51 protein-coding genes, 5 tRNA genes and 3 pseudogenes (1 of these 59 cut by a window edge) are annotated in these 57671 nt (G+C 62.5%); 25 read left to right on the top strand and 34 right to left on the bottom strand.

The window, feature by feature from the left end:
* Positions 1-597 precede the first annotated feature (597 nt).
* From ACTORR_RS21205 to dapA, 5 genes are all read right to left on the bottom strand, one after another.
* A tRNA-Ser gene (locus ACTORR_RS21205) sits at positions 598-687 on the bottom strand.
* Positions 688-778: 91 nt separating this feature from the next.
* Positions 779-1489 (bottom strand): phosphoribosylaminoimidazolesuccinocarboxamide synthase, encoded by a 711-nt coding sequence (gene purC / locus ACTORR_RS21200; protein WP_313365004.1) that lies wholly within the window; start codon positions 1487-1489, stop codon positions 779-781.
* Between the two features lie 29 nt (positions 1490-1518).
* Entirely contained in the window at positions 1519-2277 is a 759-nt protein-coding gene (locus tag ACTORR_RS21195; RefSeq protein ID WP_054883373.1) for an MBL fold metallo-hydrolase, read from the bottom strand.
* Entirely contained in the window at positions 2278-3396 is a 1119-nt protein-coding gene (gene bamC / locus ACTORR_RS21190) for an outer membrane protein assembly factor BamC (protein ID WP_054883374.1), read from the bottom strand.
* Positions 3397-3411: 15 nt separating this feature from the next.
* Positions 3412-4299: a 4-hydroxy-tetrahydrodipicolinate synthase gene (gene dapA, locus ACTORR_RS21185; RefSeq protein ID WP_054883375.1), complete on the bottom strand. Its 888-nt coding sequence runs from the start codon at positions 4297-4299 to the stop codon at positions 3412-3414.
* Positions 4300-4559: 260 nt separating this feature from the next.
* On the opposite strand from dapA, the gene ACTORR_RS21180 reads away from it, so the two are divergent.
* Together ACTORR_RS21180 and ACTORR_RS21175 are read left to right on the top strand one after the other, a co-directional pair.
* Positions 4560-5120: a glycine cleavage system protein R gene (locus tag ACTORR_RS21180; RefSeq protein ID WP_013973793.1), complete on the top strand. Its 561-nt coding sequence runs from the start codon at positions 4560-4562 to the stop codon at positions 5118-5120.
* Between the two features lie 11 nt (positions 5121-5131).
* Complete coding sequence (locus tag ACTORR_RS21175; RefSeq protein WP_054883376.1) at positions 5132-5605, top strand: peroxiredoxin; 474 nt, start codon at positions 5132-5134, stop codon at positions 5603-5605.
* 164 nt (positions 5606-5769) lie between these two features.
* On the opposite strand, the gene ACTORR_RS21170 is transcribed toward ACTORR_RS21175, so the two are convergent.
* Complete coding sequence (locus ACTORR_RS21170; protein WP_176507819.1) at positions 5770-6840, bottom strand: AI-2E family transporter; 1071 nt, start codon at positions 6838-6840, stop codon at positions 5770-5772.
* Between the two features lie 19 nt (positions 6841-6859).
* Positions 6860-7099: a sulfurtransferase TusA family protein gene (locus ACTORR_RS21165; protein WP_054883378.1), complete on the bottom strand. Its 240-nt coding sequence runs from the start codon at positions 7097-7099 to the stop codon at positions 6860-6862.
* Between the two features lie 117 nt (positions 7100-7216).
* On the opposite strand from ACTORR_RS21165, the gene ACTORR_RS21160 reads away from it, so the two are divergent.
* Positions 7217-8653 (top strand): M48 family metalloprotease, encoded by a 1437-nt coding sequence (locus tag ACTORR_RS21160; protein ID WP_099815435.1) that lies wholly within the window; start codon positions 7217-7219, stop codon positions 8651-8653.
* 117 nt (positions 8654-8770) lie between these two features.
* On the opposite strand, the gene nadA is transcribed toward ACTORR_RS21160, so the two are convergent.
* Positions 8771-9829 (bottom strand): quinolinate synthase NadA, encoded by a 1059-nt coding sequence (gene nadA, locus ACTORR_RS21155; protein WP_054883380.1) that lies wholly within the window; start codon positions 9827-9829, stop codon positions 8771-8773.
* 294 nt (positions 9830-10123) lie between these two features.
* On the bottom strand, positions 10124-11632 hold the full coding sequence (locus tag ACTORR_RS21150) for a YdgA family protein (RefSeq protein WP_441343860.1): 1509 nt from the start codon (positions 11630-11632) through the stop codon (positions 10124-10126).
* Positions 11633-12098: 466 nt separating this feature from the next.
* On the opposite strand from ACTORR_RS21150, the gene ACTORR_RS21145 reads away from it, so the two are divergent.
* The 4 genes and pseudogenes from ACTORR_RS21145 to ACTORR_RS21130 all read left to right on the top strand — a co-directional run bounded on the left by ACTORR_RS21145 (position 12099) and on the right by ACTORR_RS21130 (position 16676).
* Complete coding sequence (locus tag ACTORR_RS21145) at positions 12099-13451, top strand: APC family permease (RefSeq protein WP_054883382.1); 1353 nt, start codon at positions 12099-12101, stop codon at positions 13449-13451.
* A gap of 66 nt (positions 13452-13517) precedes the next feature.
* Positions 13518-14726: pseudogene (locus ACTORR_RS21140) on the top strand (PDC sensor domain-containing protein); the annotation flags it as partial.
* Between the two features lie 102 nt (positions 14727-14828).
* On the top strand, positions 14829-15584 hold the full coding sequence (locus ACTORR_RS21135; protein WP_390898697.1) for a methyl-accepting chemotaxis protein: 756 nt from the start codon (positions 14829-14831) through the stop codon (positions 15582-15584).
* 132 nt (positions 15585-15716) lie between these two features.
* Positions 15717-16676, top strand: a complete 960-nt coding sequence (locus tag ACTORR_RS21130; RefSeq protein ID WP_313364649.1) for a cation diffusion facilitator family transporter — start codon at positions 15717-15719, stop codon at positions 16674-16676.
* 8 nt (positions 16677-16684) lie between these two features.
* Here the strand turns inward: ACTORR_RS21130 and ACTORR_RS21125 are convergent, their stop codons facing one another.
* The 3 genes from ACTORR_RS21125 to ACTORR_RS21115 are packed head-to-tail and all read right to left on the bottom strand — an operon-like array spanning position 16685 to position 21395.
* Entirely contained in the window at positions 16685-18040 is a 1356-nt protein-coding gene (locus ACTORR_RS21125; protein ID WP_313364650.1) for a TolC family protein, read from the bottom strand.
* Complete coding sequence (locus ACTORR_RS21120; RefSeq protein WP_390898698.1) at positions 18037-20091, bottom strand: peptidase domain-containing ABC transporter; 2055 nt, start codon at positions 20089-20091, stop codon at positions 18037-18039. The genes ACTORR_RS21125 and ACTORR_RS21120 overlap by 4 nt, the downstream gene beginning before the upstream one ends.
* Before the next feature lie 47 nt (positions 20092-20138).
* Positions 20139-21395 carry an HlyD family secretion protein gene (locus ACTORR_RS21115; RefSeq protein WP_313364651.1) on the bottom strand — a complete coding sequence of 419 codons (1257 nt, stop codon included), beginning with the start codon at positions 21393-21395 and terminating at the stop codon, positions 20139-20141.
* 261 nt (positions 21396-21656) lie between these two features.
* Here ACTORR_RS21115 and ACTORR_RS21110 point away from each other — a divergent pair, with 261 nt between their 5' ends.
* From ACTORR_RS21110 to ACTORR_RS21070, 9 genes and pseudogenes are all read left to right on the top strand, one after another.
* Positions 21657-21845 (top strand): bacteriocin, encoded by a 189-nt coding sequence (locus tag ACTORR_RS21110; protein ID WP_099815429.1) that lies wholly within the window; start codon positions 21657-21659, stop codon positions 21843-21845.
* A gap of 153 nt (positions 21846-21998) precedes the next feature.
* Positions 21999-22185 (top strand): annotated as a pseudogene (locus ACTORR_RS21105) (DnaB-like helicase C-terminal domain-containing protein); the annotation flags it as partial.
* Positions 22186-22297: 112 nt separating this feature from the next.
* Positions 22298-22551 (top strand): annotated as a pseudogene (locus ACTORR_RS21100) (DUF4400 domain-containing protein); the annotation flags it as partial.
* 409 nt (positions 22552-22960) lie between these two features.
* On the top strand, positions 22961-23503 hold the full coding sequence (locus ACTORR_RS21095; RefSeq protein ID WP_054883388.1) for a phage tail protein: 543 nt from the start codon (positions 22961-22963) through the stop codon (positions 23501-23503).
* 28 nt (positions 23504-23531) lie between these two features.
* On the top strand, positions 23532-24101 hold the full coding sequence (locus ACTORR_RS21090; RefSeq protein WP_441343859.1) for a phage tail protein: 570 nt from the start codon (positions 23532-23534) through the stop codon (positions 24099-24101).
* A 39-nt stretch (positions 24102-24140) separates the two neighbouring features.
* Positions 24141-24680 (top strand): phage tail protein, encoded by a 540-nt coding sequence (locus ACTORR_RS21085; protein ID WP_054883390.1) that lies wholly within the window; start codon positions 24141-24143, stop codon positions 24678-24680.
* Positions 24677-25201, top strand: coding sequence for a GNAT family N-acetyltransferase (locus ACTORR_RS21080; RefSeq protein WP_054883391.1), 525 nt, complete (start codon positions 24677-24679; stop codon positions 25199-25201). Before ACTORR_RS21085 ends, ACTORR_RS21080 begins: the two co-directional genes overlap by 4 nt.
* Positions 25202-25340: 139 nt before the next feature.
* Complete coding sequence (locus ACTORR_RS21075; protein WP_441343857.1) at positions 25341-30548, top strand: putative Ig domain-containing protein; 5208 nt, start codon at positions 25341-25343, stop codon at positions 30546-30548.
* Positions 30549-30667: 119 nt separating this feature from the next.
* Complete coding sequence (locus ACTORR_RS21070; protein WP_054883393.1) at positions 30668-30877, top strand: hypothetical protein; 210 nt, start codon at positions 30668-30670, stop codon at positions 30875-30877.
* 90 nt (positions 30878-30967) lie between these two features.
* Here ACTORR_RS21070 and ACTORR_RS21065 read toward each other — a convergent pair.
* The 18 genes from ACTORR_RS21065 to ACTORR_RS20980 all read right to left on the bottom strand — a co-directional run bounded on the left by ACTORR_RS21065 (position 30968) and on the right by ACTORR_RS20980 (position 44543).
* A tRNA-Lys gene (locus ACTORR_RS21065) sits at positions 30968-31043 on the bottom strand.
* 61 nt (positions 31044-31104) lie between these two features.
* On the bottom strand, positions 31105-31779 hold the full coding sequence (gene queC, locus ACTORR_RS21060) for a 7-cyano-7-deazaguanine synthase QueC (protein WP_054883394.1): 675 nt from the start codon (positions 31777-31779) through the stop codon (positions 31105-31107).
* Between the two features lie 16 nt (positions 31780-31795).
* A complete protein-coding gene (gene queE, locus ACTORR_RS21055; RefSeq protein WP_313364655.1) occupies positions 31796-32443 on the bottom strand; it encodes a 7-carboxy-7-deazaguanine synthase QueE in 648 nt (215 codons plus the stop codon).
* Between the two features lie 156 nt (positions 32444-32599).
* Entirely contained in the window at positions 32600-33415 is an 816-nt protein-coding gene (gene ybgF, locus ACTORR_RS21050) for a tol-pal system protein YbgF (protein ID WP_313364656.1), read from the bottom strand.
* A 6-nt stretch (positions 33416-33421) separates the two neighbouring features.
* Positions 33422-33919, bottom strand: coding sequence for a peptidoglycan-associated lipoprotein Pal (pal, locus tag ACTORR_RS21045; protein ID WP_023381906.1), 498 nt, complete (start codon positions 33917-33919; stop codon positions 33422-33424).
* A gap of 55 nt (positions 33920-33974) precedes the next feature.
* Positions 33975-35255 carry a Tol-Pal system beta propeller repeat protein TolB gene (gene tolB / locus ACTORR_RS21040; RefSeq protein WP_176507941.1) on the bottom strand — a complete coding sequence of 427 codons (1281 nt, stop codon included), beginning with the start codon at positions 35253-35255 and terminating at the stop codon, positions 33975-33977.
* A gap of 17 nt (positions 35256-35272) precedes the next feature.
* Positions 35273-36349: a cell envelope integrity protein TolA gene (gene tolA / locus ACTORR_RS21035; protein ID WP_054883397.1), complete on the bottom strand. Its 1077-nt coding sequence runs from the start codon at positions 36347-36349 to the stop codon at positions 35273-35275.
* Positions 36349-36801, bottom strand: coding sequence for a protein TolR (tolR, locus tag ACTORR_RS21030; protein ID WP_008090221.1), 453 nt, complete (start codon positions 36799-36801; stop codon positions 36349-36351). Before tolR ends, tolA begins: the two co-directional genes overlap by 1 nt.
* A 14-nt stretch (positions 36802-36815) precedes the next feature.
* Positions 36816-37511, bottom strand: a complete 696-nt coding sequence (gene tolQ / locus ACTORR_RS21025; RefSeq protein ID WP_054883398.1) for a protein TolQ — start codon at positions 37509-37511, stop codon at positions 36816-36818.
* 2 nt (positions 37512-37513) lie between these two features.
* Positions 37514-37966 (bottom strand): tol-pal system-associated acyl-CoA thioesterase, encoded by a 453-nt coding sequence (ybgC, locus tag ACTORR_RS21020; protein WP_313364659.1) that lies wholly within the window; start codon positions 37964-37966, stop codon positions 37514-37516.
* Between the two features lie 124 nt (positions 37967-38090).
* Positions 38091-39137, bottom strand: a complete 1047-nt coding sequence (gene ruvB, locus ACTORR_RS21015; RefSeq protein ID WP_054883400.1) for a Holliday junction branch migration DNA helicase RuvB — start codon at positions 39135-39137, stop codon at positions 38091-38093.
* Complete coding sequence (ruvA, locus tag ACTORR_RS21010; protein WP_054883401.1) at positions 39134-39751, bottom strand: Holliday junction branch migration protein RuvA; 618 nt, start codon at positions 39749-39751, stop codon at positions 39134-39136. The genes ruvB and ruvA overlap by 4 nt, the downstream gene beginning before the upstream one ends.
* Positions 39752-39860: 109 nt before the next feature.
* Positions 39861-40385 carry a crossover junction endodeoxyribonuclease RuvC gene (gene ruvC, locus ACTORR_RS21005; RefSeq protein ID WP_313364660.1) on the bottom strand — a complete coding sequence of 175 codons (525 nt, stop codon included), beginning with the start codon at positions 40383-40385 and terminating at the stop codon, positions 39861-39863.
* A gap of 168 nt (positions 40386-40553) precedes the next feature.
* Positions 40554-41300 (bottom strand): YebC/PmpR family DNA-binding transcriptional regulator, encoded by a 747-nt coding sequence (locus tag ACTORR_RS21000; RefSeq protein WP_054883403.1) that lies wholly within the window; start codon positions 41298-41300, stop codon positions 40554-40556.
* Positions 41301-41409: 109 nt separating this feature from the next.
* Positions 41410-43185, bottom strand: a complete 1776-nt coding sequence (gene aspS / locus ACTORR_RS20995; RefSeq protein ID WP_054883404.1) for an aspartate--tRNA ligase — start codon at positions 43183-43185, stop codon at positions 41410-41412.
* A 94-nt stretch (positions 43186-43279) separates the two neighbouring features.
* Positions 43280-43501: an FmdB family zinc ribbon protein gene (locus ACTORR_RS20990; RefSeq protein ID WP_043209521.1), complete on the bottom strand. Its 222-nt coding sequence runs from the start codon at positions 43499-43501 to the stop codon at positions 43280-43282.
* A gap of 92 nt (positions 43502-43593) precedes the next feature.
* On the bottom strand, positions 43594-43920 hold the full coding sequence (locus ACTORR_RS20985; protein WP_054883405.1) for a ribbon-helix-helix domain-containing protein: 327 nt from the start codon (positions 43918-43920) through the stop codon (positions 43594-43596).
* A gap of 149 nt (positions 43921-44069) precedes the next feature.
* Positions 44070-44543, bottom strand: a complete 474-nt coding sequence (locus ACTORR_RS20980) for a Dps family protein (RefSeq protein ID WP_003254783.1) — start codon at positions 44541-44543, stop codon at positions 44070-44072.
* Between the two features lie 277 nt (positions 44544-44820).
* Between ACTORR_RS20980 and ACTORR_RS20975 the strand changes: the two genes are divergently transcribed.
* Positions 44821-45414 (top strand): cold-shock protein, encoded by a 594-nt coding sequence (locus ACTORR_RS20975; protein WP_054883406.1) that lies wholly within the window; start codon positions 44821-44823, stop codon positions 45412-45414.
* 39 nt (positions 45415-45453) lie between these two features.
* Here the strand turns inward: ACTORR_RS20975 and ACTORR_RS20970 are convergent, their stop codons facing one another.
* Together ACTORR_RS20970 and ACTORR_RS20965 are read right to left on the bottom strand one after the other, a co-directional pair.
* On the bottom strand, positions 45454-45660 hold the full coding sequence (locus ACTORR_RS20970; protein ID WP_054883407.1) for a SlyX family protein: 207 nt from the start codon (positions 45658-45660) through the stop codon (positions 45454-45456).
* Between the two features lies 1 nt (position 45661).
* Positions 45662-46081, bottom strand: coding sequence for an HIT family protein (locus ACTORR_RS20965; protein WP_313365706.1), 420 nt, complete (start codon positions 46079-46081; stop codon positions 45662-45664).
* Between the two features lie 741 nt (positions 46082-46822).
* Here ACTORR_RS20965 and ACTORR_RS20960 point away from each other — a divergent pair.
* From ACTORR_RS20960 to ACTORR_RS20950, 3 genes are all read left to right on the top strand, one after another.
* Positions 46823-48106 carry an OprD family porin gene (locus tag ACTORR_RS20960; RefSeq protein ID WP_054883409.1) on the top strand — a complete coding sequence of 428 codons (1284 nt, stop codon included), beginning with the start codon at positions 46823-46825 and terminating at the stop codon, positions 48104-48106.
* A 160-nt stretch (positions 48107-48266) separates the two neighbouring features.
* Entirely contained in the window at positions 48267-49982 is a 1716-nt protein-coding gene (locus ACTORR_RS20955) for a proline--tRNA ligase (protein ID WP_054883410.1), read from the top strand.
* Between the two features lie 20 nt (positions 49983-50002).
* Positions 50003-50953 carry a hypothetical protein gene (locus ACTORR_RS20950; protein ID WP_054883411.1) on the top strand — a complete coding sequence of 317 codons (951 nt, stop codon included), beginning with the start codon at positions 50003-50005 and terminating at the stop codon, positions 50951-50953.
* A gap of 37 nt (positions 50954-50990) precedes the next feature.
* On the opposite strand, the gene dinB is transcribed toward ACTORR_RS20950, so the two are convergent.
* Entirely contained in the window at positions 50991-52052 is a 1062-nt protein-coding gene (gene dinB, locus ACTORR_RS20945; protein WP_313365861.1) for a DNA polymerase IV, read from the bottom strand.
* A gap of 208 nt (positions 52053-52260) precedes the next feature.
* Here dinB and ACTORR_RS20940 point away from each other — a divergent pair.
* The 5 genes from ACTORR_RS20940 to ACTORR_RS20920 all read left to right on the top strand — a co-directional run bounded on the left by ACTORR_RS20940 (position 52261) and on the right by ACTORR_RS20920 (position 56910).
* Positions 52261-52337, top strand: a tRNA-Met gene (locus ACTORR_RS20940).
* A 136-nt stretch (positions 52338-52473) separates the two neighbouring features.
* Positions 52474-52550: transfer RNA gene (locus ACTORR_RS20935), tRNA-Met, on the top strand.
* Between the two features lie 100 nt (positions 52551-52650).
* Positions 52651-52727, top strand: a tRNA-Met gene (locus tag ACTORR_RS20930).
* Between the two features lie 332 nt (positions 52728-53059).
* Positions 53060-55618 (top strand): bifunctional lysylphosphatidylglycerol flippase/synthetase MprF, encoded by a 2559-nt coding sequence (gene mprF / locus ACTORR_RS20925; protein WP_441344129.1) that lies wholly within the window; start codon positions 53060-53062, stop codon positions 55616-55618.
* Positions 55618-56910 carry a virulence factor family protein gene (locus ACTORR_RS20920; protein ID WP_054883414.1) on the top strand — a complete coding sequence of 431 codons (1293 nt, stop codon included), beginning with the start codon at positions 55618-55620 and terminating at the stop codon, positions 56908-56910. Before mprF ends, ACTORR_RS20920 begins: the two co-directional genes overlap by 1 nt.
* A gap of 113 nt (positions 56911-57023) precedes the next feature.
* Here the strand turns inward: ACTORR_RS20920 and ACTORR_RS20915 are convergent, their stop codons facing one another.
* Positions 57024-57671, bottom strand: the final stretch of a protein-coding gene (locus ACTORR_RS20915; protein ID WP_313365643.1) for a potassium transporter Kup. Its footprint extends 1263 nt past the window's final position; the window shows 648 of its 1911 coding nt (coding positions 1264-1911); its start codon lies off the right edge, out of view — the gene reads right to left on this strand; its stop codon occupies positions 57024-57026.

Here is a 57671-nt window from a genome sequence, read left to right as displayed (position 1 = left end):
GGCGCTGTTGCGCCGTCTACTAGTCGGGTCGCCAAACCCGGTCGCTGAATTGGCAGCGACGGAAGGAATCTAACGTCTAACGGTGCGCACGGCAAGGAAAATCTAACGGTCTTCGGTTTCTTTTTCTCCAGGCGCCATTCGACGGAAAGCAAATGCCCTAATCAGCGCTGCATCCCTTGAGGCACGGGGGCTTGCCGCCAGTTTTCTTGGTTTCTTTTTGGAAAAGTCGGGTAGTTCGTTTTCTATAAGCTGGAAAAAGAACCTGTGGCGAAGCGGTTTCGCAAGCGAATCGTAGTGTTTCCGGACCTTATAAGCACCTAGAGCGGGGAAACACTTGATGCCAAACACGACGCTAAATTCTGCGCTTTCGAGAACTTTTCTCGGTTTCTATCTTAGCGGCTATTTGGCCCCGGTTTGGCACCGCTAACGAGCCTGAAAGCCCCGGCCATCCTGGGTTACCCGTCCACTTCCGCCTTCTTCCCACCGTTTTCGCTTAGTGCCAAAGACAACGCCTCCTCACAGTGAGCTGAAACGAAGATAACAACGCCAGAAACGAAAAAGCCCCGCAGACGTTAATCTGCGGGGCTTCATCTTGTATGGCGGAGAGATAGGGATTTGAACCCTAGGTACTGTTGCCAGTACAACGGATTTCGAATCCGTCCCGTTCGACCACTCCGGCATCTCTCCAATGCCGCGCATCATACCAGCGTTTTCTTGAAACGCAAATCTTTTTTCCAAAAAAATCGCGTGGTATCAGACGCTTGCGTGAACGTGCGGGTTACAGCGGCACGCCCAGGCGCTTGGCAACTTCTTCGTAGGCCTCGATCACGTCGCCCAGCCCCTGACGGAAGCGGTCCTTGTCCATCTTCTTGCGGGTTTCCTTGTCCCACAGGCGGCAGCCGTCCGGGCTGAACTCGTCGCCCAGGACGATCTGGCCGTGGAACACACCGAATTCCAGCTTGAAGTCGACCAGCAGCAGGCCGGCGTCATCGAACAGCTTGCTCAGCACTTCGTTGACTTTCAGCGACAGCTTCTTCATCTCGACCAGCTGCTCGGCGGTACCCCAGCCGAAAGCGACACCGTGGGATTCGTTGATGAACGGGTCACCCTTCTCGTCGTTCTTCAGGAACAGTTCGAAGGTGGACGGCTCCAGCTTGATGCCCTCCTCCACGCCCAGGCGCTTGACCAGGCTGCCGGCGGCGTAGTTGCGCACCACGCACTCGACCGGGATCATGTCCAGCTTCTTCACCAGGCACTCGTTGTCGCCCAGCAGTTTGTCGAACTGGGTCGGCACGCCGGCTTCTTCGAGCTTCTGCATGATGAAGGCATTGAACTTGTTGTTCACCATGCCCTTGCGGTCGAGCTGCTCGATGCGCTTGCCATCGAACGCCGAAGTGTCGTTACGGAACAGCAGGATCAAGCGGTCGGCGTCGTCGGTCTTGTAAACCGATTTGGCCTTGCCGCGGTAGAGTTCGTCGCGTTTTTCCATGATTGGGCTCCGCTTGCTGAGGTGTTGGGCTAGGCGATTTCGCGCCAGTCGAGCCCGTGTTCCTGATTCGCCACCTGGAGCCAGTCCGGGTCGCACCCAAGGGTGTCGACGAAGCACTGACGGGCCAAGTGTGGCAGGTTGTTCTTGCTGCTGAGGTGGGCCAGCACCAGGTGCTGCAAGGTGTTCCAGCCCAACTCCTGCACCAGGCGCGCAGCCTGGTGATTGTTCAAATGTCCTTGCATGCCACCTACCCGCTGCTTCAGGAAGGCCGGGTAGTGACCGCGCGCGAGCAGCTCGCGGCAGTGGTTGGCTTCGATCAGCAGTGCGTCCAGGCCCCGGTAGCGCTCGAGCAGCAGCGCATCGTACGACCCCAGGTCGGTGAGCATGCCGAAACGCCGGCGGCCGTCGCTGAACACGTACTGCAACGGTTCGTAGGCGTCGTGCTCGACCCGTGCCGGGCTCACTTCCAGCCCACCGATCTGCAGCTGCTGGCCACACGCGAGAAAACCGGCCACCTCAACCGGCTTGCGCATGCCGCGCAATGTGCCTTGGCTGAGGTAGACCGGTACATTGTAGCGCCGCGACAGCAACCCCACCCCATGCACGTGGTCGGCATGTTCATGGGTGACCAGCACAGCGCTCAGTTGTGCCGCCGACACCCCGAGCAGCGCCAGGCGCCGCTCGGTTTCACGCAGGGAAAAGCCGCAATCGACCAGGATGAACGTGTCACCACTGGCGATCAGCGTGCCATTTCCCTGGCTGCCGCTTCCGAGTACCGCGAAGCGCACTTAGCCCAGGTGGTCCTGAATGGCGCTCAGCACGCGGCGGGCGACGTCGGCCGGGGCCACGGTGTTGATGTTCTTCTCGACGGTGACCTGCACGCTTTCGCCCACCTTGCTCAGGCGTACCTGATAACGCTCGGCGCGGGCTTCACGCTCTTCCTTGGTCGGAGCACTGCCGAACACACGGCTGAAGAAGCCAGGCTCGTTCTGCTTGTCGTCAGGCTTTTCCGACAGGTTGATGTAGTACAGGCCCAGGCTGCGGTTGATGTCCTCGACACGCCACTGGCCACCCTGCTCCAGGGCCCGGCCCACGCCAGACCAGGCACGGTCCAGGTCCGAGCCGAGGAACAGCACCGGGTTGCCGCTGCCGTCTTCGCTCAGGGTGACACGGCTAGGCGCGTCGAAGTCACGCGCAGCCAGCAGCGATACCGAACCGCCCTTCTCGGCGCTGCGGCTCATGCTGGCAAGCATTTCGTCGACCAGCAGCGCGTCGGCCCCGGTGTTGGCCGAAGTGGACGGGAACGCAGTGTCGGCGGTGCTGCCGGCCGGGCGCTCGACGCTGACGATGTACACCTCGGAGGTGTTGCGCTGCACGCCGGGCTCGATACGAACACGCACACGCACTTCGCTGTCGCCACTGCTGGCAGTGCTCGACAGACGCTGGCCGAGCGATGCCGACAGTTCGTCGAAACGCTGCCAGGTGGTGCTGAACTCACCGGTCTGCGGGCGCTCGTCAGCGATGCGGAAACCATTGTCCTCGAAGAACTGGTGCGCCACCGGCCATACTTCGGCCGGCGAATGCTGGGCCAGCACCCAGCGGCTGCTGCCGCTGCGTTGCAGGGTGTAGTCGCTGGCTTCGGCGCCAGCGGTGAGTGGCTGCGGGCGCGGCACTTCGAACTCGCCAGTGGCATGATCGTCGGCGACGTTGCGCGGGATCGGCAGCAACGGATCGAGGCGCTTGACGTTGCCGGCGTCTGGCGGCAACTGCATCGGCGCGGTCGGGTGCGCCTGCAGGTAATCGCTGCCGCGGTCGCGGAAATAGCCATCCTCGCCCCACAGCCAGCCACACCCACTGGTGCTGGAAATAATCAGGGCGAGTGCGGAAAGACCAGCCAGTCGCTTCATGCGGTGTACTTCCTCTTAAACCAGTACGCCGGACTGGCGCAAGGCAGTACGGACTTTTTCGTGGCAACCTTCGCTCAGCCAGGTCAGCGGCAGGCGAATGCCCTTGTGCATCAGGCCCATTTCCACCAGCGCCCACTTGACAGGGATCGGGTTGGCTTCGCAGAACAGGTCTTTGTGCAGCGGCATGAGTTTTTCGTTGATAGCGCGGGCCTTCTCGGCATTGCCCTCAAGGGCGGCCTCGCACAGGTCGGCCATGCCGCGCGGGGCGACGTTGGCGGTGACGGAAATGTTGCCCTTGCCGCCCATCAGGATCAGCTCGACGGCAGTCGGGTCATCGCCGGACAGGACGATGAAATCCTTGTCGACACCCTCGAGAATGGCCTTGGCACGGGCCAGGTCGCCGGTGGCTTCCTTGATGCCGATGATGTTCTTGACCTTCGACAGGCGGATCACGGTCTCGGCCTGCATGTCGCAGGAGGTGCGACCGGGCACGTTGTAGAGGATCTGCGGAATGTCGACGGCTTCGGCAATGTGCTTGAAGTGCTGGTACAGGCCTTCCTGGGTCGGCTTGTTGTAGTACGGCACGACCAGCAGGCAGGCGTCGGCGCCGGCATTCTTGGCGTTCTGGGTCAGGTGCACGGCTTCTGTGGTGGAGTTCGCACCGGTGCCGGCGATCACCGGGATCGGCTTGTTGCTGCGCTTGACGCGCTCGACCACGTGTTTGATGACCAGGATGTGCTCTTCGACATCGAGCGTGGCCGACTCACCGGTGGTGCCGACTGCGACGATCGCGTGGGTGCCGTTTTCCAGGTGGAAGTCTACAAGTTTGTCGAGGCTGACCCAGTCCAGACGCCCTTGTGCATCCATGGGTGTGACCAACGCCACCATACTGCCCGCAATCATGTAACTGCTCCTGCCGGAAAAAGAGAGCGGTAATGGTACTGGGGGCATCGGCCTTGCACAAGCGAAGCAGGCGGGCGGAGCATTCCCCTCGGCGCCTTATTTCGCTACCCTTGATCCTTTGATCGGTGCAGCGCGGCCCGCCGGGCCGCCGACCCTGCTCCCCGGCCAGCGTCCACGTCCTCGCATGCGAGCCCCGGGCCCTGCCGACAGGAGGCTTTCGCCCGTCCTGCACCGACCGCTCATCGCTTTAGGAATGCTGCATGTCCACCCCCACCGTCCGCGAACAATTCCTTGTCATCAGCGCCTTGGGCCCCAACCCAATGGAGCTGGCCAACGTCCTCAGCCGCGCCGCCTTCGAAAACCGCTGCGCGGTGGTCACATCGCGCCTGAGCCGCCACGGCGAGACCAGCGCCCTGGTGCTGCAGGTAGGCGGCAGCTGGGATGCCCTGGCACGCCTCGAAGCCATGCTCCCGGGCCTGGGCAAGAAACACGGCCTGACCCTCGACGTGGTGCGCAGCGCCGACCAGGAAGTGCGCCCGCAGGCCCTGCCCTATGTGGCCTACGTCAGCGCCGCCTATCGCCCGGACATCATCAACGAGCTGTGCCAGTTCTTCCTCGACCACCGCGTCGAGCTCGAAGCCATGACCTGCGATACCTACCTGGCGCCGCAGACTGGCAGCAGCATGCTCAACGCCCAGTTCACCGTGATCCTGCCGGCTGGCACGCAGATCAGCTGGCTGCGCGACCAGTTCCTGGACTTCGCCGATGCCCTGAACCTCGATGCGCTGATCGAGCCATGGCGTCCACAGAACCCCATGTAAGGAAACCGACCATGGCAGTAGCTCTCGACCAACCCGTCGCCGACTTCCAGGCCCAGGCCACCAGCGGCCAGACCGTCAGCCTTGCCGAGCTCAAGGGCCAGCAGGTCGTGGTGTACTTCTATCCAAAGGACAGCACCCCGGGCTGCACCACCGAAGGCCAGGGTTTCCGCGACCAGCATGATGCCTTTGCCGCCGCCAACACCGTGGTGTTCGGCGTGTCACGCGATGGCATCAAGTCGCATGAAAACTTCAAGGCCAAGCAAGGCTTCCCGTTCGAGCTGATCAGCGACAAGGACGAGGCCCTGTGCCAACTGTTCGACGTGATCAAGCTGAAGAAGCTGTATGGCAAGGAATACCTGGGCGTCGATCGCAGCACGTTCCTGATCGACAAGGATGGCGTACTGCGTCAGCAATGGCGTGGCGTGAAAGTACCGGGGCATGTGGATGCCGTGCTGGCAGCGGCCCAGGCCTTGAATAAAGCCTGAGTTTGACTGGGGCTGCTTTGCAGCCCTTCGCGGGCACGCCCGCTCCCACAAGGACTTGCACGATTCCTGTGGCAGCAACTGTCTTGCCCACATGTTGAAAGCTGGCGCCATTCCTGTGGGAGCGGGCGTGCCCGCGAAGGGCCGCAAAGCGGCCCCAGTTACATTCACAACATCGGCGAGACGCTCGGCTCCTGCCGAGGCCAGGCATCCAGCACAGCCTTGATCAAGGTCGCCAGCGGGATCGCAAAGAAGATCCCCCAGAAGCCCCACAGCCCGCCAAACAGCAGCACCGCGCAGATGATCGCCACCGGGTGCAGGCTCACCGCCTCGGAGAACAGCAGCGGCACCAGCACGTTGCCATCCAGCGCCTGGATGATCGCGTACACCGTCATCAGGAAAATGAACTGGTCGCCCCAGCCCCACTGGAACAGCGCGATCAACGTCACCGGCACGGTCACGACCACCGCGCCCACGTAGGGCACCACCACCGACAACCCCACCAGCAGCGCCAGCAACGCGGCGTAATTGAGCCCCAGGCTGATGAAGGCTATGTAGGTGGCGATCCCGCAGATCAGGATTTCGATGCCCTTGCCGCGAATGTAATTGGCGATCTGCCGGTTCATCTCGCTACCCACGCGGTTCAGCAGGGTGCGCTGACGCGGCAGGTAACCACTGACCCAGCGCCCGATCAGCTCGCGGTCCTTGAGGAAGAAGAACACCAGGATTGGCACCAGCACCAGGTAGATCATCGCGTTGACCAATAGCGGCAGGCTCGACAGCGAGAAGGTCAGCGCCCATTGCCCGAACTTGCCGATTTCGCCGCGCACCGACTCGATCGCATGCAACACCTGCTCGTCCGACACCAGGTGCGGATAACGCTCCGGCAGCAGGAGCAGCAGCGACTGCCATTTGCCGAGCATCCCCGGCAATTCGTTGAACAGCGTAATCAGCTGATGCCAGAGCAGCGGCACCAGCACCAGCATGAACACCGCCAGCGCCCCCATGAACAGGGCGAACACCAGCATCACCGCGAACCGGGTCGGCACCCGCATGCGCTCCAGGGCATTGACCAGGCCCTGCATCAGGAACGCCAGGACCATACCGGCCAGCACGGGCGCCAGCATGCCGCCGAGGGTGAGCACTGCGGTGAAGGCGAGGAACAGCAGGACCGCCAGCACCACCGCTTCCTCATCGGAGAAGTAGCGCTCTATCCAGTCGCGAAGCACTTTGAACATTGACGATCCTTCGGTTGGCTCAGGCCTTGCGGAGCCAGTAGGTATAGGTACCGGCCTCGGCCGTTTCTTGCAGCAGGGTATGACCGGCAAGCTTGGCGAAAGTGCGGAAGTCGCGCTGCGAACCTGCATCGGTGGCGACGACTTTGAGGATCGCACCGCTGGCCAGGCGATTGAGTTCCATCTTCGCCTTGAGCAGCGGCAACGGGCAGTTCAGCCCGCTGGCGTCGAGTTCGGCGTCGCAGGTCAGGGGGTCACTCATCGGGTGCGTCTCCAGGGCGAGGCAGAAAGTCTTGGGGAAAGCTCGGTAGCATACCGCCACTGGTCGGCTCCGCGCGACCCGGCTACAGTAAGGCTTTTCATCGACGCGAGCTTCTGCATGAATCTACTGCGCCCTACCCTGCTGGCGCTGGCCTGCCTCATGGCCCTTCCAGGCCACGCCGACGACCTGCCGTCACTGGGCGACGCCAGTTCCGCCATCGTTTCACCCAAGCAGGAGCACGACCTTGGCCGCGCCTGGCTGAGCCTGCTGCGCGGCCAGGTCAACCAACTCAACGACCCACAGCTCAAGGACTACGTCGAAACCACCGTCTACCGCCTGGCCGAAACCAGCCAGCTGCAGGACCGACGCCTGGAATTCATCCTCATCGACAGCCGCGAACTCAACGCCTTTGCCGCGCCGGGCGGCATCGTCGGCGTCAACGGCGGCTTGTTCCTCAATGCCCAGACCGAAGGCGAATATGCCTCGGTGCTGGCGCACGAACTCGCGCACTTGTCGCAACGCCACTTCGCCCGCGGTGTCGAGGCCCAGCAGCGCATGCAACTGCCGATGATGGCGGCCCTGCTGGCTGGCATCGTGCTGGCGGCGGGCGGCGCCGGTGATGCCGGCATCGGGATGATCGCCGGTACCCAGGCGGCGGCTCTCCAGGAACAACGGCGCTTCTCGCGGCAGAACGAACAGGAAGCCGACCGCGTGGGCATCCAGAACCTGGAAAGGGCCGGCTACGACCCGCGCAACATGCCGACCATGTTCGAGCGCCTGGCGCGCCAGTACCGCTACGATGCCAAGCCGCCAGAATTCCTGTTGACTCACCCGGTAACCGAATCGCGTATCGCCGACACCCGCAACCGCGCCGAGCAGGCGCCCAAAGGCGGCGTCGAGGACAGTCAACGCTACCAGCTGATCCGCGCCCGCGTGGCACTCACTTACGAGGGCACCCCAGGTCTGGCAGCCAAGCGCTTCCGCGCCCAGCTCGACGAAGATCCAAAACTCGATGCCGCCCGCTATGGCCTGGCCCTGGCGCAGATCAAGGGTGGCCAGCTCAACGAAGCGCGAGAAAACCTCAAGCCATTGCTGGCCAAAGCGCCCAACGACATTACCTACAATCTGGCGCAGATCGACCTGGATATCACCAACAACCGCCTGGCCGACGCACAGCAACGTGCCGAGCGCATGCAGGGGCTATACCCGGCCAACTACCCGCTGAAACAGGTACGTGCCGACCTGCTGGTGAAGCAGAACAAGCCCGCCGAGGCCGAGAAGGTGCTGGAAGACCTGCTCAAGAGCCGACCGGATGACCCGGACGTCTGGTACGACATGGCGGAAGTGCGCGGGTTGTCGGGCAATACCATCGGGCTGCATCGGGCGCGCGCCGAATACTTCACGCTGGTGGGGGATTTCGACCAGGCGGTACAGCAGCTGGACTACGCCAAGCGGCGGGCGGGCGGCAACTTCCCGCTGGCTTCGCAGATCGACCAGCGCCAGCGCGAAATCATGGAACAGAAGCGCATGGTTCAGGAAATGATGGGCCGCTGAGATCCTGGGGCCGCTTTGCGCCCCATTCGCGACACAAGGCCGCTTCTGCATGGGTACGCGATCGCCTGTAGGAGCGGCCTTGTGTCGCGAATGGGCCGCAAAGCGGCCCCAGCAATCTCAAGCGTTACCGGAGAGCTTCAGGCGAGCCGCCTGGGTAAAGTCGAGCATGCGGTTCAGCGGCTTGATGGCCTTCGGTACCAGCGCCGGGTCAACGAAGATCTCGTTGCTCCCGTGCCGCAGGCAATCCAGCACCCGCTCCAGGGTATTCATCGCCATCCACGGGCAATGCGCGCAGCTGCGGCAGGCCGCGCCGTTGCCGGCCGTCGGCGCTTCGACGAATTCCTTGTCAGGGCACAGCTGCTGCATCTTGTAGAAGATGCCGCGGTCAGTGGCGACGATGAAGGTCTTGTTCGGCAGGGTTTGCGCTGCCTTGATCAGCTGGCTGGTCGAGCCCACCGCGTCGGCCAGCTCGATAACGGCTTCCGGCGACTCCGGGTGTACCAGGATGGCGGCATCCGGGTACAGCGCCTTCATATCGGCCAGCTGGCGCGACTTGAACTCTTCGTGAACGATGCAGGCACCGTCCCACAGCAGCATGTCGGCACCGGTCTGCTTCTGGATGTAACGGCCAAGGTGCTGGTCCGGGCCCCAGATGATGGTCTCACCGTTATCCATCAGGCTTTCGACGATCTCCAGCGCGCAGCTGGAGGTCACCACCCAGTCCGCCCGTGCCTTCACCGCAGCAGAGGTATTCGCATAAACCACCACGGTACGCTCGGGGTGCTGGTCGCAGAAGGCCGAGAACTCTTCGACCGGGCAGCCCAGGTCGAGCGAACAGGTGGCCTCCAGGGTCGGCATCAACACGCGTTTTTCCGGGGTGAGGATCTTGGCGGTTTCGCCCATGAAGCGCACACCCGCGACGATCACCGTCTCGGCAGGGTGGTTCTTGCCGAAGCGGGCCATTTCCAGCGAGTCGGACACGCAACCGCCCGTCTCTTCAGCCAGCGCCTGGATGACCGGGTCGCAGTAATAGTGGGCTACCAGCACGGCGTTCTGGGCTTTCAGCTCGGCAGCGATGGCCGCACGGTATTCGGCCTCCTGCCCGGCGGTCAGCGGGTTGGGCTGCTTGGCGTCAAGGTGGGCCTGAACCAACAGGCGTTCGGAAATCTGGGTCATGATCGCTGGACCTGCAGGCGCGCGTGCGCGTCAAATCGAGTGTATCACCCGGCCCTGGCAGATCGGCTAGGGGTGCCGGACGGCAGGCGTGCCGCCACGGCCCTCTGCGGGCGCGGATTATTATCGGACGCCGAAGGCTACAGACAATCTGGGGAATTCAAAAGCGGTTTTTGTAATGCCTGTGCTGGCCTCTTCGCGGCTAAAGCCGCTCCCACAGACCTGTGCTGACCTCAGGCGCGAGGTGATCCCTGTGGGAGCGGCTTTAGCCGCGAAGAGGCCAGCACAGGCAGAACATCAGCCCTGCGGTTGCATGGCGGCAAAATGCGCCGCCAGCAACATGGCGAACGCTTCGACGGTCATCTTCTTGCCGTTGAAATCGACCATGCCATCGGCATAGTGCAGGCTCGACACCACATCGTTGCCCTGCACGGTGGCCAGGCCGCTCTGCAGCGCCATCATGCCGACCATCTCCCCGGCCTGGCCGGACTGCATGGCAATCGCCTGGGCATCGGTCTGCCCTTCCAGCAGCGCCTGCAAGGTCGCCAGGTCGCCGATCATCGGCTTGGACAAGGTCAGCTTGCTCTTCACTTCGGTGATCAGTTGCTTGCTCAGCTGGTCTGGCGGCAGGTCGAACGAAGCCGGGTTGGAAAAGTCCATCGACAGTTCGAAGCGGCTCTCGCCATTGGCAGTGCGCAACGCCAGGTTTTCGATCGCCAGCTTGGGCTTGGAGGCCAGCAACTGTTGCAGATCGCCGTGGAACCGGGCTTTTTCCGCCTCATCCATCTGGATTTCCGGCACCGGTTGACCGGCAGCCTGGGCCGCTTCGAACTCCGGCAGGTGGGCCTGGTACCACTTCGACAATGACTGCAAGGCCGGCGCATTGAGCGACTTGATGCTCACGCCCATCTGCACATTGCCGACCGCACGGCCATCCCAGGTGATATCAGCCACCCGATAATCCACGCGACCCGCCACGGTGTCGGGGCCATCCAGGGTCTGCTGGACAGTCTGCTGGAGCCCCTTGAGCACCAGTTCCTGCTGCTTGTCACCCAAGGTCGCCCTGGCCTGCGCCAACAGCATGTCGACCTCGCCGACGTATACGGCGTCGTGCTTGCTGGCCGTAAGGTTGCCGCCAACCTTCAGGCCCGAGAGTTCGAGGGTGGTTGGCGGCTGGTCGTCGCCGACCAGCTTCATCTCGAAGCGATCCGCGCTGCCGTGGAATTTCGACGCCTTGCCTTCCTGATCACCGCTGACCTCCAGGGTCATGCCGGAGAAGTCCAGGCTGCTGCCATTGGCCTCGGTGTGCTTGAGCGGTGCCACGGTGATGGTGCTGTCGACGTTGCCAGCAAAGCCCAGGCTGGTATGCGCGCGGATCGGCGATTGCTCGCCTGCCGCAGCGAACCACGGGGCAGTCAGGTCATCCTTCTGCAAGCTGCTGTTGCTGGCGGCCAGCACGGGCATCAGTTGCAGCGCCTTGACCCGCGACCATGGGAACGGGCCGTGTTCGATCTGGTCGGTCATGCCCAGGTCGAAGCTGAGCACTTCGCCATGGCCGAGGTTGATGTCCTTGGCCTTGAGCCGATACTGCGCCGTGCTGCTGAACAGATGCTGATCGAGGGATACCAGCTCAACCGTCATGCTGCCGCCATGATTGACCAGGGCTTTTTTGAGCTGTTCGTTGCTGCGGCTGACAGCGTTTTCCAGCTCCCCCGGCAGTTGCTTGCCGGTGTACCAGGCGCCAGCGGTGGTCACGACGGCGATGGCGATGGCCAGGCCGCAAAGAATGCCTACTGATTTCTTCATGAATAGAACCGATCGATGTCCATATGGGCAGATTCGCAGCCAATCGGCTGCGAGGGGTGCAAAAGGATATCATTGCCGCGCCAGACGAGTGACGGCCTCAAGGCAGAAAGGATGAATTTGCGAAGCGTCCGACAATCGTTCATTTTTACGAACATCGAGCTCGCTCGAAACCGCAAAAAAACGCGCAAAAATCGAACATTCAGGGTGTTTACCTAATAAATATTTCAATTTCGCAACATCTTGTCATGTTTAACTTGACGCCTCCCTACCAATCGTTTTTTATTTTCACCACCTCGCTCAGCGCCCGATCCACGAAGAAGAAAAAGTCGCGCCGTCATGATGCTCGGATGCCCCTGCCCGCACGCTTCAACCTCCTCGCCAAGGCACTGCAAGCCTGACGTCGGCGCCTAGCCCGCGCCTATCTCTGCTCCAAACAAAAAGGTGAACAACATGGAGCCACACCAGCATGCAGCATGACCACAACGCCACCGGCAACGGCCAATTCCGTAAATCCCTGCGCCTCTGGCACGTGGTCATCATCGGTCTGGCGTACCTCACGCCGATGACCGTGTTCGACACGTTCGGCATCGTGTCCGGCGTTACCAACGGCCACGTTCCCAGTGCCTATCTGCTGGCCCTGGCCGGCGTTCTGTTCACCGCTGTGAGCTACGGCACACTGGTACGCCGGTTCCCGCAGTCCGGCTCCGCCTATACCTACACCCAACGCGCCATCAACCCGCACGTTGGCTTCCTGGTCGGCTGGTCTTCGCTGCTGGACTACCTCTTGCTGCCCATGGTCAACGCCCTGCTGGCCAAGCTCTACCTTTCGGCGATGTTCCCTGAAGTGCCGGCGTGGATGTGGGTGGCCGGCTTCGTCACCCTGATCAGCCTGATCAACATGCGCAGTATCAATCTGGTCGCGCACTTCAACCTGTTGTTCGTGGTGGTGCAGCTGATGATCATGTCGGTGTTCATCTACCTGTGCATTCGCGGCCTGGGTCAGGGCGAGGGGCTGGGGAGCACCTGGAGCCTGATCCCGTTCGCCGACTCGCAGACGCAACTCAGCGCCCTGGCTGCCGGTGCAACCATCCTGTGCTTCTCGTTCCTGGGCTTCGACGCAGTGACCTGCCTGTCCGAAGAAACCAAGGAGCCAGGCAAGATCATCCCGCGGGCGATCTTCCTCACCGCCCTGATCGGTGGCGTGGTGTTCATCGCCGTGTCGTACTTCATGCAGGCCTACTTCCCGACCAACGCACGCTTCCACGACCCGGAAGCAGCATTGCCGGAAATCGCCTTGTATGTCGGTGGCAAGCTGTTCCAGTCGGTTTTCATCGCCTGCACGGTGATCAACACCATCGCCTCGGGCCTGGCTTCGCAGACCAGCGTATCGCGCCTGCTGTATGTGATGGGCCGCGACAATGTGATCCCGAGCGGCGTGTTCGCCCGCCTGCACCCGCGCTACAAGACGCCAATCGTGAACATCGCCGTGGTCGGCGTGATCGCCCTCTCGGCAATCTTCTTCGACCTGGTCACCGCCACCTCGATCATCAACTTCGGCGCCCTGGTCGCGTTCAGCTTCGTCAACTTGTCGGTGATCAGCCACTGCTACCTGCGCGAGGGCAATCGCCAGGGGCTGGCCAACAAGATGAAGTACCTGGTGCTGCCGACCATCGGCTTCTGCATCATCGCCAAGCTCTGGCTCGACCTCAACGAGAACTCGTTGATCTTCGGCGGCCTCTGGGCACTGGCGGGGCTGCTGCACCTGGCGTGGCTGACCAAGGCCTTCCGGGTCTCGCCACCGAACTACGTCGCTGATTGACTCCAGCCACCGACAACGCCCGCGCCTGAACGCGGGCGTTGTTGTTGCCCGATAAGGAAAGTCCTCATGCTGCTGCGTCGCCTGTCCATCCAGTGGAAAATCACCCTGCTCGCCGGCCTCTGCCTGCTGGTCATCGTCGCCTTGCTGGTCGCCAGCTCACTCGCCCAGTCGCGGCGCAGCGCAGCGCTGGTCAACCAGGCCAGTACCGAAATGCTCGAACACAGTGCGCGCCTGCGCCTGCAGGCCCACGCCGAAACCCAGGCGCTGCGCATTCAGCGCTACTTCATGGACGCCTACCAGTACGGTAACGGCTTCGCTCGCCTGGTACAGGTGCTCAAGGCCAAGGGCGGCACCGACCTGCGCGCCGAATTGACCCGCCAGGCCCATGCCAGCCTGGCCGGCAACCCGGACGTGATCGGCCTGTACCTGGTGTTCCAGCCCAATGCGCTCGACCATCTGGATAACCAGTTCATCGGCCAGGAGACCAGCGGCAGCAACGAAAGCGGGCGCTTCTCATTGTATTGGTCGCAACCTCGCCCAGGCACCCTGGACCTTGAGGCGATGCCCGAATCGATGCTGAACGACAATAGCCCTGGCACCAATGGCCTGGCCAGGAACCGCTGGCTGACCTGCCCGCAGGAAACCACCCGGGCCTGCGTGCTCGAACCCTACCTCGACGAGGTCAACGGCCACCAGGTGCTGATGACCAGCATCGCCCTGCCCCTGCTGGAAAACGGCAAGGTGGTGGGCGTGGTCGGTCTGGACATCGGCCTGGATAACCTCCAGCAACTGAGCCTGGATGGCCGCCAGGAGCTGTTCGATGGCCAGGGCCAGGTCAGCATCGTCAGCGCTGCCGGCCTGCTCGCCGGGCATAGCCGTGACGCCAGCAAGCTGGGCCAGCCGCTGGACAAAGAAGTGGACCAGGGCCTGCTGCGCGTCACCCGGCCGTTCGCGCCGATCCCCGACGCCACCCCGTGGCAGGTGCAACTGGAGCTGCCTGAGGCAGTGCTGCAAGCGCCGGCCCTGGCCCTCAACCAGCGCCTGGACGCTCATAACCAGAGCGCCAACCTGACCAGCCTGCTGATCGGCCTGGGCGCCGCCATCATCGGCCTGCTGCTGGTCTGGCTGACGGCGCGGGGCGTGACCCGGCCGATCCTCGCCGTGGCCGACCGGCTGAAAGACATCGCCAGTGGTGAAGGCGACCTGACCCGTCGCCTGGACTACGCCCGTCAGGACGAACTGGGCCAGCTGACAGGCTGGTTCAACCGCTTCCTCGACAAGCTCCAGCCGGTGATCGCCCAGGTCAAAGGCTCGCTGCTCGAAGCCCGCGGCACCGCCGACCAATCCGCCGCTATTGCCAGCCAGACCAGCAATGGCATGCAGCAACAGCAGCGGGAAATCGAACAGGTCGCCACCGCCGCCAACGAAATGAGCGCCACCGCCCAGGATGTCGCCCACAACGCGGCCCAGGCCGCCCAGGCTGCACGCGGCGCCGATCAGGCCAGCCGTGAAGGCTTGCAGTTGATCGCCAGCACCCGCCAGAGCATCGACCAACTGGCCATCGGCATGGACGCCGCCATGGGCGAGGCCCGAGCGCTGGAGCAGCGCAGCGAGCAGATCGGCTCGGTGCTTGAGGTGATCCGCGCAATTGCCGAGCAGACCAACCTGCTGGCCCTCAATGCCGCCATCGAAGCCGCTCGCGCAGGCGAGGCCGGGCGTGGCTTTGCCGTGGTCGCCGATGAAGTGCGCAGCCTGGCCCAGCGCACCCAGGTGTCGGTGGAAGAGATCCGCCAAGTGATCGAAGGGCTACAGCAAGGCACCCAGGACGTGGTTGGCGCCATGCATGAAGGCCAGCGCCAGGCTCAGGCCAGCGCCACGCGCATGGAGCAGGCGCTGCCCGCACTGGAGCGCATCGGCGAAGCCGTGGCGGTGATCAGCGACATGAACCTGCAGATTGCCTCGGCGGCCGAGGAGCAGAGCGCGGTGGCCGAGGAAGTGAACCGCAATGTGGCCGGGATTCGCGACGTGACCGAATCGCTCTCAGGCCAGGCGGATGAATCGGCACGCATCAGCCAGGCGCTAAATCGCCTGGCGAATCAACAGCAGGCATTGATGGAACAGTTTCGCGTCTAGCCTGTAAGGGCCTCTGCCCGCTCCCACAGGAATATCGCCCAGCGAGCTGCGCTGTATCTGTGGGAGCGGGTTCACCCGCGAAGGGGCCAGCACAGCCAACATAGAAACATCGCTATTTACCGAGCACACCCCATGCAAACCGCAACCCGTTCTTCCTTCTTCGATATCACCAGCGAACAGGGCCTGTTACGCACCTCGATCGCCGTTACCTTGTTCATCGCCACCATCGGTATCGGCTTCGGCCTGGCCTCCGGCTCTTTCTCGATCGTCTTCGACGGCGTCTATTCGCTGGTCGACGCCAGCATGAGCGGCCTGTCGCTGGTGGTGGTCAAACTGATCACCTCGCACGCCACCAGCCTGCAACTCTCGCGCAAGCTGCGCGAGCGCTTCACCATGGGCTTCTGGCACCTGGAGCCGATGGTCCTGGCACTCAATGGCATCCTGCTCAGCGGCGTCGCCATCTACGCGCTGATCAACGCAGTCAGCAGCCTGCTGCAAGGCGGCCGCCACCTGGAGTTCGGCATCGCCATGGTCTATGCGCTGCTGACCGTGGTCGCCTGCGCGACCATCGCCGTGGTGGAACATCGCGCCAACCGCAAGCTCAAGTCAGACTTCGTGCGCATGGACGTCAAAGGCTGGGTGATGTCGGCCAGCATCACCGCCGCCCTGTTGATTGCCTTCTGCTTTGGTTACGCCGTGCAGGGCACGAAATGGGAGTGGGTATCGCCGTACATCGACCCGGCGGTACTGGCACTGGTCTGCCTGGTGATCATTCCGCTGCCGCTGTCGGTGGTGCGTCAGGCGCTGTCAGAGATTTTTTTGGTGACACCGGGCGACCTCAAGCTGCATGTCGACACCATCGCCCGACAGTTCGTCGCCAGGCACGGCTTGAAGTCCTACAAGGCCTACGTGGCCAAGGTCGGGCGCTCACGCGAGATCGAACTCTATTTCATCGTGCCGGCGGACATGCCGCCGCGCTCGATCGCCGAGTGGGATGCCTTGCGCGACGAAGTCGGCGAGGCAGTCGGCGGCGAAGGCCCGGATCGCTGGATCACCGTGGTGTTCACCGGTGACCCGGCCTGGGCGGAGTAACCCCCGCGTCAATACTCGCGGCCGTCCAGCTGGCCGAGGTCAGCAGCTAGTTGCAGGCGCGCGGTGTACCAGTCGACCACCGACGCGACCCGCCGTTGCTGCGCGTTGGCCAGATCGTTCTGGGCATTGAGCAGCTCGATGATGCTGCCGACACCGGCCTTGTACCGCCCCAGCGCCACCCGGTGCGACTGACGGGCACTGGCGACCAGCCGGCGGCTGATGACCAGCGCCTGGGTGCGCGCCTCCAGGGATTGGCGGCTGCGCCAGACACTCAGGGCGATGGCCCGCTGCGCACCGTACAGGTCCTGCTCCCGCGCCGCCGCTTCCGCCTCGGCCGCCCGCGCCCGGCGGCGGGCCAGAAAGCCATCGAAGATCGGCACGCTGACCTGCACGCCCACGGTCCAGGTTTCGATCTGCTGCCGCGAGGCCACCTGTTCGACCGGCGTATCCTCATGCCGGTAGTCGCTGTACAGCGAGATAGTCGGCCGCCCCTGGGCCCGCTCCGCCTCGGCCTTGGCCAGGCTGGAGGCCCATTGGGCGCGAGCGCTGTCCACTGACGGGTGGGTCTGCCGGGCCTGCTCCATCAACGCATCGACACTTTGCATGAAGCGCGCTTCCTGGCCCTGCGGCTCGTCCAGTGCTTCCAGGCGCAGCGGCGCGGAAGGCGACAGGTTCAAAGCGCTGGCCAGCGCACCGCGGGCAATGGCCAGGTCACCTTCGGCCAACACCCGCTCCAACTGCGCCTGCTCGAAGGTGGTCTGTGCCTGCAAGCGATCAGCGCGCTCCCCTGCCCCGGCCTGGTGCTTAGCGGTGGTCACCCGCAAGCTGTCGGCCGCCAGCGCCTCGATGCTGCGCCGGGCTTCGAGCAAGGCAATGCTGGCCTGCACCTGGTAGAACGCCTTGCTGGTGCCGAGTACCACCTGCTGGATCTTTTCCACCCGACTGCTGCTGGCCGCATTGAGCAACTGGCGGGCGCTTTCCACCCTGGCGTCGCGCAGGCCGAAGTCGTACAGCACCCAGTTGAGGCTCAGCCCATAGCCGCTGGTCCGGGCGTCGAGGCTGGAGTTGGCTTCGGGAAAACCGTCATAGCGCGTTTTGCGGTTGGCCCGGCCACTGTTCGCCTGCCCCTGCAAGGTCGGCCAGTAGGCCGAGCGTTCGGCCTCCATGCTGGCCTGGTTGCTCAATTCCGTACGCCAGGCGGCCTGCAGCTCGGGGTCGGCGCACAAGGCCATGGCCACGGCGCGGGACAAGGACAGCGGCTGGTCGGCAGGCCATGGCCCGGGGCAGGCTTGCAGGGGCTGCGCGGCCTGGCCCTGAAGGCCGCACAGACAAAGCAGCATGGCCAGCATTGCGCGGCGCTTCATGATGCGCTCGTCAGCCGCCCGTCGAGCAGCGCCACCACCCGCTGGGCCGAGCGGATGGTATCCGGCCGATGGGCGACGATCACGCGGGTTATGTGCAGCGCTTCCAGCGCCTGGTTGACTGCCGCCTCGCGCTGGATGTCCAGGTGGCTGGTGGCTTCGTCGAGGAACAGCAGCTTCGGGCGGCGGTACAGCGCGCGGGCCAACAGGATACGCTGCTTCTGCCCGCCGGAGAGCACTGCACCCATGTCGCCGACCAGCGTGTTGTAGGCCATCGGCATGCGCGCGATGTCGTCATGCACGGCAGCCAGGCGTGCACACTGTTCGATCCAGGCCGGGTCGGCGTCGGTGGCGAAAAAGCTGATGTTGTCGGCGATCGAGCCGGCGAACAGCACGTCGTCCTGCAGCACCGTGGCGCTGATCCGGCGCAGCCGGCCTATCGAGCGGGCGTCGATGGGCTCGCCATCGAGCAGTACCTGCCCTTCCACCGGTACGAGGATGCCCAGCATCACGTTCAACAGCGTACTTTTGCCGCAACCTGAAGGGCCGACGATGGCCAGCGACTCACCCGGTTCGATGACCAGCGAAACGCCGTCCAGTACCCACGGCTCGTAGGCGTTATAGCGGAACCTCAGCTGACGCACTTCCAGGCGCGGCACCGGCCCTGCGTCTGCCTCCGGCAATGGCGGTGACTGCGGTTCGGCGGCCTCCAGCACAATGTCCGACAGGCGCTCACCATGCAGGCGCAGCATCACCACGTCGACCAGCTTGTCGATCAGCCCGGACACGCGGCTGTTGAACTGGTCCTTGTAGGCACTGAAAGCGATCAGCATGCCGGCGCTGAGCGCACCGTCCATCACCTGCCGGGCGCCCAGCCAGATCACCAGCAGGGTCACCAGGCCGAACAGCAAACCGTTGAAGGCGCGGTACAGCAGTTGCAGCTTCTGCGGCCGCAAACCGGCATTGATCTCGTCGATCAGCAGGCCACTCCAGGTCGTCGCGCGCTGCTCCTGATGAGCGAACAGCTTCAGCGTGCGCACGCCGCGCATGGTTTCGAGAAAATGGCTCTGCTGCCTGGCTGCATGCACCAGTTCATCTTCGCTGGCCCGTCGCAGCGGCCCGAACCAGGCCCAGCGCGCCAACCCGTAGAGCAGCATGGCAAACACCGCAATGAACGCCAACGGCGGGCTGTAGAGAAACATCAGGGCCAGCGTGACCACGGTCATCAGGCCATCGAGCAGGGCTTCGATGAACGAGGTGGTGAGGGTGCGCTGGATAGCCTTGAGCGAACTGAAGCGAGAAATGATATCGCCCAGATGGCGCCGCTCGAAGAACGCCACCGGCAGGCGTACCAGGTGGTTGAAGACATTGATCTGCCACTGGCTGCCAAGCAGCGTACCCAGGTACATCAAGGCCCACGAACGCCCCAGCGACAGCACCTGCTGGGCCAGCAGCATCAGGCCGAAGCCGATGGCCAGCACCGCCAGCAGGTCACGATCGGCGCTGACCAGCACTTTGTCGATCACCGTCTGCATGAAGAACGGCGCCAGCACCGTGCACAGCTCCAACGCCAGGCCCAGCGCCAATATCTGGGCGAATACGCCGCCAAATCCCTCGACCTTGCCCAGCAAGCGCCGCAGGGACAGCCGCGTCTTCACCACGCCTGGCTGGAAATCGCTGTGAGGCCATAGCTCCAGGGCGACGCCAGTGAAGGCCCTGGAGACCTCTTCGAGGCCAAGCTTGCACACCCCGCGCGCCGGGTCATGGATAACCACGCCCCGCGGGCCGACCTCCTTGAGCACCACGAAGTGATTGAACTCCCAGTGCAGTATGCACGGCAGACGCAATTGCGGCAGTGCCTCCAGCTCCAGACGCAGCGGTCGCGTGGCCAGGCCCAAGTGACCGGCCATGGCCATCAGTTGCTTGAGCGTGGCCCCCTTCATGGAAGGCGCGAGCTTCTGGCGCAGGCCCTGCATGTCATGCACCTGGCCGTGATAGGCGGCAACCATCGCCAGGCAGGCCTGGCCACATTCGGCAGCCTCGACCTGCAGCATCACAGGCAGCTTGCGGCCGATGCCAAAGCTAAGGGAATGGTAAAGGCTCACAAGCGTTTTCCTATGCCGCGCAGGGGCTCGAGCAACCATTCGTAGAGCGGCAACTCCTCCAGCATGATGTCCGCGTCCAGCTGCATGCCGGAGCGCAGGGGTTCTTCACCGCCGCGGGCGAACAGACTTTGCCGCTCCAGCGTGACCTTGACCCGATACAGCGGCCCTTGTTCGCGCAACGCCTCGGAGGGCACGCCAACGCTCATGACCTCGTCAGCCGGCATGGCGCTGCGGGAAACCGAGGCGACGGTACCGCGGGCCAGGCCAAAATGCTGGTAGGGGAAGGCCTGGTAGCGCAGCAGCACCGCATTCCCTGGCCGCACGAAGCCGGCCGAGCGGCTGGGCACATGGAGCTCCGCATAAAGGCGGCTGTCCTGCGGTACCAGGCTAAGCAGCGGGCGGCCGGTATCGGCGCGCGCCCCGTTGACCACGCCTAGCGCCGCCACCTCCCCGGCCACCGGGGCGGTGATCATCACTTGGCGCTTGACCTCGCTTTCCAGCAGGCTGCTCTGGCTCTCCAGCAGCCGGCGCTGCAGCTCCGCCATCTGCTTGGTCTGCTGGTAAGGCAATTCGGCAAGTTCGGCGCGCAACGCGGCGCTTTCGTTGCGCAGGGCCAGCAGCGAGCGGTTCAGTTCTTCAGCGCGCAGGCGCATTTCCAGCACGGCATCCTGGCGGGCCTGGAGCAGGTCACGGGAAACGAAGTCCTGACGTTGCAGCTCGGCGTAGCGTTCGGCGATCCCTTGGGCCAGCGCCAGGCGCTGGCGAGTCAGGGCAATCTGCGCGGAGACTTTTTCCTGTTCACCTTCCAGCATGCCGAGGCGACGGGTCTTGCCCTCACGTTCTTGCTGGTGGAGCACGCGGGTTTCGGCAATTTCGTCGGCCAGGCTGTTGTTGCGCCTGGCAAGCAGGCGACTGATGGCATCCTGGTTGGCAGCTGCCTCACCGTTGCGGGTGTCACTGGCCAGGGTCAACAGGACCTGTCCCGCCTTGACGTGCTCGCCATCGCTGATCTGAAGGTCCTGCACCACTCCAATCTGCGGGGCGAAGACCTTGATCACTCCGGCCTCGGGCACCAGCACGCCGCTCACGGCTTCACGCCGCGTGTAGCTGGCAAAGGTGATGAACAGGCCTACGGCAATGCAGAACAGCAGCGCACAGGCGCTGGCGATGCGCAAGGAGGGTGGCGATACCAATATCACGCTGCCCAGGTCGTTGCGGGCCCCTGATTGCAGTGCTTCCTTACGAAATAGCATTCCCTGGCCTACTACTGGCAGTTGCGAAATCGCCCGCAGCAAGTCCGGCATCGGGCCAGGCCAGACTAATCAAGCCAGTCACAACGGGCACTAGTACAGATGCACTAGTGCGCGACGCAGCGAGAACGGCATCACATTGTGGCACTAGGACACTAGGTCACCCGTGCTATTGCTTCAAGCGGCAGCCCCTTCACATGATTTGCCAGGTCCGGTAAACGCTTTGCCGGTGACGGAACAACACAACTTGAAGAGGACTCATCCGTGAATACCGAACTTGAAAACCTGCGCACACTCGACGATGACGAACTGGAACAGGTCAGTGGTGGCATTTCAGCTTTTGGCTACCACGCCGATGCCAGCGTCGTTAACTATGGCCAAGGCTCGATCTTGCATGTGAGCTGGGGCAGCAACGGCGGCAAGTACAACTTCTTCGAACTGAAGCTGTGCTGATTGGCCAGGCCCGCAGCCTTTGAGGGTGTGGGCCTTTGCCGTTCTACAAGGCCCAGAACGACAAAGCCCGCGACCATTGCTGGTTGCGGGCTTTGTGTTACTGCATAGGGTGGGTCGTATAGGATTCGACCCAACGCCGTGCACATCCTGAAGGGTTATGGGGACCGGCTTGTCATTGATAACACCGCAAGCCTGACACCACAGCCATCGGGCCAAGGTCCGACGAGCCAGCCGCCGCTTCGGCAAACCGTGCCTCATCCTCGCTGATTACCTCCAGATGATGACGTGCTCCGGTCAGGAGAATCGAGCCAATGAGATCAGCGTCATCTGCCGTTCGCTGAGCCAGGCCACATGGCCGGGGGCAAGGTTCACATCAACCTGCACGCCGACGAATTCAACGAGCTGATCGGGGACGAGTTCATCCCGATGGTGAACAAAGCGGCGGGGCGGGCATTCCGCTGTCCGCCATGGCCGCGTTCACCGGCCTGGTCGATGGCCTGGCTCGCCGTGATCTGCGGCGGTTCGGCGTGGGACGAGAGTCGAGCTACCTCTACCGCAAGGCCCGCGGAACGATCATCCCGCTGGCCATCTTTCCCTGGACGTTCTACCTGGCCCTCCCAATCAGCATCAGCGCGATGCTGGTTCTGCTCCCCTGCGCGGCTTATCCGTGAGCATTACCGCCGCGAGCTTCAAGAAGGATTTGTAAACATGATGCGTTCGGTGGCAACGGAGGTGTTTGAGCCATTTGACGACACCTGCAAAAACGAGTCCTTCTGAATAATGACGACCGGTGATTATCAACGACGCCTCCTGAAACAGTCGTTTTAAAATTCAAGTACTCTTACCCTTACAAAATGATGGCATTTACCCACTACGCCGCGTTAGGATCCACTCATTCCAGGGGCGCCCGCACACATGCCCCTGCGGCCCTACATACGCCACTGCCCGGTAACCAAGGAAGGATTACTCCCCACACGACCAGATCGTCGATGTCGGCTTTCCAGCCAAAGCGGTAACTAGCTTATTCATCTGTTTCGAAGTACGTATCGCCTGCCTCGCGCCTCGAGGCGGGTATTCCTAGTGCGCGCAGTACGAGTAAACGGAGACTTGAAAGCATGGATAACTTCCTGGGCGAAATCCGCCTGTTCAGTTGGACTGTCATTCCCAGGTACTGGCTGCCTTGCGATGGCCGATTGTTGCCGATCCAGACCTACGCAGCACTGTACTCGCTGCTGGGCGTACAGTACGGCGGCGACGGTAGGAACACCTTCGGCCTGCCCGACCTGCGCGGGCGGGTCGCCGTGGGCATCAATAATAATCCTGCGGCCGGCACTGTTCGCCCGATGGCCCAGATAGGTGGAGCAGAGGAGGTCATGGTGCCGGCCTCTGCACTCTTCGCCCACAGCCACACCGTTCAGGTGAGCAATAACAGCATGGGCAATAGCGGGCCGCAGGGCCGCTATCCGGGAACCAACGCCAACGCAAATTCCACCCCAGTGCAACCGACCTACGTCACCGCTGATAAAACCAAGCTGGTGGCCCTTAACTCCAATACCGTCGGCACTACGGCACAGACGCCGGTGCCCAACATGCAGCCCTCTCTCTGCCTGAGCTACTGCATCGCGACTCAGGGTGCCTACCCGATGCGCCAGTACTAAACGATCACAACCTTCAAAGGGGCAAGCCATGACTGACTACTTCATCGGGGAAATCCGGATGTTCGCGGGCGACTTCCCACCTGTCGACTGGGTTCCGTGTGACGGCAGGCTGCTGCAGATCAACGACTATCAGGCATTCTATTCGCTGGTCGGCACTACCTATGGCGGCGACGGCCGGCATACCTTCGGCGTTCCCGACCTGCGTGGCCGGGTCGCCGTTGGCACCGGCACGGGCATTGATGAGACGAAAAAAAGCCTGACACCTCGAACGATCGGACAAATTCCGGGCACCGAGCAAGTCGCCTTGACTACTTCCAATACTCCCGCCCATAGCCACGCGTTCTACGTCACCAATTCGCCTGCCGATAGCGCGGCGCCAGCCGACAACACGCAAAAGAATATCCGTACATTCGGTGCTTTCACCAAGGACGGCCAGGTCAGGGGCCTGTACAGCACCAGCACCACTGCGCCCGTGACGTTGAACCCGGGCGCGCTGGTAACGACAGGCGGCAAAGGCTTGTCCCACGACAATATGATGGCGTCACGCGCCATCAACTACATCATCGCTGTCGCTGGGCTCTACCCGAGCCAAGGCTGACGCCGCGCACTTGCCCGCACACTTCCAGGAAAATCGTTCATGGACGCATTCACCGGCGAAATCAGGCTCTTCCCCTACGCTTTCATTCCCAGCGGCTGGCTGCTGTGTGACGGATCGTCGCAAGCGGTCCAGTCATTCCCTGCGCTGTACTCGGTGATCGGCAACAAGTACGGCGGCGACACTACCAAGTTCAACCTGCCCGACCTCAACGGCCGGGTAGCCATGGGCATGGGCGCAAACCCGAGCCTGACCTCGCGCCCGCTCAACAGTGGCGTAGGTGCCGACGCAGTAACGCTGACCTATGACAACTTCGCCCCGCATACCCATACCCTCAATGCCCAGCCTGGCACTGATTTCGCCTCGGGCGTGGACATACCGACCAACCAGACCTACCTTGCGCAGCCGCGTAACACATTGTTGTACAGCGCAACCGCGGGCAACGCAGAGTTCACCCTGGCCGCCGAGACTATCGGCCAGAGCGGCAGCAACACTGGCGGCGGTCAGCGCTCGCTCATGCAGCCCTACCTGACCTTGGCCTATTGCATATGCCAAGACGGCATTTACCCGCAAAGACAATGAGTGGCGAGCTGCTGACCGAGTACCTCCAGCGCCATGCCTGCCTCGGTCTCGACCTGCGCCAGCAGGCCGAGACCGACGGCGGCCTGCTGCGAGCCCTGTTCGTTGCCCGGCGTGCGGCCGAGTTTGCCGCCGCACCGTGGAGCGATGCGCAGCGCGAGGCATTCCTGCATGCCCAGGCCGACCTGCAAGGCCGCCACTATGCCCAGCACTACCCGATGGCCCACTTCCTGATCATCGAACAGGCTGGCCAGGCGATTGGCCGGCTCTGCCTGAATGAAAGCGAAACTGACATGCGGGTGGTCGACATCGCACTGCTACCTGCCTGGCAGGGCCTGGGCATCGGCAGCGCCGTGCTGGACGCAGTACTGACACTGTGTGACGGCCTCTGCAAAGCGTGCACCCTCAGTGTTGACCTGACCAACCCGGCCCAGGCGCTTTACCTGCGCCTGGGCTTCGAGGTCTGTGCCGACCAGGGCCTGTACCTTCAGATGCGTCGACAACCCTCAACCGCACACCCTTGAGCGACCCACGCGACGGAACACGTACATGGACAGTTAGCCCTCCTGCCACTCATCGGCAACCAACGATCGCTGGCCATGCCAGCCTGATTCTCTCTAGGACCTCAGCCGATCGATGATCGGCCAACGGCAGGATGTCCCCATGACCCGCCCACGCGTGTTCCCCCGCCCCCGGCTGTATAGCCTGTTCTGCTTCCTGTGGCTGCTGGCCCTGGCGTCGCTCCTACCCGCCCAGGCCGGCGCTATGACCTTCTCTCCGCCTAGCGGCACGAACCTGGGCAGCTACGCGCCAGGCCAGAACCTGAGCATTGGCTTGAGCGTGAGCGGCGGGACCTTACCGATGACTGGGTGGTATGACTGTAACGCCGGCGGGACCAACTGCCTGCCCACCGGCCTGGTCATCGATGAGTCGGACAACAGCACCACCACGACCATCCACGGCATCACGAACGTAGCACCGGGCACCTACAACTTCAGTGTTCTGGTGTACGACCGCTTCACCATGGAAGTGGCGAACTACAGCATCACCATCACCGGCGCCGGCCCAAGCGTGACCGCTCTGTCCCCTTCATCGGGCAGTACCAGTGGCGCCAACAGCGTAATCATTACGGGTAGTGGATTCACAAGCGTTACGGGAGTGAAATTCGGTACCACACCGGCCACCGCGTTCACGGTCAACAGCAGCACCCAGATCACCGCGACAGCGCCCGGTCACACCGCTGGCGTCGTCGACGTGACGGTATCTACGGCAGGCGGCACCTCGCTAACCAGCAGTGCCAGCCAGTACACCTACCTCGCCCCCCCCACTGCCGGCGCTGTCAGCGCCACGGTGGCCGCCAACAGCACCAGCAACCCAATCACCCTGAACCTCAGCGGCGGTGCCGCCACCTCGGTGGCGGTTGCCAGCAATGCCAGCCACGGCACGGCAGTCGCCAGCGGCACTACCATCACCTACACGCCAACGGCCGGCTACTCGGGCGCCGATACCTTCACCTACACCGCCACCAACGCCTCTGGTACTTCGACGCCGGCCAGCGTGACCCTCACGGTGTCGAAGCCGACACTGGCGATCACCCCGGCCAGCCTGCCGAGCGGTACCGCCGGCAGTGCCTACAACCAGACCTTGGCCAGCGACGCCGGTACTGCGCCGTACACTTATGCGCTGGTCTCCGGCACGCTGCCGCCAGGAGTAACGTTCTCCAGTGCTGGCGTGTTCAGCGGCACCCCAAGCGGCAGCGGCACTTTTAACTTCAGCATCAGCAGCACCGACCAGTACGGTGCCACCGGCAGCAACAGCTACACCGTTACCATCGCTGCACCGAGCATCAGCCTGGCACCGGCGACCCTGCCCAATGGCAATTATGGTGCACCGTACAGCCAAGCCGTGAGCGCCAGCGGCGGTAACGGCAGCTACACCTACAGCGTCGTTGCGGGCAGCCTGCCGACTGGGCTGGCCCTGGCATCCGGCGGCGCCTTGGCCGGCACACCCAGCGCGCCAGGCTCTTACACCTTCACCCTGCAAGCCACCGATGGCAACCTGTTCAGTGGCCAACAGGCGTACACCATCGTCATCGCCAGCCCGACCCAGTCCCTAATACCGGCCAGCCTGCCCAATGGCAACGCTGGCAGCTCTTACAACCAGACCTTCACCGCCAGCGGGGGTATCGCGCCGTACAGCTACGCCATCACCAGCGGAGCTTTACCCAGTGGCCTCAGCCTTTCTTCCACCGGCACGCTGAGCGGTGTGCCTACCGCCTCCGGCTCCACCAGTTTCACGGTGCAAGCCAGCGATGCCAACCTGCAGACCATCTCAACTGCCTATACGCTCATCATCAATGCCCCCACTGTCAGTGTCGGCCCGACCACCCTCCCTGAGCCCGTGCTGGGTGTGGCCTACAGCCAGACGTTAAGCGCCAGTGGCGGTACGGCGCCTTACAGCTTCGCGGTCACCAGCGGCGCACTGCCCAGCGGCCTGAGCCTGAGCGCTGCCGGGGTGATCTCGGGTACGCCGACGAATACCACACCGGCTAACTTCACCATCACCGCTACCGACAGCCTCACCTTTACCGGCGCGCGGGCCTATAGCGTCACGATCGACACGCCCGCACCAGTGGCCGGCAACGTCAGCCTCACCGTGATGGCAAACACCATAAGCAACCCAATCACCCTGAACCTCAGTGGCGGTGCCGCCACCTCGGTGGCGGTTGCCAGCAATGCCAGCCACGGCACGGCAGTCGCCAGCGGCACTACCATCACCTACACGCCAACGGCCGGCTACTCGGGCGCCGATACTTTCACCTACACCGCCACCAACGCCTCTGGTACTTCGACGCCGGCCAGCGTGACCCTCACGGTATCGAAGCCGACACTGGCGATCACCCCGGCCAGCCTGCCGAGCGGTACCGCCGGCAGTGCCTACAACCAGACCTTGGCCAGCGACGCCGGTACTGCGCCGTACACTTATGCGCTGGTCTCCGGCACGCTGCCGCCAGGAGTAGCGTTCTCCAGTGCTGGCGTGTTCAGCGGCACCCCAAGCGGCAGCGGCACTTTTAACTTCAGCATCAGCAGCACCGACCAGTACGGTGCCACCGGCAGCAACAGCTACACGGTAAACATCGCTGCACCGAGCATCAGCCTGGCACCGGCGACCCTACCCAATGGCAACTATGGTGCACCCTACAGCCAAGCCGTGAGCGCCAGTGGCGGTACGGCGCCTTACAGCTTCGCGGTCACCAGCGGCGCACTGCCCAGCGGCCTGAGCCTGAGCGCTGCCGGGGTGATCTCGGGTACGCCGACGAATACTACACCGGCTAACTTCACCATCACCGCTACCGACAGCCTCACCTTTACCGGCGCGCGGGCCTACAGCGTCACGATCGACGCGCCCGCACCAGTGGCCGGCAACGTCAGCCTCATTGTCATGGCAAACAGCAGCAGCAACCCGGTCACCCTCGCCCTCAGTGGCGGCCCTGCCGCGTCGGTGGCGATTGCCAGCAACCCCAGCAACGGCGTGGCCAGCGTCACCGGCACCAGCATCACCTTCACCCCCAACTCCGGTTTCGCCGGTAGCGACAGTTTCAGTTACACCGCTACAGGTGCAGGCGGTACTTCGAGTGCCGCCACGGTATTGGTCACCGTGCAGGCGCCGAGCATTACGCTGACACCTGCCAACCTGCCTGGCGCCACGGTCAGCACAGCCTATTCACAGATCATCAGCGCCAGTGGTGGTAGTGCGCCGTACAGCTACAGCCTGAGCAGCGGCGCCCTGCCACAAGGCCTCTCGCTGTCCAACAGCGGCAACCTCAGCGGCACCCCTACCGCTTCCGGCAACGCTACCTTCACCGTGATGGCCACCGACAATACTGGCTTCACCGGTAACCAAGCCTACACCCTGACCGTCGCCAGCCAGGCGCCGGTGGCAGGCGCAGTCAGCGCTACGGTAACGGCGAACAGCTCGGCCAACCCGATCACCCTCAACCTCAGCGGCGACGCAGCCAGCAGCGTGGCGGTAAGCAGCAGGCCGAGTCATGGCACAACATCAGTCAGCGGCCTCACCATCAGCTATACGCCAACCGCCGGCTACTCCGGTAGCGACAGCTTCAGCTACACCGCCACCGGTGCGGGGGGCACCTCAGCGCCCGCCACCGTGACCCTCACCGTGTCCGCGCCGACGCTGACTATCAGTCCGGCCACCCCGGGTCTAGGCGATGCCACCCTGGGCACTGCCTACAGTGCCAACCTGGCCGCCAGCGGCGGCACCGCCCCCTACACCTACACCCTAGGCAGCGGCAGCCTGCCGGCAGGGCTGACCCTCGATGGGAGTACCGGGACCATCAGCGGTACACCGACCACCGTTGCCACCAGCACTTTCACCATCACCGCCAGCGACGCCCACGGCGCCACCGGCATTCGCAGCTACAACCTTCAGGTGCTGGCCCAGGCGATCGTGGTGCCGCCATCCAGTGAAACCCTGGCGGCTGGGCAGAGTGCCAATGTCAACCTGACCCGCGGCGCCAGCGGTGGCCCGTTCCTGCGCGCACGGTTGTTGAGCGTGACGCCGGCGTCGGCCGGCCGGGCCAGCATGAGTGGTCCGTTCACCCTGAACTTCGTCCCCGCGGCGGCGTTCGCCGGCACCGCAGTGGTGACCTTCAGCCTGCAGAACACGGGTGGCAGCCAAGCCAACAGCAGCGTCACCTTTACCATACAGGCACGCCCCGACCCCACCCGCGACCCCGAAGTGATTGGCCTGCTCAACGCCCAGTCGCGCGCCGCCGAGCGTTTTGCCAGCACTCAGATGGACAACTTCAACCGCCGGCTGGAGCAGTTGCACCGCCCCACCTGCGACCGTGATTCATTCAATGCCAGCGTGCGCCATGGCCGCGACGACGTTAGCCTGGGCGGGCTGGGCAAGGCCTTGCGCGACGAGCTTGAGGGCAACGGCGAGGGCGATGATGACGAGCAACGGCGCCAGGAGAAAGACAGCACGCGCGCCAGCTCCGGTGAATGCCGCGAAGAGGCCTTGGCGTTCTGGACCGATGGTTTCGTCAATACCGGTTCCAACCGTGCCCGGGGCGTCCAGGACAACAGCTTCACCACCTATGGCCTGAGCGCCGGCCTGGATTACCGGCTATCGCCACAGACAGTGGTCGGCGTTGGTTTCGGATACGGCAACGACCGCGCCGACATCGGCGAACATGACACCCGCAGCGAGGGCGATGCTCTGGGCCTGGCGGCCTACCTCAGCGTCAATCCCGTGTCCGAGATGTACGTCGATGCGCTGCTGGGATACAACCGGATCCGCTTTGATTCGCGACGCTATGTCACCGCCGACCCGTCCAACGGCTACGCCCACGGTTCGAGGGATGCCGACCAGCTGTTCGCCTCGCTCACTGCCAGCTACGAGTACCGCCACGGCGCCCTGTCGCTGGCACCTTATGCGCGCGTCAACGGCAGCTACACCCGACTCGATGCGTTCAGCGAGCGCGGCGGGGGCGTATATGGGTTGTCGTATGAAGAGCAGGACCTGCGCTATTTCACCTCGTTCCTGGGGCTGCGCTCGGGCTACGACATCCACACGGGCATCGGTGTGCTGACGCCACGGGTTGGCCTAGCCTGGGGCCACAACTTCAGCCGCAACGAGGATTACCGCATGCGCTACACCGACCAGGGTAGCGACGGACTGCTGTATCGACTCTCGCCCGATACGCTGGACAGCAACTTCATGGACCTGGATACCGGGCTAGATCTGAACCTTGGCCGCACATGGCGCCTGGGGCTGTCTTACAAAACCGCGCTGGGTACCAACGAGCGCAACGAGATGTTCCGCATCGGAGTAGACGCAAGGTTCTAAGAACGCTATGAAACTGAGGCCTGGTTGGGCGATGCCAGGTAACTCCGCGATGGGGCCGCCTTGCGGTCCCATTGTCTCGGCATCCTGCTGCCCATAGTCAGTCTTGCCAGAGCCCTGCAGTGAACAAGTACTTTCTCTATCAGGTGTCAGCGCGCCGCATTCTCTTCGGTTCGCTGTTCGCCATTACAGGCAGTTTCCTGACCGTTCCCACGGCCGAGGCTGAAAGGGCGTCCGAGCAAACCAGAGGTAGTGCTTACGCTAGCTTGACCAACGAAAAAGCCCGCGAACCAATGCAGGCTGCGGGCTATTTCATATGGACATCACGGTGAAGCGAGCCTAAGGTTCGCCTCAAACGGCTGCAAGACTAGAAACTGGCTCTGGCAAGCCCCCTCTCTAGTACTCACGAACCGCTTTGCATATGGTGGGTCGTGTAGGATTCGAACCTACGACCAATTGGTTAAAAGCCAACTGCTCTACCAACTGAGCTAACGACCCGCTGGTTGGCGCGTATAATACTGATTTCTAACGGGAAATCAATACCCGAGCCAACCTTTTGTCAGAAGTAGCGGGTTGGATCTGCTACGCCCGCCGCCTTGAAACCATCGGCACGCAGGCGGCAGCTGTCGCATTTGCCACAGGCTTGGCCTTCATCATTGGCCTGGTAGCAGGACACCGTCAGGCTGTAGTCCACGCCTCGGGCGATACCCGCCTGCACAATCTGCGCCTTGCTCATGTTCTGCAGCGGCGCCTGGATGCGGAAGCCCTGCCCTTCTACACCGGCCTTGGTGGCCAGGTTGGCCATGCGCTCGAACGCCTCGACGAACTCGGGGCGGCAATCCGGGTAGCCGGAGTAGTCCACTGCGTTGACGCCGATAAAGATGTCACGCGCCTCCAGCACTTCCGCCCACCCCAGTGCCAGCGACAGGAACACGGTGTTGCGGGCCGGCACGTAGGTGACGGGAATACCCTCGCCCGGAGACTCCGGCACATCGATGCTGCTGTCGGTCAGGGCCGAGCCACCGATACCATCGAGGTTGAGGCCAATGACCTTGTGTTCGACCACGCCCAGGTCACGGGCGACGCGGGCGGCGGCGTTCAGTTCGGCGCGATGGCGCTGGCCATAGTCGAAGCTCATGGTGTAGCAGCTGTAGCCTTCGGCCTTGGCCATGGCCACCACCGTGGCCGAATCGAGGCCGCCAGACAGCAGGATTACTGCGCGTTTATCAGTCATCTGTTTCACTCCTCAATCAACGTCCGGGTTCGTCGTTCCACAGCAGCTTGTGCAGCTGCATCTGGAAACGCACGGGCAGGTTGTCGGCGACGATCCAGTCGGCCAGGTCGGTCGCGCTCACCTGGTGATGGCTGGGCGAGAACAATACCTCGCCCGCGCGTTGGGCCAGGTTGTACTGGATCAGCTTGGACACTGCCCAGTCGTAGTCATCGCGGGAACAGATGACGAACTTGACCTGGTCGTTGCGGGTCAGCTGCTCGATGTTCTCGTAGCGGTTGCGGTGCGACTCTTCCGACCCTGGGGTCTTGAGGTCGACCACGCGGCTGACGCGCACATCGGTGCCCGAGATATCGAGGGCGCCGCTGGTCTCCAGCGACACTTCGTAGCCGGCATCGCACAGGCGCTGCAGCAGCGGCAAGGCGTTCGGCTGGGCCAACGGCTCGCCGCCAGTGACGCAGACGTAACGCGGCTTGAAGCCGGCCACCTGCTCAAGGATCGAATCGAGGGTGCGAATGGTGCCACCAGTGAAGGCGTAGGCGCTGTCGCAGTACTGGCAGCGCAGGGGGCAACCGGTCAGGCGCACGAATACCGTGGGCAGCCCAGCCGTTCGTGTTTCACCCTGCAAAGAGTAAAAGACTTCGGTGATGCGTAATGTGTCTTGCATGTTCGCCACGGGCGTGACAGCTAAACAGGCTGTCCGCCTCCGTCAGGCACTGTCGCGGACTCGACATGGCGTTATCCGCTACAGCGTGTTTATAAAAGGGCAGTGATTCTAACGAAAAAACCCGCAACAGGCGCGGGTTTCTTGCAAAGGTACAACTTAAAGCTTCTGCAGGTCGCGTTGCGCCAGTTGCGCGGCTGAGGTGCCGGGGTACTGGGTGATGACCTGTTGCAGGATGCCCTTGACCTTGTCGGTGTGGCCCATGCGGCGCTCGACGTCAGCCAGCTTGTACAGCGAATCTGGCACCTTGCTGTGCTTGGGGTACTTCTGGCTGACCTGGGCGAACGCCTGGCTGGCCGCTGGCAGGTCGCCCTTGGCCAGGTTCACCTCACCCAGCCAGTACTGGGCGTTGCCGGCGTACTGACTGTTCGGGTACTTGCGCAGGAAGGCGTTGAACGCCTGGCTGGCCTTGTCGAAGTCCTTCTGCTTGATCTGGTCGAAAGCGGCGTCGTAGTAGAGCTTTTCTTTCGCCGGATCACCGGGCTCGCTGCTGGCGGCCGGTTGTTGTGCAGCAGCGCCAGCGGCACCTGCTGCGGCACCGGCGGCGGCATTGGATGCACCACCGGTGGAGGAATTGTCTGGGGTCGCGGCAGGCGCGGCACCACTGTTGATACGACGATCAAGATCCTGGTAACGCTCCAGGTTTTCCTGCTTCATGCGCGACACATCGTTTTGCAACTCTTCGATGATGCCTTGCTGACGGGAAAGTTGATCCTGCATCTGTTGCAGCTGCATGAACAGCTGGCCCTGTGCCGAAGCAGGGGTCGAAGCCCCTGCGCCGACATAGGCGCCGCTCGTGCCATAACCGGAAGGTGGGTAAGCACCCCCGTTGTCATCAACTACAGGAACCGCAGCCCACGCCGAGAGCGGAAGGCTGAGTGCGAGGACGGTTACAGCACGACGGCACATACGCATAAGAACTTACTTACGCAGTTCTACGCGACGGTTCTGAGCCCAGGACTGCTCGTCGTTGCCGGTGGCAACTGGACGCTCTTCGCCGTAGGAAACCAGTTCCAGCTGAGCAGGGGAAACACCCTGCAGAACCAGGTAGCGCTGAACGGCTTTCGCACGACGCTCACCCAGAGCCATGTTGTACTCGCGGGTGCCGCGCTCGTCGGTGTTGCCTTCCAGGACAACGCGGTTGCCGTTGGCTTTCAGGTCCTTGGCGTGAACGTCCAGAGCGCGCATGGCTTCTGGCTTCAGGTCCGAGCTGTCGTATTCGAAGTAGAAGGTGGTGATTGCGCGCAGGGCAGCTTCTTCGCTCAGGGAGCCGTCAACTGCGCCAGTGTTGGCACCGTAGCCAGCGTTCGGGTCAACAGCGCCTTCACCAGCGTTGTCACCGCCTTTCGAGGAGCAACCTACAGCTACGGCCATGGCCAGAGCCAGCGCAGCAAATTTACCAAACTTCAGCATTTCCATCGTGAAACTCCTAATGAAACCCCAGTGTGTTAAGCAAAAACGTATTACGCCGCAATCAGTTCAGGTAAGGGGACCAGGACGGTTCTCTGACTTCGCCTTGAGCGGTAGGAAGTGGGAGCCTCACACGGCCGTTAAGCGACACGAGCATCAAGACTCCCCGGCCCTGCTGGCGGGTGGCGTAGATTAGCATGGTGCCGTTAGGCGCAACAGTGGGCGACTCATCAAGACTTGTTTCCGAGAGAATCTTTACACTTCCGCGCTGCAAGTCCTGTGCCGCCACCTTGAAGTTGGTAAAGCCTTGCTGACGATGGATCATCACCAAGGTCTTTTCGTCCGCCGACAGTTTCGGGTTGGCGTTGTAGTTGCCCACGAACGTTACACGCTCGGCACCACCACCGCTGACCGATTGCTTGTAGATCTGTGGCTTGCCACCGCGGTCGGAGGTGAAGTACAGGGTGTTGCCATCCTTGCCCCAGAACGGTTCGGTGTTGATGCCTGGGCCGGCGGTCACACGGCTGATCTGGCGCGAGGCCACGTTCATCACGTAGATGTCCGGGTTGCCGTCCTTGGACAGCACGAACGCCAGGCGCGAACCATCAGGCGACCAGGCAGGTGCACCGTTCAGGCCTTCGAAGTTGGTCACCTGCTCACGGCGACCGGTATCGATGTTCTGCACGAAAATCCGCGGGCGCTTCTGCTCGAACGACACATAGGCGATACGCTTGCCGTCCGGCGCGAAGCGTGGCGACAGGATCGGTTCACGCGACTGCAGCAGGGTTACGGCACGGGCACCGTCGTAGTCCGAACGCTGCAGGGTGTAGCGGGTGTTGTTGGTGGAGAAGCGCTCGGCCGTCACGTACAGCATGCGGGTAGAGAATGCACCCTTGATGCCGGTGAGCTTTTCGAAAGACTGGTCGGCAATGTAGTGCGCCATGTCGCGCAGCTGGTCGGTGCTGCCCGCCACGCTACCGGTCAGCACTTGCTGCTCGGTGGCGACGTTGAACAGCGCGTACTGCACCTGCAGGCGACCGCCCGAAGGCACGATGCTGCCAACCATCACGTACTGGGCACCCAGCGCTTTCCAGTCGCGGAAGATGACTTCGCTGGCCTGGGTAGGCTGGCTGATCATGTTCTGACGCGGGATCGGCGAGTAGTAGCCCGAATTGCGCAGGTCATTGCCAATGATGTCGGCGATGTCTTCCGGCAGCACACTGCCACCCTGCAGACCGAACGGCACTACCGCGATGGGCGTAGCCCGATCGCTGCCGCTGGTGACCAGGATGTTCTTTTCCTCTGCCATGGCCATGCCAGCCACGCAGCAGAGCATGACCAGCATTCCTCGAAGGAGTTTAATCACAACGCTAGATCCTCAGGTGTAAATGTCATCTTGAACGAACGATAACGATTGAAATCGCTCGGCTTCATACCCTGCATCTCGGTCAAGCGACCGATGTTCTTCACTGCTGCCACCGCCGAACTGTCGAACGGCCCATCGCCGCTGGACTTGATCACGCTGACACCGGTGACGGTGCCGTCCGGCAACATGTTGACCTGCAGGGTCACCGTCATGCCCTTACGCGCGGAAGGCGGACGTGCCCAGCCCTCGGCCGCGCGCATGCGGATCAGGTCGTCGAAGTCGCCGGCCACCTGGTCACCCTGCTCGTCAGCCAGGGCCTGCTGCCGCTCGGTGGTGTCGGACAACAGCTCGGCCAGTGCCTGAGCTTTCTTGTCTTCCGCCGACTTGCGGGCCGCTTCCTGTGCTTTCTTCTTCTGTGCATCTGCAGCGGCCTTCTTCTTGGCCTCTTCAGCTGCCTTTTTCTTTGCTTCCTCGGCCGCCGCTTTCTTCTTGGCGTCCTCGGCTGCTTTCTTCTTCGCCTCCTCGGCGGCCTGCTTCTTGGCCTCCTCGGCTGCTTTTTTCTTGGCTTCTTCCTCGGCCTGCTTCTTCGCCTCTTCCTCGGCCTTTTTCTTGGCGATGTCAGCCTGCTGCTTCTCAGCGGCCTTCTTCGCCTCTTCGGCTTTCTTGGACTCGGCGGCTTTCTTGGCTTCGGCAGCCTTCGCTGCCTCCTCGGCCTTCTTGGCTTCGGCGGCCTCGCGTGCTTCTTCAGCCTTTTGAGCGGCGTCGGCTTTCTTTTGTTCCGCGGCCTTGATGGCCTCCTGCTCGACCTTCTTCTGCTCCAGCTGCTCGACTTCGGTCTGGCGCGAGGCGGTTTTCTTCGCCTCCCCGGCAATCTTCTGATTGGTCTGGGTAGTCGCCTGACTCTTGGACTTGAGCTGATACAGGGTAGCCTGAACGATCGGCTTGGAAGGCGGCAGTTCAGGCGTCATGGCAAAGCTGACGAACAGCAGGGCGAACACCAGCACATGCAGGCCGATGGCCCAGACACTGGGCCAGAAGTAGCTTTCCGAGGCGGATGGCTCTCGCTGTTGCATCAGGGCGCCTCGGTAATCAGGCCAACGTTACCGACACCGGCCTTCTGCAACCCGCCCATGGCGCCCATGACGGCGCCGTAGTCGACAGCCTTGTCGCCTCGAATGAAGACCTGGGTCTGCTTGCCCTGATCGCGACCGGCGGCAATGATCTTGGTCACTGCGCTGGTCATGTCCGGCAAGGTCATGGCCTTGTCCATCTGCTTGTCGGTATCGACTTCGCTGCCGAGGTTCCAGTAGTAGGTCTTGTCGGCCTTGATGGAGATGGTGAGGATCTGGACGTTGTTGTCCTGCGGCAAGGCTTCGCTGGAAACCTTGGGCAGGTCGACCTTCACGCCCTGGTTGAGCATGGGCGCCGTCACCATGAAGATGACCAGCAGCACCAGCATCACGTCGATGTAGGGCACCACGTTCATCTCGGCGACGGGCTTGCGTTTGTGGCGAACTCGGGCCATGGGCTTCTACCTGATTACTCTTCGCTGGTGTGCACTTTGCGGTGCAGGATCGCCTGGAACTCGTCGGCGAAGGTGTAGTAACGGCCGATCAGCACTTCGCTGCGCGCCGCGAAACGGTTGTAGGCGATCACCGCAGGAATGGCCGCGAACAGGCCGATGGCGGTGGCGACCAGCGCTTCGGCGATACCCGGGGCAACAGTGGCCAGGGTGGCCTGCTGGGCACTGGCCAGGCCGCGGAACGAGTTCATGATGCCCCACACGGTACCGAACAGGCCGATGTACGGGCTGGTCGAACCTACGGTGGCGAGGAACGGCAGGCTCTGCTCGAGCTTTTCTTCTTCACGCGAGATGGCCACGCGCATGGCACGCGCCACGCCTTCCATGACCGCGTCCGGATCAACCCCCTGCTGCTGACGCAGGCGCGAGAACTCCTTGAAGCCGGCACGGAAGACTTGCTCCACACCGGAGTCCGGGTCCGGGTTGCTGCCCGCCTGACGATACAGCTTGGACAGGTCGATACCCGACCAGAAGCGCTCCTCGAAGGCATCCAGCGCACGGCGACCAGCGCGCAGCATGGTGCTGCGCTGGAAGATCATGATCCATGAGGTGACCGAGGCGGCCACCAGGGTCAGCATTACCAGCTGTACCACCACGCTGGCATTGCTGACCAGACTCCACATGGAGGTATGGTCGACGACGTTAGCTTCCACGCTTATTCTCCTGCGTTCGATTGATTACCCGAGCCGTCCGCCACAAAGGCGTCGCGCAGCTCCGGGGGTATGGCTCGGGGTTTGAAAGTGTCGGCGCGCACGGCGGCCACCAGGAACTGCCCTTCGCAGAGCAGCGTTTCATCTTTTTCCCGCCAGACCTGCTGCACGAAGCGCAGGCTGGCGCGATTGAGTTCAACTACTTGCGCGGTGACCCTCAGCTCGTCATCAAGGCGTGCCGGCGCGTGATAGCGGGCTTCGCTGGAATGAACCACGAACAGCAGGTTGTCCTCGGCCAACTGCGCCTGGGAAAAGCCCAGACGCCGCAGGCGCTCGGTGCGCGCGCGCTCCATGAATTTCAGGTAATTGACGTAATACACCACGCCACCGGCATCGGTATCTTCGTAATAGACGCGACAACGGTGTGCGAACGGTTCCAGGCCATTTTGCGCGCGCATACTCTAGTGCTTACTCCTCAGCTTGCCAATCCGCTGCGGCAACTGTTTTTGTTCATTAATGTCGAATTGCCAGCGCACCATCGGCATGCCAGCGGTAGGACCACGAAAAGCAGGTTTTGATCGGTCACTCATCGCCTGGCTCGGAAAATTCGGCTGGCCCGCCCAGGCTGCCAGGCACATTCAAGCCAAAGTGCAGGTAGGCATGCCGGGTTACCACGCGGCCGCGCGGGGTGCGCATGATATACCCCTGCTGGATCAGATAAGGTTCGAGCACATCCTCGATGGTATGCCGCTCCTCGCTGATGGCCGCAGCCAGGTTGTCCACACCCACCGGACCACCGTCGAACTTCTCGATCATGGTCAGCAGCAGGCGGCGGTCGGAATGGTCGAAACCACGCTCATCGACGTCCAGCAGGTTCAACGCCATGTCGGCAACAGCCTTGGTGATCTGGCCCTTGCCGCGCACCTCGGCGTAGTCGCGCACCCGGCGCAACAAACGGTTGGCGATACGTGGCGTGCCACGGGCACGCCGGGCGATCTCATAGGCACCGTGGTCCTCGATGGACAGGCCAAGGATGTTGGCCGAACGGCTGACGATGGTCGCCAGGTCCTTGTCGCTGTAGAACTCCAGGCGCTGGACGATACCGAAGCGGTCACGCAACGGATTGGTCAGCATCCCGGCCCGGGTGGTAGCGCCAACCAGGGTAAACGGCGGCAGGTCGAGCTTGATCGACCGGGCCGCAGGGCCTTCGCCGATCATGATGTCCAGCTGGAAGTCCTCCATCGCCGGGTACAGCACTTCCTCGACCACCGGTGACAGGCGGTGAATTTCATCGATGAACAGCACGTCATGCGGTTCGAGGTTGGTCAGCATCGCCGCCAGGTCACCCGGCCGCTCGAGGATCGGCCCCGAGGTGCTCTTGACCGATACGCCCATCTCCTGGGCGATGATATTGGCCAGGGTGGTCTTGCCCAGCCCGGGCGGGCCGAAGATCAGCGTATGGTCGAGCGATTCGCCGCGCCCACGGGCCGCCTGGATGAACAGCGCCATCTGCTCGCGCACCACCGGCTGGCCGATGTACTCGTCCAGGCGCAACGGGCGGATCGCTCGGTCCTGGACTTCTTCACGGTCGCGGCCACTGGCGGCGATCAGACGGTCGGCTTCGATCACTTGGTAATCATCCCTTTAAGGCTGCGACGAATGAGTTCCTCGCTGCTCAGGCCGGCCTTGTCCTTGATCGCGGCGATGGCCTTGCTCGCTTCCTGCGGTTTGTAGCCCAGAGACACCAGGGCACTGACCGCATCAGCCTCAGCGGAAGACTCGCTGGCCAGCGGCAGTGGGCCATCGGAGACCAGGGTGAACATGGCCGGAGAGGTTTCCCAGGCCTTGAAGCGGTCCTTCAGTTCAACCAACAGGCGCTCGGCAGTCTTCTTGCCAACGCCTGGCACGCGCACCAGAACCGCAGCATCCTGAGCTTGCACGCAGCGCACCAGCTCGTCCACTTCCAGGCCGGACATCAGCGCCAGCGCCAGCTTTGGGCCCACACCATTGAGGCGAATCAGCTCACGGAACAGCTCGCGCTCGCGCTTTTCGGCAAAGCCATACAGCAGGTGGGCGTCTTCACGCACCACCAGGTGGGTATGCACGGTCACCGACTCGCCAACCTTCGGCAGACGGTACAGGGTGGTCATCGGCACTTCCAGCTCGTAGCCTACGCCGTTGACGTCGATAATCAGGTGCGGCGGCTGTTTTTCCGCCAGGGTGCCGCGCAAACGTCCAATCACGTTCCGATCCTTCCTCTCGGGGAGCCGGTCGAAGACCGCTCAACCCTATCAGCAAATGCACCGGGAGAATGGTTCACCCGGACAAAATGTGTATCAGCGCATGAAGCGCTTACAGACGCAAGCGCCCGCCTCGCCGCCGCGCCGTGGCCAGGCCGTGGGGCACCAGGCTGGAGCGGGTATGGGCATGGCACATCGCGATGGCCAAGGCATCCGAAGCATCGATCTGTGGCTTTTGGGTCAGCTTGAGCAGATGCATGACCATCAACATCACCTGTTCTTTATTGGCCCCACCGCTGCCAGCGACGGCCTGCTTGACCTGGCTGGCGCTGTATTCGGCGATCTCCAGCCCGGCCTCGGTGGCAGCAACGATGGCCGCACCGCGAGCCTGGCCCAGCTTGAGCGCCGAATCGGCGTTGCGTGCCATGAATACCCGCTCGATGCCCATGGTCACCGGGCCGTGCTGGGCGATGATCTCGCTGACACCGCGAAAGACAATCTGCAACCGCTCAGGCAACTCGCCGCTGCCGGTGCGAATGCAGCCCGACGCCACGTACTCGCAACCACGGGCGGTCTGGCGGACCACACCGTAGCCGGTGATGCGCGAGCCGGGGTCGATACCAAGAATCAGAGTCATAGGGCCCGTCGATAACAATTGATGCATCAATGCAAACTGTAACGGCCCTTTCGCGGGTAAACCCGCTCCCACAGGTATGTGCAGTACCTGTGGGAGCGGGTTTACCCGCGAAAGGGCCGGTGCAAGCAACGAAAAGCTTACATGCCTGAATAGAACAGCCAGAACACCTTAGCCGAGTTTTTCCATGATCTCGTCGGAGATCTGCGCATTGGAGTAGACGTTCTGCACGTCATCCAGGTCTTCGAGCATGTCGATCAGCTTGAGCACTTTCTCGGCGCCCTCCTGGTCCAGTTCCGCGCTGGTGGTCGGCTGCATGACGATTTCCGCGTCGGCGGCCTTGAAGCCCGCCTCTTCCAGCGCGTTACGCACGGCATAGAAGTTGTTGAACGAGGTGAAAACGTCGAACGATCCGTCGTCGTGGGCCACCACGTCGTCGGCATCGGCCTCCATTGCGGCCTCCATCAGGGCATCTTCGTCGATGCCCGCAGCGAAGCTGATCTGGCCCTTGCGCTCGAACAGGTAGGCGACCGAGCCGTCGGTGCCGAGGTTGCCGCCACACTTGGTGAAGGCATGGCGCACGGCGGCAGCAGTCCGGTTGCGGTTGTCGGTCATGGCCTCGACCATGATCGCCACGCCACCCGGGCCGTACCCTTCGTAGCTGAGCTCCTCGACGTTGTCGCTTTCGTTGGTGCCGGCACCCCGGGCCACGGCGCGATCGATGATGTCCCGGCTCATGTTGGCGCCCAGAGCCTTGTCCAACGCCAGGCGCAACCGCGGGTTGGAGCCTGGGTCGGCACCGCCTTGCTTGGCAGCGACGGTCAGCTCACGGATCCACTTGGTGAAGATCTTGCCTCTCTTGGCATCCTGGCGCTCTTTGCGGTGCTTGATGTTCGCCCACTTGGAATGACCAGCCATAACGACTCCGAATCCTTGAAACAGAAACAGGTTCCGCCCCGAAGGGCGGAACGTGGGAATACTGCGCCGAAGCGCCGGGGCGCACCCGCCGGGATGCGCCCGGGGCCGATTACTCGACCTTGGTCTGCTCGCGCAGACGGATGTGCAGCTCGCGCAGGGCCTTGGCGTCGACCATGCCAGGCGCCTGGGTCATGACGCACGCGGCGCTCTGGGTTTTCGGGAAGGCGATCACTTCACGGATCGACTGGGCGCCGGTCATCAGCATGACCAGACGGTCCAGGCCAAAGGCCAGGCCGCCGTGAGGTGGCGCACCGAATTTCAGGGCGTCGAGCAGGAAGCCGAACTTCTCTTCCTGTTCCGCAGCATCGATGCCCAGCAGGCGGAACACCGCTTGCTGCATCTCCTTGCGGTGGATACGGATCGAACCGCCACCGAGCTCGGTACCGTTCAGCACCATGTCGTAGGCACGGGACAGCGCGGTGGCCGGGTTGGCCTCGAGTTCTTCCGGGGTGCACTTCGGCGCGGTGAACGGGTGGTGCAGCGCGGTGAAACTACCGTCTTCGTTCTCTTCGAACATCGGGAAGTCGACGACCCACATCGGCGCCCACTCGCAGGTCAGCAGCTCGAAGTCGTGACCCAGACGGATACGCAGCGCGCCCAGGGCTTCGCTGACGACCTTGAACTTGTCGGCACCGAAGAACACGATGTCACCGTCGACGGCACCAACGCGGTCGAGGATGTTGTTGAGGTTGGCCTCAGGGATGTTCTTGACGATCGGCGACTGCAGGCCTTCGACGCCCTTGGCGCGCTCGTTGACCTTGATGTAGGCCAGACCCTTGGCACCGTAGATGCCGACGAACTTGGTGTACTCGTCGATCTTGCTGCGCGGCATGCTAGCGCCGCCTGGCAGGCGCAGTGCGGTGACGCGGCACTTCGGATCGTTGGCCGGGCCGGCGAAGACCTTGAACTCGACATCCTTCAGTTGGTCGGCGACGTCGACCAGTTCCAGCGGGATACGCAGGTCAGGCTTGTCGGAACCGTAGCGGCGCATGGCCTCTTCGAAGGTCATGTGCGGGAACTCGCCGAACTCCAGATCCAGCACTTCCTTGAACAGCTTGCGGATCATGCTCTCGGTGAGGCCCATGATCTCGGCTTCATCGAGGAAGCTGGTCTCGATGTCGATCTGGGTGAATTCCGGCTGGCGGTCAGCACGCAGGTCTTCGTCGCGGAAGCACTTGGCGATCTGGTAGTAGCGGTCGAAACCGGCAACCATCAGCAGCTGCTTGAACAGCTGTGGCGACTGCGGCAAGGCAAAGAAGCTGCCTGCATGGGTGCGGCTCGGCACCAGGTAGTCACGTGCGCCTTCCGGAGTGGCACGGGTGAGGATCGGGGTTTCGACGTCGAGGAAGCCGTTTTCATCGAGGAACCGACGGATGCTGCTGGTGATGCGCGAACGCAGGCGCAGCTTGTCGGCCATTTCCGGGCGACGCAGGTCGATGAAGCGGTAGCGCAGGCGGGTTTCCTCGCCGACGTCGGAGTATTCGTTCAGCGGGAACGGCGGCGTTTCCGCTTCGTTGAGCACGTTCAGCTGGTAGCCGAGGATCTCGATGGCACCGGACGCCATGTTGGCGTTCACTGCGCCTTCCGGGCGCTTGCGCACCTTGCCGGTGATCTGCACGACGTACTCGCTGCGCACGCGGTCGGCGGCGGCGAAGGTTTCGGCGCGATCCGGGTCGAACACGACCTGGGCCATGCCTTCGCGGTCACGGATGTCGAGGAAGATCACCCCGCCGTGGTCCCGGCGACGATGGACCCAGCCGCAAAGGGTGACTTCCTGGCCGTCCAGGCTCTCGTTCAGTTGGCCGCAATAATGGCTGCGCATCATGATGGTGGTTTCGCTTCTCGTGATTCGTGTATTCGTTGGAGGCCTTGGCCGCCCGGAGGGCTAATACTGCAAGACCCGGCTACTGCAATTCAACTCAGTCGGCCTTGTCGCCGCCTGCCAGGTTCTTTTTTGCCCCGGTCTTGAAGTCGGTTTCGTACCAGCCGTTGCCACTCAGGCGGAAGCCAGGGACCGACAGCAGTTTCTTCAATGCCGGCGCCTGACAGGCCGGGCAGTCGGTCAGCGGCGCGGCGCTGATCTTCTGCAGCACCTCCATCCGGTGATCGCAGGAAGCACATTGATAGTCATAAAGGGGCATGAACGTCTCTCGTCAACCACAACGCTGGCTGCCGGGGCAGCAAAAAGCGGGATTATATATGGTTAACCGACACTGCGCAGCCCGCCGGGCGATCAGCGTGCACTCGGCGGATCACGCAACCAGGCGACACAAATCACCCGGATCAGCCCGCTGAAGTTACGCACCCCACCCTGACGCAGGTGCACTTCACGGTCGACATAAGACAGCACGGCGCTGACCGAGCACTGGTTCGCCGCGGCGATCTGCTCGAGGATACCCCAATACACCGTCTCCAGGCGCAGGCACGTGGAAAAACCGTTCAACCGCACCGAGCGCGATACCGGCTGCGTCTGCAACATGTCGAAATCGGCCTTGAACGGGTCGATGCACTGCTTGCCAGGCCAATGCCCCAACTTCACCGCACGCTTGACTGCTTGCATCGCACCACCTCCTCAGTTCATCAACTGGGGCTCAATGAAGCGCAGAGCGAGGCGCGCAAAGCAGCGGCAAAACCTTCCCGCACAAGCGAAAAAGCCCGACTGGAATGGATTCAGCCGGGCTTTCTGACAGGTCCTACACGATTAGCCGTTTATTTACCGTCGAGCAGCACCCGCAGCATCCAGGCGGTCTTTTCATGCACCTGCATGCGCTGGGTCAGCAGATCAGCAGTGGGTTCATCACTGACTTTGTCCACCACCGGGAAGATGCTGCGTGCAGTGCGCACCACGGCCTCTTGCCCCTGCACCAGCTGACGGATCATTTCATCGGCAGGCGGCACACCTTCCTCCTCCTTGATCGAGGAGTGCCGTGCGTAGAAGGCGTACGAACCTGGCGCCGGGAAGCCCAGTGCACGGATCCGCTCGGCGATCGAGTCGACCGCCAGCGCCAGTTCGTTGTACTGCTCTTCGAACATCAGGTGCAGGGTGCGGAACGATGGGCCGGTGACGTTCCAGTGGAAGTTATGGGTTTTCAGATAGAGCACATAGGTATCCGACAACAGGCGGGAAAGCCCATCGACGATGGACTTGCGATCTTCTTCACTGATACCGATATCGATTGCCATGAAGTACCCCTTTCCATAAGGCTTGATGATCAAGCAAATACTACACACTGTATCAATGCCTGGCGCAAGGCGCCCATGACACAGGGCAAACCATCGGTGCTTGCCGGCTGCGGTTTGAGAAGCCCCCGCCTTTGCTGTTAAATAGGCACGGTGCCACCCGTGCGGACTGTCATTGCCGGGTGCATAGGCTGGCCTCCACGTGTTCGCGCTTTACACCTCATGCGCACCGTGCCGCCAGCTCTTCCTGTGATCGGCCTTATCAACTGCGAGCCAACCCATGTTCAAGATCGTCCATCTGGTGACGGGCGTTGCGGCTTTGCTGCTATCGCTCATACCCAGCCTCAAACCCGACGCAATACCCTTCCTGCAGCAACCCGACGCGGTCTATCTGACCCTGCTGGGCCTGCTCAACCTGCTGCTGGCCCCGGTGGTGCCACTGTATTACCGCGGTGCGCGGCAACAGCTGCAATACCTGGCCTGCGCCCTGCTGGTGGTGGCCGTGGTCCTGCAGACCCTGACCCTGCTGGCACGCCCGGAAATGGGCAACCTGGCGGCGCTGGTCTGCGCCGCGCTGGCTGTCGCCATGCACCTGGTGGCCGGCTTCGCCCGCAGCAGCAAGAAAGCACGCGCCAGCCAAGGTGCGCCACTGGAAGCCGGCAAGCGTGATACCGGCACCGTTAAGTGGTTCAACACTTCCAAAGGCTTCGGGTTCATTTCCCGCGACACGGGCGACGACATCTTCGTGCACTTCCGCGCGATCCGCGGCGAGGGTCACCGCATCCTGGTCGAAGGCCAGCGCGTGGAGTTCTCGGTGATGCATCGCGACAAAGGCCTGCAGGCCGAAGACGTGGTCGCGGTTAACCGCCGCTGAGCCCGCACCGCCCTGGGGCAAGCCCAGGGCGGCCACTCATCAATAGTGAGGTGGCGGCGCCTCTTCCCCTTCGCTGCCAATCTGCCCGACCATCTCTTCATACCGCTTGATCAGCTCGGCCATCTGCAGTTGCAGACGCTCGATGACCCGCCCCTGCTCGACCACCACATCATTCAACGCCTGGATCGTGTCGTCCTGGAACGCCTGACGGGTTTCCAGCTCGATGATGCGCAACTCCGCCGACATGTCAGACCTCCTGATAATCATGGGTCAGGAGCGCACGCAGACGCTGACGAATGGCGTCCACCTGCTCCGGTGCATAGCCAACGGCCGAGACCTTGCCCCAGACCGGCGCAGGCCAGGCTGGATCGCCATGACGGCGCACGATCACATGCATGTGCATCTGGCTGACCACGTTACCCAAGGTGGCCACGTTCATCTTGTCGGCCGCGAACGCGTGCTTGAGCGTTTCGGCCAGGTAGGTGGTTTCTTTCCACAGCTGCGCCTGGTCTTCCTGGCTGAGGTCGAACAACTCGCTCACACCCTCACGCCTGGGCACCAGTATGAACCACGGGTAATTGGCATCTTTACTCAGCAGCAGGCGGCACAGCGGAAAGTCACCCAGCACCAGGGAACCCTGCTGCAAACGCGAATCCATATCAAACACGATCAATCTCCAAATAATAATCCGATGCGCCAAGGATACTCTGCTTCGCCCCGCCCGAGCATGCTGACAAACGCATGAATGCACGCTTTAAGCCCATGAATACTCACGACTTGCACAACTGCGGTAACACAGCGCTACTTTTCGCACCAAAATGAGGCCGCCCAAGTGTGCGGCACTACGCTTCTACCCACATCAACCACTCAGGATCAACAGTCGACGGTAACACATTGACTTTTATGGCAGGTTTTTCCTTCAACCTGCCGAATGAGACCGGCACACCATCAGACAACTCCCGCCCAGTAATTGCGGCACTTTCCGACCTTTGGCGGCCGGTTCTGTGAAAATTTCATGAACCGTTGTTAATTTTGAGCATGCTTGTTGCATTCTCTCCACGCCAAGTCGGCACGACACCTGCATTGACCAGGTGACGCGACAAATAACAACAGCGAGATTGGGCACACCAGGGAGTTTCCCAGCCAGAATCTGTAGTTACAGAATTCTTACGGCGATGGGACAGCGCTGGCGTTGTACGACCCGGTTAATCGGGGCGTGATTTGCGACATGGAAATACCTGAAAGCGACATGACCATAAAGTTCCCGCAAGGATAAATTTTGCCATATCGCCAAGAACAGTCAGCGTGCTATACATTTCCGCCGACATAACAAGAAAGAGCTGTTCCATATAACTAAAAGACTTGGACGCAGCGGTACTCTTCCTAAAAACCAAAGGAGCAAATCACGATGCGCGTGATGAAGTGGAGCATGATCGCCCTGGCCGTTGCGGCAGGGACCTCACAGATGGCAGTGGCCTCGTCCCAGGACGAGTCCAAGGGTTTCCTCGAAGACAGCAAGCTGAACGTCAAGACTCGCATGCTGTACTTTAGCCGTGACTTCCGTAACAACGAGCGTGACCCTGATACCGGCGCTCGTCAGAGCCGCGTTGAAGAAACCGGCCTCGGCTTCCTCGGCACTTATGAATCCGGCTTTACCCAAGGTACTGTCGGCGTGGGCGTTGACGCCATTGGCATGCTCGGCTTGAAACTCGACAGCGGCAAAGGCCGCGCCGGCACCGGCCTGTTCCCGCTTGATTCCGACGGCCGCGCGCAAGACGACTATTCCAAGGGCGGCGGTGCAGTCAAGTTCCGCATCTCCAACACCGTATTGAAAGTAGGTGACCAGTTCACCGCTCTGCCTGTGTTCGCCACCGACGACAGCCGCCTGCTGCCGGAAATGGCCGAAGGCGCCCTGATCACCAGCAACGAAATCAAAGGCCTGACCCTGAACGCGGGTCGTTTCACCGCACTTGACGCCCAGGCCGAGACCAACCACGACAGCCTGCACCTGACAAAGGCCGATGTTGTCGGTGGCACCTACGCCTTCACCGACAATCTGTCGACCAGCCTTTACTACTCCAAGGTCGAAGACTATTGGCGCAAGTACTACGCCAACGTGAACTGGGCGCTGCCAATCTCCGACAAGCAGGGCCTGGTGTTCGATTTCAACATCTATGACACCAAGAGTGATGGCTCGGCCAAATACAAGGCCTTCGATGGCGGCAAACTGGACAACCGTGCATTCAGCCTGTCCGGCGCCTACAACATCGGCGCCCACACCTTCACCCTGGCTTACCAGAAAGTCTCCGGCGACGGTGACTACGGCTACGGTGTAGACGGCGGCGGCACCATCTTCCTGGCCAACTCCGTTGCCCGTTCCGACTTCAACGCCGAAGACGAGAAATCCTGGCAGGCTCGCTACGACCTGAACTTCGCCGAATTCGGTATCCCGGGCCTGACCTTCATGACCCGTTATGTACGTGGTACCGACGCCAACGTGGCCGGCACCAGCAACGGCAAGGAATGGGAACGCGACGTAGACGTCAAGTACGTCCTGCAGGAAGGCCCGGCCAAGGACCTGAGCTTCCGCGTTCGTCAGGCCACCTACCGCTCCAGCGATGGCGTCTACTACGGTTCGAGCTCGATCGACGAACTGCGCCTGATCGTCGAGTACCCGCTGAGCATCCTGTAAGCCTGGCTTACAGTGCCCCGCACCTGAAAAAGCCCGGCACACTTGCCGGGCTTTTTCTTGGCTGACAACTGCCACGCCCTGGGGCATTCTGTACGCCTTCGTTTCGCCCCCGTACAATGCGGGGCTATTTCAACGTCTTAGGCAATCGACACGGCTAACCATGCGCACCAGTCAATATTTGCTCGCCACCCAGAAAGAAACCCCTGCCGACGCAGTGGTCATCAGCCATCAGCTCATGCTGCGTGCCGGCATGATTCGCAAACTGGCTTCCGGCCTGTACACCTGGCTGCCGATGGGCCTGCGGGTGATGCGCAAGGTCGAAAACGTTGTGCGCGAGGAAATGAACGCCGCCGGCGCCCTGGAAGTGTTGATGCCCAGCATCCAGCCTGCTGAACTGTGGCAGGAATCCGGCCGCTGGGAACAGTACGGTCCTGAGCTGCTGCGCCTGAAGGACCGTCATCAGCGCGAGTTCTGCGTCGGCCCGACCCACGAAGAAGTGATTACCGACCTGGCCCGCAACGAGCTGTCCAGCTATAAACAGCTGCCGCTCAACATGTACCAGATCCAGACCAAGTTCCGTGACGAGATTCGCCCACGCTTCGGCCTGATGCGCGGCCGCGAATTCATCATGAAGGATGCCTACTCCTTCCATGCCGACCAGGCTTCCCTGCAGGAAACCTACGACCGCATGCACCAGGCGTACACCAACGTCTTCACCCGTCTGGGCCTGGACTTCCGCCCGGTGCAGGCCGACACCGGCTCCATTGGTGGCAGCTACTCCCACGAATTCCACGTCCTGGCCGAGTCGGGCGAGGACGACGTGATCTTCAGTGACAGCTCCGATTACGCCGCCAACATCGAGAAGGCCGAAGCCATCCCGCGTGAAACCGTGCGTCCTGCTCCTACCGAGGAGCTGCGTCTGGTCGATACCCCGGATGCCAAGACCATTGCCCAGCTGGTTGAAAACCACGGCCTGCCGATCGAAAAAACCGTCAAGACCCTGATCGTGCGCGGCGCCGAAGAAGGCAAGCTGGTCGCCCTGATCGTCCGCGGCGACCACGAGCTCAACGAAATCAAGGCCGCCAAGCTGGAACAGGTTGCCGACCCGCTGGTCATGGCCACCGACGCCGAACTGCGCGAGGCCATCGGTGCCGGCGCCGGTTCGCTCGGCCCGTTGAACCTGCCGCTGGAAATCGTCATCGACCGCTCGGTCGCCCTGATGAGCGACTTTGCCATCGGCGCCAACATCGACGACAAGCACTACTTCGGCGTGAACTGGGAGCGTGACCTGCCGGTTCCACAAGTCGCCGACCTGCGCAATGTCGTCGAAGGTGACCCAAGCCCGGACGGCCAGGGTACCCTGGTCATCAAGCGCGGCATCGAAGTTGGCCATATCTTCCAGCTCGGCACCAAGTACAGCGAGGCGCTCAAGTGCCAGGTGCTGGGTGAAAACGGCAAGCCGGTGACCCTGTCCATGGGCTGCTACGGCATTGGCGTGTCCCGCGTGGTCGCTGCCGCCATCGAGCAGAGCTACGACGACAAAGGCATCATCTGGAACGACGCCCTGGCACCGTTCCAGATCGCCCTGGTGCCCCTGCGTTACGAAACCGAGGTAGTTCGCGAGGCAACCGACAAGCTGTACGCCGAACTGACTGCAGCCGGCTTCGAGGTGCTGCTGGACGACCGCGACAAGAAGACCAGCCCCGGCATCAAGTTCGCCGACATGGAGCTGATCGGCATTCCACACCGCATCGTCGTCAGCGATCGTGGCCTGGCCGACGGTAACCTGGAGTACAAGCACCGCACCGAGTCTGAGGCCCAACAGCTGCCGCTCAATGAAGTGCTGACCTTCCTGCAGGCCCGCGTTCGCCGCTGATAACCAATGCACGAGTAATCATGTCCAAGCGAAGTACCTTTACCCTGGGGGGCGCCGCATTGTGCGGCGCCTTGCTCGCCAGCGGTTGCGCCAACCAGATGTCCCAGCGCAGCGATCATGAGGAGCGTGTCGAGCGCAAGCTGCTCGAACACACCTTGCAGATCGATGTCGGCGAGCCGAAGGTGATGGAGCTTCCGCAACGGCGTGTGCGCATCCACGAGCAGAAGCGTTTCGAGGTCACCGAATACGAGGTCACCCGCCGCTACGACCGCTACACCCCATACCAACCGTGGCGGGAGATCTACGAGATCCCGCTGGGCGCGGTAGCCGTGGTGGCCGGTATAGGGGCTAACGTGGTCAACGTGTTCACCCTTGGCAACCTGCCGCAGAGCATCACCCACGACTGGCTCAGCTATGGCGTGGATGGCCTCAATCCGTTCATGAACACGCCGTCCAATGGCCGTGCCCAGCAGAACCTGGCGGGCATCAGCGAAGTGCAGAAGGACAAGCGCGAGGAGTTCACCAGCGTGCCCTGGAGCGAGCGGCTGGTTGAAGTCAAGGCAGGCAAGATGACCCACGAACTGACTACCGACAGGAACGGCGTCTTGCGCCTGAACCTGCTGGACAGCCCGTTCTCGGAACAGCACCTGAACCACGTCGGCACCTTGCACCTGCAAGCGGTCGACGAGGACAACGCGGTGCGTGGCGATGCCAGCCTGCTGGTCAGCGCCACCTTGCGCAACAAGCTGCGAGAGGCCCATGAGCTGATCTTCGATGACCTCGAGGATGATGATGTAGGCCAATGGGTACACCGGGTCAAGCGCTTGTCCGAGTTGGGCCTGGAAGAGGAAGCCAGCGAGATGGAGCAGAGCCTGATCGAGCTGACACGCAACGATCCGGAGCTGCAACAGGAATTCCTGTCGGCACTGACCAAGGCCACCGGCCGGTTGGTCGCTGATCCCGGCCTGTAGCACCGAGCGTGCTCGCGAAGGGCCGCAAAACGCGGCCCTAATACTCAGAGTTAAACAGCTCCAGCTGTTCATGCGCCCCGCGCAAGTCCTTCAGCCTCACCCCCACCCCCAGCAAACGCACCGGCTTGCCACCCCGGGCGAACGCCTGGCGTAGCAGCTGACGGTAGCTTTCCAGGTCCCTGCCCGCCCCTGCCTGCTCCATCGTCGTCTGGCTGAAGTCATGGAACTTGACCTTGACGAATGGCTTGTCCGGGCGGTAACTGCTGTCCATCCGGGCAATCCTCTGATCGAGGCTGTCAAGCAGCTCTGGCAACCGTTCAAGGCAACTGGCCAAGTCTGGCAGGTCGTTGTCATAGGTATTTTCCACACTCACCGACTGCCGGCGGCTATCGTTGTGAACCGCTCGCTCGTCAATCCCTCGCGCCAACCCCCAGAGCCGCTCGCCAAAACTGCCGAATTCACGCGCCAACGCCAGCCGCGACCATTCACGCAAGTCAAGACAGGTGTCGATCCCCAGGCGGTTCAACTTGTCGGCGGTCACTTTGCCCACGCCATGCAACTTGGCCACCGGTAATGCAGCCACAAAGGCCTCGACCTGCTCCGGGGTAATCACGAAGATGCCGTTGGGCTTTCGCCAATCGCTGGCGATCTTGGCCAGGAACTTGTTCGGCGCCACCCCCGCCGATACCGTGATATGCAGGGTGCGGGCAACCCGCCGGCGAATGTCCTCGGCGATTCGCGTAGCGCTTCCGGCATACCACTGGCTGTCGCTGACATCCAGATATGCCTCATCCAGCGACAACGGCTCGATCAGCTCGGTGTAGTCACGGAAGATGGCGTGAATCTCACGCGAAGCTTCCCGGTAAGCGTCGAAGCGCGGCTTGACGATTTCCAGGTCCGGGCAAAGCTTCAGGGCATGGCGGGACGACATGGCTGAACGCACGCCATAGGCGCGTGCTTCATAATTGCAGGTGGCGATCACCCCTCGACGGTCAGGAGCCCCCCCCACGGCCATGGGGCGACCGGCCAGGCGCGGGTCGTCACGCATCTCGATGGCGGCGTAAAAACAATCGCAGTCGATGTGGATGATCTTGCGCAAAGACATTGATGACGGCCACCACTGTAAATTCATACAGATAGTAGCGCATGCCGCTGGCGGTGAAACAGTCTGCGTCGATAATCGGCTTGCAAGGCCCGTCGCGCCTGACCCGCAGCCAGGCATAAACGCTAAGAGGTTGAACGAAAAAGAGTTTTCTATAATTTTGCTTGACACGGGCGAAGAAACCCGTAGAATTCGATCTCACAGGCGCGGGATGGAGCAGCCTGGTAGCTCGTCGGGCTCATAACCCGAAGGTCGTCGGTTCAAATCCGGCTCCCGCAACCAGATTCGAGAAAAGGCCACTGTTAACGCAGTGGCCTTTTTCTTTTGCCCCGATTTATTCGGCAAAAAAAAAATCAAGATAAATCAATAAGTAGCGCTTGACATCAAGTGCTTACGCTGTAGAATTCGATCCCACAGGCGCGGGATGGAGCAGCCTGGTAGCTCGTCGGGCTCATAACCCGAAGGTCGTCGGTTCAAATCCGGCTCCCGCAACCAGATTCAAGAGAAGGCCACTGTTAACGCAGTGGCCTTTTTCTTTGCCTCAGAAATCGGCACTTGACTTAAGCGTCCAGATCTATAAAATGCGCCCCTCTGACGCGGGATGGAGCAGCCTGGTAGCTCGTCGGGCTCATAACCCGAAGGTCGTCGGTTCAAATCCGGCTCCCGCAACCATATTCGTCAGAACAAACCCCGCCTGTGTAAAAGCAGCGCGGGGTTTGTTGCATTTCGTCGCCTGTTAAATCCTTGGCGTTCACCCAAACCCGCCCGTTTGAGGTGTCGACCTGAGGATGAACTATCTTTAACGCTGCCGGACGACTGAAAGTAACGTTGCCCGGAGTAATATCTGGATACGTTTACCAAAGGGACTTTCACTTGGCCGCTGCACACCCCCTCCTCGCGCACCACGCTCGAGGCATTTCATGACATCGCACACTCCCGAACCCCAGGTGCCGCTTGCTTCGGCACTGCCGACTGCTGCCCAGCGCCTGCCTTGGCTTGAGCGAATGAGCCGTTACCGCCAGCCGATTGGCCTGGGCGTGACCTTGCTACTGTTTGCCATGGCGCTGATCGCCTGTCGGCATCTGTTGAGCGAACTGGACATCTACGCCCTGCACGATGCCATGCTCGGCGTACCGGCAAAGTCGTTGATCGGCGCCCTGCTGGCCACGGTGGCAGGTTTCGTGATCCTGCTCGGCTACGAGTGGTCGGCCAGCCGTTACGCGGCCGTCAAGCTGCCTGCGCGATCCATGGTAATGGGTGGTTTCAGCGCCTTCGCCATCGGTAACGCGATCGGCCTGTCGATGCTTTCGGGTGGCTCGGTGCGTTACCGCCTGTATGCACGTCAGGGCCTGGGCGCCGCCGAAGTCGCACGCATGACTGTGTTCGCCAGCCTGTCCCTGGGGTGCGCGCTGCCACCGCTGGCGGCACTGGCCACCTTGAGCAACCTGCCGGCAGCGGCTACCGCCCTGCGCTTGCCTTCGACAGTATTGGCCGGCATCGCCATCGCTGTACTGGCGCTCACCGCCGTGCTGGTGATCGGGCTGTATCGCCGCCGCCTGCCAGAACAGCCGCTGGCTGATAACCTGCTGGTCCAGTTGGGCCGTCGCACCCTGCGCCTGCCCGGTGGCCGCCTGGCGGCCCTGCAATTGCTGATCACCGCGCTGGACGTGGCTGCTGCCGCCACAGTGCTGTACTTGCTGCTGCCGCAAGCCCCGCCCTTCGGTGCCTTCGTGCTGGTTTATCTGCTGGCCCTGGCGGCTGGCGTGCTCAGCCATGTACCGGGTGGCGTCGGGGTGTTCGAAGCCATCCTGCTCGCCGCCTTCGCCGACCAGCTTGGCGCTGCCCCTCTGGCTGCCGCCCTGCTCCTGTACCGACTGATCTACGTGGTGCTGCCACTGCTGCTGGCCTGTGTCCTGCTGCTGGCCAACGAAGCACGCCGCCTGCTGTTTGCCCAGCAAGCGATCAAGGCGGCATCGGGTCTCGGCGCACCGATCCTGGCGATTCTGGTGTTTCTCTCGGGCGTGGTGCTGCTGTTCTCCGGCGCCACGCCGGAAATCGATACACGCCTGGAGCACATGGGCTTCCTCGTACCCCACCGGCTGATCGATGCCTCGCACTTCGGCGCCAGCCTGATTGGCGTGTTGTGCCTGCTGCTGGCCCAGGGCCTGCGCCGGCGCCTGTCTGCCGCGTGGCTGCTGACTACCATTTTGTTGCTGGTGGGCGCACTGCTGTCGATCCTCAAAGGCTTCGACTGGGAAGAAGCCAGCCTGCTGACCCTGACCGCCGCACTGCTGGCTGTTTTCCGCCGTTCGTTCTACCGACCGAGCCGGCTGCTCGAACTGCCGTTCTCACCGGTGTACCTGGTGGCCAGCGCCTGCGTGGTAGGTGCATCGGTGTGGCTGCTGCTGTTTGCCTACCAGGATGTCCCCTATACCCACAAGCTGTGGTGGCAATTCACCCTCGACGCCGACGCCCCACGTGGCCTGCGTGCCGCCCTGGGCAGTGCGGTGCTGCTGGTGATCGTCGCCCTGACCTGGCTGCTGCGCACCGCTCGTCCGGTGATTCAATTGCCTGACGAGGCCGAGCTACAGCGCGCCAACCGCATCCTGCTGGCCTCCGACCAGCCCGACGGTGGCCTGGCATTGACCGGCGACAAGGCCTTGCTGTTCCACCCCAGCGACACTGCCTTCCTCATGTATGCCCGTCGCGGTCGCAGCCTGGTGGCGCTGTACGACCCGATCGGCCCCGCCCAGGAACGCGCCGAGATGATCTGGCAGTTCCGGGACCTGTGCGACCTGCACCACGCCCGCCCGGTGTTCTACCAGGTGCGCGCGGAAAACCTGCCGTTCTACATGGACATCGGCTTGACTGCCCTGAAGCTGGGCGAGGAAGCGCGGGTTGATCTGCGCCGCTTCGACCTCGAAGCCAAAGGCAAGGAAATGAAAGACCTGCGCTACACCTGGAACCGGGGCGGCCGGGATGGCCTGAGCCTGGAGATCCACGAACCTGGCCAGGCACCGCTGGCCGAACTCAAGGAGATCTCCGACGCCTGGCTCGGCGGCAAGAACGTTCGCGAGAAGGGCTTCTCGCTGGGGCGCTTCAGCCCCGAGTACCTACAGCACTTCCGTATCGCCCTGATTCGTTTCCAGGGCCGGCCGGTGGCCTTCGCCAACCTGCTGGAAACCCACAGCAACGAATTGGCCAGCCTCGACCTGATGCGCGCTCACCCCGAGGCACCGAAGCTGACCATGGAATTCATGATGATCGGCTTGATCCTGCATTACAAAAGCCATGACTACGGCCGCTTCAGCCTGGGCATGGTCCCGCTTTCCGGCCTGCAGCCGCGCCGCGGTGCACCCTTGACCCAGCGCCTGGGCTCGATGGTGTTCCGCCGTGGCGAACAGCTCTACAACTTCCAGGGCCTGCGGCGCTTCAAGGACAAGTTCCAGCCGGACTGGGAACCTCGTTACATGGCCGTACCAGCCGGGCTCGACCCACTGGTAGCACTGGCCGATACTGCCGCCCTGATTGCCGGCGGCCTGACTGGATTGGTGAAACGCTGATGATCCGACGCTATTGGCTGTACGTAGTGATTCCCCTGTTGCTGGCCGCCCTGGCTGGCGCTGCGGGCTTTTGGCTGTGGGCCCGCCCTGCCCCCGAGGCACGGCTGGAGCAGCTGACCCTGAATGACACCAGCATCATCCGCGTCACCCCGGGCGTGCATGCCAAGGCCCGAGTCGCCATCGGCGTGCCCCAGGACCAGGCCCTGAGCGACAAGCAGTTGCTGGACCTGAGCCAGGCTGGCGAGGCGCAGCTGGTTCAGGTGATCCTGCCGCCGAACGACTGCACCAGGCAGCAACAGGCCATGGACCAGGCGCTGACCCAGCTGTCAGACAAACCGACCCTGGTCGCCGGCATCGGCCCAGGTGCGGCCCAGGCATGGCGCTGGCTGGCCACCCAGAGTGACGACAAGGCACGGGCCATCTCGGTCGATTTCACCCTGGAACAGCCAGGCTGCAAGGTCGAGCTGCCGAAGTCGGCCGCCCACGGCCACTGGAACGTCGCCTGGAACGACAACCCGGACGACGCCAGTGCCGCCTTCGTGCGCGACCAAGCCAACGCTGAAACCAGCATCAGCGACTATGACATTCACCTGCCGCAGGTACTCAAGGCCCAGCTGACCCAGGCCCTGGTTGGCCGCGACGGCAACGCCCTGGCCATCCCGGTGGTGGAAGTCCCGGCCGGGCAAACCACCGACACCGTCACCCTCTTCCTGTCCGGTGACGGCGGCTGGCGCGACCTGGACCGCGACGTCGCCGGCGAGATGGCCAAGCTGGGCTACCCGGTGGTCGGTATCGACACCTTGCGCTACTACTGGCAACACAAGACCCCGGAGCAAAGCGCCGCCGACCTGTCGGAACTGATGCAGCACTACCGCCAGAAGTGGGGCACCAAGCGTTTCGTGCTGACCGGTTACTCGTTCGGTGCGGACGTGCTGCCGGCCATCTACAACCGCCTGCCGGCCGAAGACCAGCAGCGTATCGACGCAGTCGTGCTGCTGGCGTTCGCCCGTAGCGGCAGCTTCGAGATCGAAGTCGAAGGCTGGTTGGGCAAGGAAGGTCAGGAAGCGCCTACCGGGCCGGAAATGGCCAAACTACCGGCGTCCAAGGTGGTGTGCGTGTACGGCGTGGAAGAGACCGACGAAAGCGGTTGCACCGACAAGACTGCGGTGGGCGAGCGCATGAAGCTGCCAGGCGGCCACCACTTCGACGAGAACTACCCGGCGCTGGCCAAGCGCTTGATCGACGAGATAGAGACCCGTCAGGGCAAGTCCAGCGTCGCTGCACAGAACTGAAAATGATTGGGGCCGCTTTGCGGCCCTTCGCGGGCACGCCCGCTCCCACAGGATTGCGCTTTCCCTGCGGGAGCGGGCGTGCCCGCGAAGGGCTGCAAAGCAGCCCCAATAACTCAGATCTCGACCTGGGTACCCAGCTCAATCACCCGGTTCAGCGGCAAGTTGAAGAAGCGCAAGTTACCGTTGGCATTCTTCAGCAGGAACGCAAACAGGTTGCCCCGCCAGCGCGACATCCCCTCCAGACGCGACGCAATCACCGTTTCCCGGCTGAGGAAGTAGGTGGTGCGCATCGGGCTGAAGTCCAGTTCGTCCAGGTGACACAACCTCAATGCCGCCGGCACGTCCGGCTCGTCCATGAAGCCGAAGTGCAGCAACACGCGGAAGAAGCCATCACCGTAGGCCTCGACCTCGAAACGCTCGTGCTCCGGCACCCGAGGGCGATCTTCACTGACCACTGTCAGCAGCACCACCTGGCTGTGCAGCACCTGGTTATGCAGCATGTTGTGCAACAGCGCATGAGGCACCGCATCTGCACGCGCCGTCAGGAACACCGCCGTGCCTTCGACCCGATGCGGCGGCTGCACGCGGATGCTGCTGATGAACACCGGCAATGGCAGCCCGCCCTCGTCAATGCGCTCGACCAGGATCTGCTTGCCGCGCTTCCAGGTACTCATCAGCAGGTACAGCACCAGGCCTGCGAGTACCGGGAAGGCGCCGCCTTGAACGATCTTCGGTACGTTGGCGGCGAAGTACAAGCCATC

This window comes from Pseudomonas sp. SAR267 (genome assembly GCF_052077595.1).
GTDB lineage: Bacteria > Pseudomonadota > Gammaproteobacteria > Pseudomonadales > Pseudomonadaceae > Aquipseudomonas > Aquipseudomonas vlassakiae.
Note: the sequence above shows the minus strand (reverse complement) of the source record. Positions and strands in the feature narration are given on the sequence as shown.

Bases quoted from the DNA above. Each gene is read 5' to 3' on its own strand.
- purC (WP_313365004.1), bottom strand. From the start codon at position 1,489: ATGGAAAAACGCGACGAACTCTACCGCGGCAAGGCCAAATCGGTTTAC.
- bamC (WP_054883374.1), bottom strand. From the start codon at position 3,396: ATGAAGCGACTGGCTGGTCTTTCCGCACTCGCCCTGATTATTTCCAGC.
- dapA (WP_054883375.1), bottom strand. From the start codon at position 4,299: ATGATTGCGGGCAGTATGGTGGCGTTGGTCACACCCATGGATGCACAA.
- ACTORR_RS21180 (WP_013973793.1), top strand. From the start codon at position 4,560: ATGTCCACCCCCACCGTCCGCGAACAATTCCTTGTCATCAGCGCCTTG.
- ACTORR_RS21175 (WP_054883376.1), top strand. From the start codon at position 5,132: ATGGCAGTAGCTCTCGACCAACCCGTCGCCGACTTCCAGGCCCAGGCC.
- ACTORR_RS21170 (WP_176507819.1), bottom strand. From the start codon at position 6,840: ATGTTCAAAGTGCTTCGCGACTGGATAGAGCGCTACTTCTCCGATGAG.
- ACTORR_RS21165 (WP_054883378.1), bottom strand. From the start codon at position 7,099: ATGAGTGACCCCCTGACCTGCGACGCCGAACTCGACGCCAGCGGGCTG.
- ACTORR_RS21160 (WP_099815435.1), top strand. From the start codon at position 7,217: ATGAATCTACTGCGCCCTACCCTGCTGGCGCTGGCCTGCCTCATGGCC.
- nadA (WP_054883380.1), bottom strand. From the start codon at position 9,829: ATGACCCAGATTTCCGAACGCCTGTTGGTTCAGGCCCACCTTGACGCC.
- ACTORR_RS21150 (WP_441343860.1), bottom strand. From the start codon at position 11,632: ATGAAGAAATCAGTAGGCATTCTTTGCGGCCTGGCCATCGCCATCGCC.
- ACTORR_RS21145 (WP_054883382.1), top strand. From the start codon at position 12,099: ATGCAGCATGACCACAACGCCACCGGCAACGGCCAATTCCGTAAATCC.
- ACTORR_RS21135 (WP_390898697.1), top strand. From the start codon at position 14,829: ATGCAGCAACAGCAGCGGGAAATCGAACAGGTCGCCACCGCCGCCAAC.
- ACTORR_RS21130 (WP_313364649.1), top strand. From the start codon at position 15,717: ATGCAAACCGCAACCCGTTCTTCCTTCTTCGATATCACCAGCGAACAG.
- ACTORR_RS21125 (WP_313364650.1), bottom strand. From the start codon at position 18,040: ATGAAGCGCCGCGCAATGCTGGCCATGCTGCTTTGTCTGTGCGGCCTT.
- ACTORR_RS21120 (WP_390898698.1), bottom strand. From the start codon at position 20,091: ATGCTGCAGGTCGAGGCTGCCGAATGTGGCCAGGCCTGCCTGGCGATG.
- ACTORR_RS21115 (WP_313364651.1), bottom strand. From the start codon at position 21,395: ATGCTATTTCGTAAGGAAGCACTGCAATCAGGGGCCCGCAACGACCTG.
- ACTORR_RS21095 (WP_054883388.1), top strand. From the start codon at position 22,961: ATGGATAACTTCCTGGGCGAAATCCGCCTGTTCAGTTGGACTGTCATT.
- ACTORR_RS21090 (WP_441343859.1), top strand. From the start codon at position 23,532: ATGACTGACTACTTCATCGGGGAAATCCGGATGTTCGCGGGCGACTTC.
- ACTORR_RS21085 (WP_054883390.1), top strand. From the start codon at position 24,141: ATGGACGCATTCACCGGCGAAATCAGGCTCTTCCCCTACGCTTTCATT.
- ACTORR_RS21080 (WP_054883391.1), top strand. From the start codon at position 24,677: ATGAGTGGCGAGCTGCTGACCGAGTACCTCCAGCGCCATGCCTGCCTC.
- ACTORR_RS21075 (WP_441343857.1), top strand. From the start codon at position 25,341: ATGACCCGCCCACGCGTGTTCCCCCGCCCCCGGCTGTATAGCCTGTTC.
- queC (WP_054883394.1), bottom strand. From the start codon at position 31,779: ATGACTGATAAACGCGCAGTAATCCTGCTGTCTGGCGGCCTCGATTCG.
- queE (WP_313364655.1), bottom strand. From the start codon at position 32,443: ATGCAAGACACATTACGCATCACCGAAGTCTTTTACTCTTTGCAGGGT.
- ybgF (WP_313364656.1), bottom strand. From the start codon at position 33,415: ATGCGTATGTGCCGTCGTGCTGTAACCGTCCTCGCACTCAGCCTTCCG.
- pal (WP_023381906.1), bottom strand. From the start codon at position 33,919: ATGGAAATGCTGAAGTTTGGTAAATTTGCTGCGCTGGCTCTGGCCATG.
- tolB (WP_176507941.1), bottom strand. From the start codon at position 35,255: ATGCTGGTCATGCTCTGCTGCGTGGCTGGCATGGCCATGGCAGAGGAA.
- tolA (WP_054883397.1), bottom strand. From the start codon at position 36,349: ATGCAACAGCGAGAGCCATCCGCCTCGGAAAGCTACTTCTGGCCCAGT.
- tolR (WP_008090221.1), bottom strand. From the start codon at position 36,801: ATGGCCCGAGTTCGCCACAAACGCAAGCCCGTCGCCGAGATGAACGTG.
- ybgC (WP_313364659.1), bottom strand. From the start codon at position 37,966: ATGCGCGCGCAAAATGGCCTGGAACCGTTCGCACACCGTTGTCGCGTC.
- ruvC (WP_313364660.1), bottom strand. From the start codon at position 40,385: ATGACTCTGATTCTTGGTATCGACCCCGGCTCGCGCATCACCGGCTAC.
- ACTORR_RS21000 (WP_054883403.1), bottom strand. From the start codon at position 41,300: ATGGCTGGTCATTCCAAGTGGGCGAACATCAAGCACCGCAAAGAGCGC.
- aspS (WP_054883404.1), bottom strand. From the start codon at position 43,185: ATGATGCGCAGCCATTATTGCGGCCAACTGAACGAGAGCCTGGACGGC.
- ACTORR_RS20990 (WP_043209521.1), bottom strand. From the start codon at position 43,501: ATGCCCCTTTATGACTATCAATGTGCTTCCTGCGATCACCGGATGGAG.
- ACTORR_RS20985 (WP_054883405.1), bottom strand. From the start codon at position 43,920: ATGCAAGCAGTCAAGCGTGCGGTGAAGTTGGGGCATTGGCCTGGCAAG.
- ACTORR_RS20980 (WP_003254783.1), bottom strand. From the start codon at position 44,543: ATGGCAATCGATATCGGTATCAGTGAAGAAGATCGCAAGTCCATCGTC.
- ACTORR_RS20975 (WP_054883406.1), top strand. From the start codon at position 44,821: ATGTTCAAGATCGTCCATCTGGTGACGGGCGTTGCGGCTTTGCTGCTA.
- ACTORR_RS20970 (WP_054883407.1), bottom strand. From the start codon at position 45,660: ATGTCGGCGGAGTTGCGCATCATCGAGCTGGAAACCCGTCAGGCGTTC.
- ACTORR_RS20960 (WP_054883409.1), top strand. From the start codon at position 46,823: ATGCGCGTGATGAAGTGGAGCATGATCGCCCTGGCCGTTGCGGCAGGG.
- ACTORR_RS20955 (WP_054883410.1), top strand. From the start codon at position 48,267: ATGCGCACCAGTCAATATTTGCTCGCCACCCAGAAAGAAACCCCTGCC.
- ACTORR_RS20950 (WP_054883411.1), top strand. From the start codon at position 50,003: ATGTCCAAGCGAAGTACCTTTACCCTGGGGGGCGCCGCATTGTGCGGC.
- mprF (WP_441344129.1), top strand. From the start codon at position 53,060: ATGAGCCGTTACCGCCAGCCGATTGGCCTGGGCGTGACCTTGCTACTG.
- ACTORR_RS20920 (WP_054883414.1), top strand. From the start codon at position 55,618: ATGATCCGACGCTATTGGCTGTACGTAGTGATTCCCCTGTTGCTGGCC.